Origin of the sequence: Francisella sciaenopsi (genome assembly GCF_045862875.1) — a bacterium.
Classification (GTDB): domain Bacteria; phylum Pseudomonadota; class Gammaproteobacteria; order Francisellales; family Francisellaceae; genus Francisella; species Francisella sciaenopsi.
Window position 1 is genome coordinate 1 of the sequence record NZ_BTHG01000006.1, and the last position, 57,671, is coordinate 57,671.

A 57,671-nucleotide genomic window follows, 5' to 3' on the forward strand; every position below is an offset into this window, starting at 1 on the left:
TAATCGCCATCTTATTACATTAAAGACTTATCGTGATAAGCATTCTAGAAGCCTCATAGAAATATGGGGCTTTTTGCGTTTGTGGAACACTATAAATTTTTTAGGGATGTTAAATCTAATTTCATTTGTTTATAATCTAATTGTTAGATTTAAAGTTTTTAATATATAAGAAAATGAATAAGACTAAAAGTTATATCTTATCTATTATTATCTTTGTACTAATTATTATGGCAATAGTTTATTGCATTAGTAAAGTAATTGGTTATACAAATAAGGCAGAGATAGTGAGTAGCTATGATGTTAACGGGTTTAAACCTACTAATTTTGATGAGTATATAAAAGAAGAGTTTTTCTATTTAATAGGTGGTGAATTAAAGTATGGAAATTCATTTAATACTAGTTCAAAAACTTTATTAATTATAGTTAAGGATAAGAACAAAAGTAGGTTTGTTTATAGTGCTTTTGTTTCTCCAGATGGAAAAAAGATGGCATTAGGTGCTAATAATGTTCTTTATGTAATAGATATGGTTAACAATTCTATAAAAGAAGTTCTACAGGTTGATAGTAATGTTATATTAAATGAATTTCTGCAATGGGCTCCAGATTCAAAAACTTTTTATTTTTTAAAGACAAAGAAAGATTCTAATTCATTAATGCTATTTGGTTCTATGTATCAATATGATATAAAGCAACAAAAAATTAAAAAAATTATTTACTCATTAGATAATACTTATAAATTTGCTATAGTTAATAATGGAGATGTTATTTGTACTGATGTAGTGAATCATGATTATTATAGATGCTATACGTCTAACAGTGATTTTGTAAGTAATAGTAAGTATTTTATTTTTGATGGTGATTTTATTGCTAGATCAGGATACTCTTCTTCAACTGATAAAGTTTACAAACCGTTTTACAATTATGATTATATGTATACTTATAATCGTTATATTTTTAAAACATTACCGGTACAAATAAAATATGATTATGAAGATAAGTTGACAAAAATATTAGATATTAAAAATAATCAAAATATTTTAGTAATTAGTTGGGGGGACTATTCTAATATTGTAGGTAGTGGTGCTTTGAAAGGAATTTCTAGTGAGATTATCTTTTTACCTAATAGCAAAAGATATTTTGTTCTACATATATCAACAAAGCAGTACAGTGGTAGTTTGTTGTTTGATAGAGAAACAAATCAATATAAGAAATTAAATAATGGAGAGGTGATGATTAGGCCAAATATTAATAGTAATGAGTATCCGAATTTAATAACTAAGGTTTTTTATTAAGATACCTCAAAGAAATGTGTATTTACAATGTGATCTTAGATCAAACATTATAGAAAAATTATTTGGCTAGGATCTTTATATATTAATGGTATAAGTACAGCAGCAATACGAATAAATACGAAAATATTTATATAATATGCTGCGAATTAGAATAGCTGACTCTTGACAAGTGTAAGCAAGCTATGGATTTAATTAATGAAAGGCTCGAAAGTTACTGACCTTTTCCTTAAGATATTGGGTAATTGAATCTTGATTTTGGAGAGTTGAGTTTTGGATTACTGATCGCGTATAGTTACATACTCAAGATTAAAGTTGTTAATATGATTTTAAAACTTTATTCACTCTATATAATATATCATAGTAGGGTTACTATATTATGATGTTGTTCCTTTGAGTATTTAATGTAAGTAGACAAGATGAAGAAAGAATATTAGACCAATATAGGTAATTGGAAATGCAAATCTTGAAAATATATCTAGTTTCTTGGCAAAATTCTGCTTATCTAATTTTATTAGCCAATATACGATTAGACTCTCTAAGACTGTTGAGAATAGTATAGTAAATGATAGTAGTAAGAAACCGTCTGTGAATGTTAGATAGTCAATATCTGGCATTTCGCCCTCAATTAAAAACTGATATGCAATAACAGAAAGGATTCCTATAAATGCAATATTTAATCTATCCGATAATGCTTTTGTATCCATCCAGAATACTGCCCACATTGCCAATACCAATAGTGTCAATGGTATTAATACTTTTAGAAGAATGTTGATAGGTTTCCTTTCTAGTGAAATGCTGAATTCTAGAGTTGATATTTTTTCTGGTTTTCCATAATAATATTTTTTTTGCTCTGTATCTGTCAGATTGAAATTAGTAAGGTGCCATTCTGCTATATTTACATTTGGATGGTCTCTCACATAGTCTTGTACTGTAAATTTATGGTTTGGTTCGACTACTAGTTTTACTTCGCTTGAGTTATATCCAAAAGGAATTATGTATGCTTTTAAGGTTTGTTTATCAAATGGGAATTTCTCAAGTTGCATAGGTGTTTCAAGATGTAATGTGCGTTGTTCAGTATATATAATATCTCCATTAGGATAAATTTTTATTTGTCTGGCTTTTATTTGAGGAGATCCAACTTCATTAATTATAGATATTTGTGGTCTCCATCCTTCAAAAATTTCATCATATTGAAAATCTCCTTGATATAATTTGTATGAAGTTTTTTCTTCATTTTTGTCAAACTTTAATCTTGGGTCATTCCATTTGAATCTAAATATGACATCAATTTGTAATTGTTCGTTAACTTCATCTAAACTTTGGATATCAGTTATAAATGCAGAGGTTTTTACAATTGTAGGTGTTTGAGGAGGGGTACTACCATACCCAAATATATTTTTATAATAACTTAGCGATATTAGTAATAACAAAAATATTTTTAAAAGTTTACTGTTAAGCATTCGCATTTAAATAACATATACCTTAAGCAGTATTTTACTAAACTAGTATAATTAAACCAAATTTTGTTCAAAGTTTTGTGTGATTTAGTTTAAGATCTAATTTATAAAACATTAAAAATACAAATATTTAATTAGAATACAATTGCTTGAATAATATTTATTATTATGTTTATAAATGGTTTCATAATAAAAAATAATAGATTTGAACCATTAATTGGAATTAATATTAGCGCTAATAAAATATAAAAACCATACTTTTGCAAATTATTGTATTTATAGGCTATATCTTTAGGTAAAAAAGAGGTCAGAACTTTGCTGCCATCAAGGGGAGGTATTGGTAAAAGATTTAAAACCATTAATATAACATTGATCATTATGCCATAAAAAGCCATTCCTTGAATATAAGGATGTAGAGTTACATATTTTGCTACTATCGTCCATATTATTGCCATTAAGAAGTTAGCTAATGGACCTGCAATTGCAACTATAGCGATATCAATCTTTGGATTTTTGAGATTGTTATAATTTATAGGTACTGGCTTAGCCCAACCAAATATAAAAGGAAATCCTGAAGCAAAAGATGCTATTAGCATTAATCCAGGTACTATGATTGTCCCTATTGGATCTATGTGCGATACTGGATTCAATGTTACTCTTCCTAATTTATATGCAGTATCATCGCCTCTATATTTTGCAATAAACCCATGTGCGGCTTCATGAATTGTTATTGCAAATATTAGTGGAATTGAAGCCATTAAAATTGTTATTAAAATATGGTTAAGATCCATTTGAGATATTTTGAGAATTTTGATTTTGAAATTATAGTTATTTGATATGTAAATATAAAGTCAAACAGTCAAATTGATAAAAAAATATAAAATGCTGTATATAAACCCTTAATATTTAGTATTTAGTATGGTATAAATTTAAGTGTAATCTGATTAATATTGTGTTTAATTAGATTTTATTAAATTTATAAGGAGAGTTTGTATGAAAAAATTAGTAACTGTACTTTTGGTATCTTGTGTATTAGTATCATGTGTATCTACATATGAACCTATACCTGCAGATAAACAGTCTCAACAATAGGGTAGGGAATTATTATGAGAAAAAATATTCTTAGAATAACAGTTATCGCAGCGCTTTCAATGATTTTAATGTCTTGCGTTGTTAAGAATGAGTGTCCAACTAAATTAGATGCTAATGGCAATAAGTATATGGATAGGAATGCGTGTATGCAAAGTACTTATTTACTTGGATTTATTCCTTTGGGTTAGATTTATAAATACTTTAAATGTTAAAGGTTGAATACTTTTGGATCTGCTTTATTAAAAGTTCTTTAAAAAGAAGTGTCTTATAAGTTACATGATTTTATTAATAAAATTAAACTTCTAAATTTGCTGTATAAAAGGTTTTTAAACAGCAATAATCTAGGTAATATGCCAAGTTGTGGGGTCGATTTGTGTTTCATTTTATTATTAGGAGACTCGTTATATGGCAAATCAATATACAGGAAATTTTGAGCAAATTGTAAAAAATAGATTTAACTGTTCAGCGAAGGAAGTTTTGTTGAAATGTCAAAGAGATGGTTTGAGTTATCAAGAAGCTGAAAAAGTATTAGGTTTTAAACACGTGACAATTAGAAAATGGGCAAAAAGATTTGATATTAAGTTGCCAGCTAGATTTCGGTTTGATGATGGTCGTTTTGGACAAAGTAAAGAAATAGCGTATGTGAATGAGTGCAAGTCAAATAGAATTAACAAGACTAATATCTTTAGTCGTTGTTGGATAAATATGAATCTCTATTCGGCAATTAAAGCTAAATCTTGATTAACTGATACGTTTATATTATTTTGACTCTGACTGAATGATATGTTCTCATTTGGCATCAGCACAATGACAGTTGAGCCAAAGTTAAACCAGCCAAGAGTATCACCTTTTTTGAACTCTATATTAAATCTGTCATTATTGTAGTCCCAAATTTGTATATCTTTATAGTAGCTTGGAGCTACTTTGCCGTGCCAAACTGTTTCAATACCAGCAACAAGTAAAGCACCGACGAAAATTACAGCAACTTCACCAATTTCGGTGTTAAAGTAACAAACTAATCTTTCATTTCTTGCAAATAGATTATCAACATTTTGAGCAGTGATCTGATTTACTGAAAAAAGCTTACCAGGGATATAAACCATTTTTGTTAGTTTACCATCAATAGGCATATGGACTCTATGGTAATCTTTTGGAGATAGATAGATCGTTGCAAATTTTGTGAAATCAGTTGTTGAACTATCTGCTATCAATGCTTGTAGTGTAAAAGTTTTTCCCTTGGCTTGGATTAAATTACCATTAGTGATATCTCCAAATTCGCTCAGAACACCGTCTGCGGGCGATGATATGACCTTTTTATCTGAGGATATAGGTCTTAATCCGTCTTTTAACTCCCTTATGAAAAAGCTATTGAAAGAAGAATATTTGCTAATATCACTTTCTTTAGCTTCACTTATATCTATTTTAAATTTTTTGATAGCTAAATTTATTAAGTAATTTTTTAGAGGTTTATTTTTTGAGTCTGCGAGTTTGCTAATTAATCTTGATATTAAGGATTGAGGAATAATATGTTGTAGAGATATAAAAAGTTTATCTTTCATTGATTTTTTACAGTTGAAGCTTTTATTATTATTAGTATAGCACTGTGCTATAATGTTTAGTTAATTTAATTAGCTAGTTATTAATATTTGCAGATGAAGAAAAATTTCCAAATACTCATTTTAGCGAGTCTTGGTTTGTTATTGCAAAACTGTGCGACTAATGATGTGGATAATGATTTCTCGGCTGAGAGTCTTTCTAATGAAAGCTTTAGCTGGGATATATTTAGAAACAGAAAATATGAATATGCAAAAGTTCAAGTTAAAGAAGAACCTTCATTAATAATTCCTACTGGTTTAAATGGTGAAAAAATTAAACCGGCACTTAAATTGCCCGATGGAGATGATAAGTATCCTAGATCACAAGTTCCAAAGGCCTATCAACAAATGTTGCCTCCGAATTACACTGTCAAATTTGATATGGCTAAAATCATTAGTGATCAAATATCTAAAGTTTCTATAAGTGTTGTTTATGATGATTCAGGCTCATTGAAACTTGTGTTTAGAGAGCCTTTATCTATAACTATTAATCTTTTGGATGATTACTTTAAAGGCCTTCCTAGTATTTACACAATAACTTCTGAGAAAGATGAGGTATTATCAGGACATTTGATAACAGTTAAAGATAGTCAAAAAAATATAATTTTTGTTATTAAAGCACGCAAAATTGATGAACTCTCAAGCTTAGTTAAGATAAATGCTGTCTTTACAGGTGATGGACAAACTCAAGCGCCTGACCATATTTCAGAAGGTGTAAGATTGTTAAGCGATATTCGTAAAGAATTGAATAATACAGAATTAAAAAGTGATAATAACTTACAAATTGCAAAACAAGCAGAAGCAGAAATGGCAGTATCAGATGCTAATTCTAGTAAGGGACAGTCAAGTTTGGGTGGACTTCTAGGCTCTACTAAAAAAAGTAAGTTTGGTTTTGGTTCTTATGATAGAACTATTGATAAATCTATACAGCAAGATGAAACTGATCAGATTCAAAATCAGATGAAAGATTATACTAAGATTACCGCGCCATCTGATGATAGTGTCTATGATAGCCAGACTCAAGCCCAAGAGCTAAATATATAGGTGGCAGTTATGTATGATATTTCAGTTTTTATTGGAAGGTTTCAGCCTTTTCATAAAGGTCATTTGCATAATATACAAGTAGCATTGAAGCATAGTAAGAGGATTATCATAAATGTAGGTAGCTCATTTAATGCTCCAAATATAAAGAATCCATTTTCATTTGAGTTTAGAAAGCAAATGATTATAGAGGATTTAAAAGTAGTGGATATTGATTTAAATTTAGTTGAAATTGAGCCGCTGGCAGATTATTTCTATCAAGAGCAAAAGTGGGAAGAGTCTTTGCGCCAAAATGTCTATAAGCATGCTAAGTCAGATGAAACTATAGCTATAGTTGGACATATTAAAGACGACTCTAGCTATTATATTAAGAGTTTTCCAGAGTGGGGATATATATCAGTAGATAATTATAAAAACTATAATGCTACAGAGTTTAGAGAATATTTTTATAAAGGCGAAATTCTTGATGAGTATATGTGTAGTCTAACACCAAATCAAGGAACATTTAAGTTATTAAATGCTTTTATGCAGAGTAAAAGATATCAAGAATTAATTGCTGAAAATAAGTATGTTTTAGATTATAAATATTCATGGAGAAATGCACCGTATAAACCAAATTTAGTTACTGTAGATGCTCTTGTTATTGTTAATAAACATATCCTTCTGGTACAAAGAAAAGGTTTTCCTGGTAAAGGGTTGTGGGCGTTGCCTGGTGGGTTCTTAGAATGTGAAGAAACTATATCTCAAGCTATAATTAGAGAATTGTTTGAGGAAACAAATATAGATTTTAGTATTGAACAATTATCTTTAGCAAAAAGATGTGAGAAAGTTTTTGACTATCCTGATCGCTCTGTTCGAGGCAGAACAATAAGTCATGTAGGAGTTTTTATATTTGAGGAATGGACGGATCTACCTAGCATTAATGCGGCAGATGATGCTAAAGATGTTAAATGGTTAGATTTTGATTCAATTAACAGAAAGATATATGATAAGATGTTAGAAGATCATTATCAGATTATTAATCTTATCTTGGAAAAATATTTTAAAAAACTTAAGGAGTCTTAGAATGAGTTTGGCTGTCGTTATTTTAGCTGCTGGGAAGGGTTCGAGAATGAATTCAAATAAACCCAAGGTTCTCCAGACACTCGCTGGTAAAACATTGATTAGGCATGTGTTGAGTCGTGTTGAACCCCTTAGTCCAGAAAATATTATTGTCGTGACAGGACATCTTAAGGAAATGGTTGAGACTGATTTGGCAGATAAAAAAGTTACGTTTGTTGAGCAAAAGGAGCAGTTAGGAACAGGTCATGCTGTTTTGCAGGCTTTGCCATATATTAAGGAAGATAAGGTTCTAATTCTATATGGAGATGTGCCTTTGATTTCTACTGATGTACTTGCTAATTTGATTAAATCAGCAAGTGATGATTTAGCTGTATTGACTGCGATTGTCGATAACCCTACTGGTCTTGGGCGCATTGTAAGAGATAAGTTTGGAGCAGTAAGTAATATAGTTGAAGAAAAAGATGCTACAGATGGTCAGCGCCAAATTAAAGAAATAAATACGGGAATGTATTGTGTTGCTAGAAATCATCTTGATGACTGGCTTCCTAATCTAGGAAATGCGAATGCACAAGGTGAATATTATCTTACTGATATAGTAGCAATGGCGAGAGAAGATAACATTTCTATAACAGTAACTCATCCTGTTGAAGAATTTGAAATACAAGGTGTTAATGATAGAGTCCAACTTGCACAACTTGAAAGACAGTGGCAGAAACATATTGCTGAAATAATTATGTCAAAAGGAGTAAGTGTTGCTGATCCTAGTAGGATAGATGTACGCGGTAAACTTGAGGTTGGCAAAGATTGTTGGTTGGATATTAATGTGATAATTAAAGGACATGTTAAACTAGGTAATAATGTTGTAGTTGGAGCAAACTGTATTCTAAAAAATTGTACTATAGAAGATAATGTTAAAATAAAGGCTAATAGTATGGTTGATGGATCTATTATTCGTGAAGGAGCTATTGTTGGGCCTTTCGCTAGAGTTAGACCAGAATGTGATGTCAAAGAAGGTGCAGTTATTGGTAATTTTGTTGAAGCGAAAAAAACAGTGTTGGGTAAGGGTTCTAAAGCTTCTCATTTGACATATTTGGGTGATAGTGAAATCGGAGCTAATTGTAATATTGGAGCAGGTGTAATAACTTGTAATTATGATGGGGTTAATAAGCATAAAACAACAGTAGGAGATTATGCCTTTATAGGATCTGATTCACAGTTAATTGCTCCAGTTAATATTGGTCCTGGTGCAACGATAGGTGCGGGCTCAACCATAGTTAGTGATGTTCCAGCAGATAACCTTGCTATTTCAAGAGCAAGACAACGTCATATTGATACGTGGCAGAGACCTGTTAAGAAGTAAGTTAAAATAAAAAGATAAGGGTATATATTATGTGTGGGATAGTAGGTGCCAACTCTACAAGAAATATTACAAATATTTTGATTGAAGGTTTGAAAAAACTTGAGTACCGTGGCTATGATTCTGCTGGCTTGGCAGTCATAGATGATCATAATCAGATAGATATATGTAAAGAAGTAGGTAAGGTTATTGAGTTAGAGAAAGCAGTCCATAGCTTATCAAATTTTAAAGGAGATATTGGTATTGCTCATACTAGATGGGCAACTCATGGTAAACCTTCAAAAGAAAACTCTCATCCACATGCTTCGGAGAAATTTTGCATAGTTCATAATGGTGTAATTGAGAATTTTGCTGAATTAAAAAAGTCATTAATTGATGAGGGTTATCACTTTAAATCAGACACTGATACAGAAGTTGTAGCGCATCTATTAGATAGAGAATGGGATGATTCTAAATCTATTATTGATAATATCAAGATTATAACTAAGCTTTTAAAAGGGGCATATGCCTTAGCAATAATTTCACAAAAATTTACTGATAAGATCGTTGCTGTTCGCTCAGGCTCTCCTCTAGTTATAGGAGTGGGTATTGATGAGAATTTTATTTCATCTGATACGTTATCGCTATTACCAGTTACTAATAGATTCTCTTATCTTGATGAGGGCGATATAGCTATTATATCTAAACTGGATGTTAAAGTCTTTGATAGTAAAGGAATACCTAAAAATTTAGAAGTTGAAGAATATAACTACTCATCTTCAAGTGCGACTAAAGATGGTTATAAGCATTATATGCTTAAAGAAATATATGAGCAACCAGAAGCTATATCAAATACTATTATGGCATCATTAAATGATGGTGAGATTAGTTTGGATAATTTTGATAGAAAGGCTCAAGAGCTATTTGAAAAAACTAAACATATAAGTATAGTTGCATGTGGCACTAGTTATAATGCTGGAATGACGGCAAAATATTGGATAGAAAAGTATGCAAAAATCCCATGTAATGTTGAGATAGCCAGTGAGATTAGATACAGAGATAATATAGTCGTCGATGGTTCATTATTTGTCAGTATCTCACAATCTGGAGAAACTGCGGATACTTTAGAGTCTCTAAGAAAGAGTAAAAAGCAAAACTACATTGGTAGTATGTGTATTTGTAATGTACCAAATAGCTCTTTAGTCCGAGAGTCTGACATTGCTTTTATGACAAAAGCAGGTGTTGAGATTGGTGTAGCATCAACAAAGGCATTTACAACACAGTTAGTAGCATTGGCAATATTTACACTTGTAATGTCTAAATTGAAGAGAAGTTTGTCAGACGATGAAATAATAAAATATACTAAAGAGCTTAATAACATCCGCGCATTGGTTATGGGTGCACTGAAATTAGATCCTGAGATAGACGAGATAAGTGAATACTTCTCTGATAAGGAGCATACAATATTTTTAGGAAGAGGATTGTATTACCCGATAGCAGTAGAGGGCGCTTTAAAACTTAAAGAAATATCTTATATTCATGCTGAAGCTTACCCCTCAGGTGAGCTAAAACATGGACCGCTAGCATTAGTAGATAAACATATGCCAATAGTTGCTATGGTACCTAATGATGATTTATTGGACAAAACTCTTTCTAATCTTCAAGAAGTTCACGCTAGAGGTGGAAAGCTAATTCTTTTTGTAGATAAGATAATAAAAGATAAAGTTAGCTTTGATAATAGTATCGTCTTGGAATTAGATGGTGGACATGATTTTAGTGCACCAATAGTATTTACAATACCACTTCAGCTTTTATCTTATCATGTAGCTATAATCAAAGGTACAGATGTAGATCAGCCTCGAAATCTAGCTAAGTCTGTTACTGTAGAATAGTGTGAGCTATAAATTCTGATAGCTTTTCCTAAATTGTTTCATAAAAAGGTATTCATTATGGATTTCAATAAATCTTTATCATCTGAAAATATTAAACTTCAAATAATGACTAGTAGAGATTTTGATAGGTTATACAATATAGCTAAAGATCCTGAAATATGGGCTCAGCACAATGATAAATCACGTAGTCAAGTGGATGGGTTTAAAAAATATTTTGATGATGGTTTAAAAAACCCTCAAAATTGCTATTTAATTTTTTATAATGACAAATTAGTAGGTTCTACTAGATATTATGAGTATGACTATATTAAAAAATCAATAAAAGTAGGTTATACGTTTTATGCTAAGCAATGTTGGGGTACAGAGCTTAATAAAAAAGTTAAAAAACTAATGTTAGATTATGCATTTAATTTTATCGAAAATGTACTTTTTGATGTTTGGTATAAAAATATTCGTTCTCAAAAAGCAGTAACAAAGTTAGGAGCTAAGCTTTATGAGAATGATACCTCTCGCGAAAGAGTAGTTTTTGTATTAAATAAAATAGATTGGGAAGAATTAAGAAATAATTAGATGTAAGCTCTTCTTTGAGCAATTCTAGCTCTTTTAACAGCTTGACGTTTTGCTATTTTTCTCTTCTCAGTTGGCTTTACGTAGTGCTGTCTATCTCTAAGCTCTTGCTTGATACCAGCTTTTTCGCAAGCACGTTTGAAGTTTCTTAGGCTTATATCAAATGGTTTGCGTTCGTCTACTCTAATACTTGGCATTATAGTACCTCAATATTTATAGCTTCAGGGCCTTTTCTACCTTCTTGAGTTTCAAAAGTAACTTGTTGACCTTCAGCAAGTGTTTCACCATTAAGTTTTGAAATATGTACAAATACATCTTTACCACCATTCTCAGGAGTGATGAAACCGAATCCTTTTTGGTCATTGAAAAACTTTACTGTACCTTGTGATTTATTATCCATTTTTATTCTCTTTAGTTATTTGTTAGTTAGTTCTAGCATATTCAATGCTATTTTATATCGTATGGACTTATGAAATAACAATTTAAGGGATTAAACAAAAACTGAAATTAAATAATATGAAAAACTTACTGCTAATAAATAATTTCCTCATTCCTTACGTGATAGATTGTAGTATAAAACAGCGCTAAAAGATACAATTTAGAAGAAAATATTTAAAACTCACCAAGTATATTTGAAGCACTATTAGTCAAGCTTAGTTCTTTTTGATTGAAGAAGATCTTTAGCACTAGACCATTGCTTGACTCGGGGTTCTAAGTTTTTGATTTTTTTATCAAATTCTATTTCTAAATCTATATTATAGATATTGGCTAATTCTAATAAACTTACAAATACGTCAGTAAGTTCAGAGCTTATTTTATCATTACTACTAGTTTCTTCATAAATTTCTTTTTGCATAATCTCGTTAGCTAATTCACCAACTTCTTCAGTTAAAGCTATGAAACTAGCAAGTCTAGGGTGGGTGATATCTTTGAAGAGTTCAGCAACTGTATCTTGTGCTTGTTTGATTTTCATGTTTTTTTATATCTATTCAGTTATAAAATTAATTTTATCATCATTTGACTGTATCTATATATTCACTAGCTGATAGTTTATAATATATACCTAAATTTTTTGAAGAAAGTAGTTGTGTGATATATGAGTGAAATAATAATTAAGACCCCAGAAGAAATAGCTAAGATGCGAGTCGCTGGTAAATTAGCAGCAGAAGTTTTGGAGATGATAACTCCTTATGTGAAAGAAGGAATAACTACCGCTGAGTTGGATCAAATATGTCATGACTATATAGTTAAAGAACAAGATGCTTATCCTGCACCGTTGAATTATCACGGTTTTCCTAAATCCATCTGTACATCTATAAATCACGTAGTTTGTCATGGAATTCCTGCTGATAAGAAATTAAAAAATGGTGATATTTTAAATATAGATATTACTGTTAAAAAAGATGGGTTTCATGGTGACACTAGTAAAATGTTTATGATTGGCGAACCTTCTGATATGGCTAAAAAATTAGTTGAAGTTACTCACGAATGTCTTTGGAAAGGTATAGAAGTTGTTAAGCCTGGTAATCATTTTGGCGATATCGGCGCTGTAATAGAAAAGCATGCTAAAAAATTTGGTTATTCTATAGTTGATGCTTTTTGCGGTCATGGAATAGGCGCAAGCTTTCATGAGCCACCACATGTAATGCATCATGGTAAGTCTGGAACAGGTGCTAAGTTTGAAGAAGGTATGATTTTTACAATTGAGCCGATGATAAATGTTGGTAAAAGAGCTGTATCTGTTTTAAAAGATGGTTGGACGGCTGTAACAAAAGATAGATCTCTTTCGGCTCAGTGGGAGCATACAATCTTAGTTACAAAGGATGGTTGTGAGGTTTTAACATTAAGAGAGGAAGAGAAGAATTTTTAAAAGAGTTTTTCGCCACCTACCCACTTTACAAGTGGTTAGGCTAATGCGCCTTACTTTTTGCATTGCACAAAAAGTAGGCAAAAATGCTGGCACTTAGCTTACGCGCAGTGAAAGCCAATGACGTCTTCAAAACTTGTTAATTGTAAATTGATTCAAACAATTGAAGCCGTTGACACATTGACTTAACAACTGTTTGCCGCAATGTGCATGTGAATAAATGAAATTTCAATATTGTGTAGGTTGTATTTAAAATGTCAAAACAAGTAACTCAAAAGCTCGTAAATCAAAAATGTGAACTTTTGCGTTCGCAGAATGAAGAAATCACGGTCAATAAAGTCAGAAAGCTTATTGGTGAAGGTGTTTCTATTATTGATTTAGTTGAGAAGGTTACTTTATACAAAAATGATAGAAAGCAGGCTATTGCAACTGGAGAATTAGAGCAGGAGCTGACAGTAACTACTGTTGTTAAGGATGAGTTGCTAGAAGCTATCAAATCTACTCTCAAAGAATCAGGTATTAAAGAGGATAAGCTTGCTTATAGCTTACGTAGTAATATAAAGCAGTATATTGATAAAGAAATATCAAAAAGCATAAATAAGATAAAACAAAAACAAGTCGAAATCTCAAATAAAAATGATAGTTTAGAAATAGCAAACCTTACTTTAGACAGGCGTTACAAAGAGTTGTTAGGAAAATATAATGAGCTAAAAGAAGAGTCATATAGTTTGAAACAGAGCTATAACTCTAAGTCTATGAAATATATGGAGAAAGAAGCTACTGAGAAGATGCTGCTAGCTTGGGAAGACTTTAAAGGAGTCAGAGAACAGTTATCAAGTCTTGGCGGATATGCCAAGGTGGCTGTGTATGATAAGAGAGGGATTATTGTTATTAAATTCCCTGCTACAGATTTTCTTACGCAAGAGTGTCGAGCTGGTGTTAGTAGGTATTTAAAAGCAAAAACTGTCTTTGATTATAGTATTCAGGCTTGGGTTCTCTCTGGATTTAAAGATATACTTAAGACATTAGATTTTTTGCAAAGGAATAAATTTGTGTTCTCAAAAGAGCTAGAAACAATAGCTTATCTGAGAAGACAGAAGAGTTAATTATAATTTTGCATTTACATACACGGAGTTAAATTACTTCATCTAAGCTTGCTAGTAAATATAAAATCAAAACATCAGATTTAATGGAAAAATTAGTCCTTCTTGAATTTTTAATAAAAGATAAGAATAACGAATACCAACTTACTGAGAAAGGTATTTTAGTTGGTGGTGAGGCTAAAAAAGGTAGATATGGGGATTATATTATTTGGCCGGAAGATTTAGTTATAGAGTAAAACCACTTTAACTTATGAATGATAGTTCAAACTTGAAAGCACAAAAAACTTAGTAACTATTTAATCCTAATAGCTGCTTTCCTAGAGAAGTTAGTTTGGCTGAAGGATATTTGTTTTTTTCCCATTCTCTTGGATCGCCCTCAAAAGCAAAACCATCAGGAGCTGTTTTTTCTTCAAATGATTTAACTCGCCAATCTTTAATAGTTTGATTAGCAGACTCGGCTGGAGTCATTGATATATATTGAGCTAATCTTACTTCATCATCAGATGTATTTGGGCGAATGCCGTGAAGTAACATTGCATTAAAAATAATAAGATCCCCAGCTTTGACAAGAATTGATTTTGTAGGATATGGAACTGTTTCCATGTTTGGTGTAAATGGATTTCTATCGGCTGGTTGTTGTTGCTCCCATTCTGAGAAATTTTTGAATAGCTCAGGAACACATTGAAAGCCACCGCTAGATAATGTTGTATCACTTAATGCTAATACACCTTGTACATTTACAGGTAAGGGTTTTAATGTTGAATCTGCATCCCAATGTAAAAAACCACTGAAGTTTTTTTGGTTATATTTGATGGGTAAACTTAAGTTAGCTCTATCAATAGTAACCCATAAATCTTCTCTATCCCAAATATCTACAAAAGCGTTATATATTCTTTGATTTTGACGATTGTTCCATAATAATGGATGGTGATAGCACTCAAGCATACCACTACCATTAAGCTCCTGCATTCGATATACAGTTTTGCTTGGTTTCCATGTTGATTTATCATCTTGCGACATTTCACTAAATTCCCATAGGAAATCGGCAGTTTGTTTAGCATCTTCTTTTGAAATAGCATTTTTAATGACTACATAACCATAAGTTTGCCAGTGTTTGAAATCACTAGTATTTAGCACTCTTAGAGGAAGTTTCTTTTTTATTTGATGTAATTGAGGATAGTCTTGATATGAAACTGAATTATTACCTGGTTGGTTATCGCCATATTTATATTTATTGTTTTGTTGATCGTATATCATAATACACCTATTACAGTTATTTTGTTTTACTTGAAAATTTTTGGTTGTGAGTAAGTACTTTTTGCGATAACAATATTTAGCAAAATAAGTACTATATAGAATAGGTCTGATAATTAAGGATAAAGAGTATTACAAAAAGATCTTAGATTTATCATATCAAAAGCAATTTAAACTTTAAAATGCATCATAACTGATTATATTTTATATTAAATTTTATGGATTAATCAATAGTGATATGATTTTGAATATAATAAATCTTTAGAAAGATACAAATACTCTAGAACTCTAATTAGTATGGTCATAGAATCAGTAGTATATTTAATATATAATTTGATTAAAATATTTTATTTTTTTATAAAACCAAATGGATTTATTCTCGAGCTTAGGAAGTACTCAGTCTGTAGGAGAGTTTTCTGAACAAGCATATTTAAATTATTCGATGTATGTGATATTAGATCGAGCACTACCTCATATTTCTGATGGGCTTAAGCCTGTACAGAGACGTATTATTTATGCGATGAGTGAAATTGGCTTAAGTCATTTATCTAAATATAAAAAGTCTGCACGTACAGTAGGTGATGTGCTGGGTAAGTATCACCCTCATGGTGACAGTGCTTGTTATGAAGCAATGGTGTTGATGGCGCAGAATTTCTCATATCGCTATCCATTTATTGATGGGCAGGGTAACTGGGGCTCAATTGATGATCCAAAATCATTTGCGGCAATGCGATATACAGAATCACGCTTATCTAAATATGCAGTATTATTGTTAGATGAGCTAAAAAAAGGTACTGTTGATTGGGTTAAAAACTTTGATGGTACAATGGATGAGCCAAAACTCTTACCAGCGCAAGTACCAAATATTCTCCTAAATGGGGCAATGGGAATTGCGGTAGGGATGTCAACATATATACCTCCTCATAATATTACAGAAGTGATAAATGCTTGCTTGCATTTATTGTCTAATCCTAAAGCTAGTATTGAAGAAGTATTAGAAATAATCGAGGCTCCTGATTATCCAGGAGGCGCTAATATTATTAGTAGTGAAGAAGAGATCGCTGAAGTATACAAGTCTGGTAATGGCTCTATACGTCAGCAAGCTGTATATGAGTATGATAATCATGGTAATGTGATAATTACTCGATTACCTCATCAGGTATCTAGTGCTTCGGTAATGGAGCAAATTGCTAATCAGCTTAAGCAACAAAAGATCACTTGGATTAAAAATATCCAAGATGAATCAGATGATAAAGAACCTGTCAAAATAGTCCTATATTCAGCATCGACAAAGAAGAATATTCAAAAAATAATGGGGCATTTATTAGCGACTACAGATCTTGAAAAAAGTTTCCGTGTAAATATGAATATGATTGGTCTTGATAATAGACCTCAGGTTAAGAATCTATTAGATATACTTAATGAATGGTTGGAGTATCGTAGACATACACTACGCAGAAGATTACAAACTAGTTTGGATAAGGTTTTAGATAGACTACACATCTTAGAAGGTTTGTTGATAGCCTTTTTAAATATTGATGAAGTTATTGATATTATAAGAAATTATGATGATCCAAGTTTAGAGCTTCAGAGTAGATTTGCTCTTTCTGAAATTCAGGCTGAAGCAATTTTGAATATTAGGCTACGTAAATTAGCAAAGATTGAAGAAATTGAAATTAAAAAAGAGCAGAAAGAGTTACAAAAAGAAAAAGAGTTACTTGAAGGGTATCTAAATAGTGAAGTTAAGTTTAAAAACTTAATGAAAAAAGAATTAAAACAAATTCTTTCTGATTTTGGTGATAGTAGACGCTCTAAAATAGTTCAAGCTGATAAAGCCCAAGCTCTAGAAGAGAAAGATCTGATGCCTAGTGAAAGAGTTACTGTTATCTTATCAAAAGCTGGCTGGGTAAGATATGCTAAAGGAGATAATATCGATCCTAATGGCTTAAGTTATAAGCCTGAAGATAAACCATATTTGGCAACTTCTGGTAATAGTAATATTAAATTGGTTTTCTTTACTAAGCTTGGCAAAGCATATTCGATGTATGTCGATAAGTTTCCATCAGCTAGAGGCTATGGTGAGCACATAACCACATATATTCCTTTAGATAAAGAGGATGAGATTATTAATATAGAGTTTGCTAATGTTGCTGAGCATTTTTTAATTGCTAGTACTAGCGGAAAAGGCTTCGTGATACCAGCTGAAGATTTGATAGCAAATAAAGTTACAGGTAAAAATATCTTTGATGCTGATGATGTATTTAAGTTCATACCGTATGATAAAGATTTGAAGATGCTTGCAGTTAGTTCGCAAGGTAGGGCGATTATTCGTGATTTTGAAAGTTTTGCGGTTCTTAAAAAAGGTAAGGGTAAAGCTATAATTAAATTAGATAAAAAAGATAAGCTTAAATTTATAGAGCTATTCAAACCAGAGCAAGAGCTTACTCTCAATGCAGGTAAAAGGTTTATTCGTATTGATAATAAAAACTTTGAAACATACTATACAGACAAGCCATCAGGTGGTGGTGTATTATTACCTCAAGGATTTAGAAAGATAACAAAAATAGATATAGAGAGTATAGAATGAAAAAAATAGCGATATTAGGGGCTATGGAAATTGAAATCCAGCCGATATTACAAAAATTAGAAAAATATGAAATTGTAGAATATGCAAATAATAAATATTATGTTGCTAACTATAATGACAAAGAGCTTGTTATAGCGTACAGTAAGATTGGTAAAGTTTTCTCAAGTTTGACAGCAACAATAATGATAGAGCATTTTGGCGTGGATGCATTGTTATTTACAGGAGTGGCTGGTGGGCTTCAAGATTTGCAAGTAGGTGATATGATTGCTGCAACCGCAACAGTTCAGCATGATGTTGATATTACAGCTTTTGGCTATTCCTATGGTAAGATTCCTATTTCTGAAGTTGAGATTGCTACTTCAGCACGGATATTAGAACAAGCTAAAATAATTGCAAAAGAGCTTAATTTAAATTTACATACTGGAGTAATCGCTACTGGAGATCAGTTTGTCCATTCTGCTGAAAGAAAAGATTTCGTGGTTAAAGAGTTTGATGCAAAAGCTATAGAAATGGAAGGAGCTAGCGTTAATCTTATTTGTAATGAAATGAATATCCCTAGCTTCATACTAAGAAGTATCTCAGATACGGCTGATGGCGATGCTCCAGAGAATTTTGATGAGTTCGCAAAAATGGCCGCAAATAGATCAGCTGATTTTGTGATGAAATTAGTTGATAGAGTAAAATAATAGTTATGATTTTTAAGTTTAAGCACAAACTTGGGGCGTTAATACTAATATTGATATCAAGTTACTGCTATGGCTTAACAGATCAGCAGATCAAAAATGTTCAACAAACTATAGATTTGCTACAACAAAAAAATTATCAAGATTATTTGATAGTTAAAAATGAAAACAACATTACCGATCAAAAAACTAAAACTTACATAAATTATAAAGAGATATCTTTACATCCTGATAAATTCTCTCAACAACAAATCCAGCAATTTTTCAAAGCTCATAAGGATGAGTATTGGGCATCTGAGCTATGTGATGACTTGGCAATATATTATGCTAAAACTAAAAATTGGAAAATGTTTGAAAAGTATTATGATGGCGACTTGCAAACAGTAGGCCAGTGCTGGGTTGCAGATAATCAGAGTAAGGTAGATAAAAATAAGGCTATCAAGGATTTTGCTAAGTATTGGCAAAAAAATAAATTTAATGCGCCAGAGTGTGTGGGGTTGGATAAAGATGTCAAAAAATATACTCCAAAAGAAAAGCGGTGTATATTGGAGAAAGCGCATAATCTAGCATTGAATAATGATTTTAATGATTCGTCAAAACTTCTGTCTAAATATGTTAAACAAGATCAAGAGTATGCTAATTACATAAATCAGTGGAAGTACGTTACTTATAATCTTAGTGTTAACAATTTAGATAGTTTTATAAAAAAATATCATGAATATCCAAAGTTTACAGATGTGATTTTGGATATTGCCAGTGATAATGTAAAAATTGATGTTTTGAAATATGCTAAGGTTTGGCAAAAGTTAAGATATAGAAAGCTGCTAAGTTATCAAGTGCAACAACAGATAGATGAGAAAATAGGAGTTGCTCTTGCACAAAATCATGATAGTAATGCTAAGCAATGGTTATGGGAAATTGATAAAAAGCATATTTCTAAAGTTGCGGAGGATTGGATTTTAAGAATTGATTTATATAATTCTAACTATAGTGGTTATATAGAAGATTATCTTAATAGTTCAAAACAGGTACAACAAGAAAAAGTATGGAAATACTGGTTAGCTTATAGTTATCAGAAAATTGGTATGCCTAATAAAGCTCAGCCAATTTATACTGAGCTAGCTAAAATCCCATATAACTATTATGCATATCTATCTGCTGATGCTATAGGGTCAAGTTATAACTATGGAGGTAATTCTTACAATGGTATATCTTATTCTGAAATTCAGAAGCTTGAATCAGATCCTGATATTAAACATGCTATTGAACTACATAAATTGGGACAATTTAATGATTCTGTAAAACTTTGGAAATGGATAGTTCGTAAAAAGTTTTCAGATGGCTATAGAAATGAAATACCTCTTTTAGCGCAATTGGCTTGGCTATATGAAATGTATTATCAAGCAATATTTAGTATGCATATGATGGGTTTGGACAATCAAGTGCATTTATTATATCCAGATGCATTTGATGAGATTGTACAAGAGCAATCTAATAAATATGATTTAAAACAGGCTTTGATTTATTCAATAATGAGAAAAGAATCTTTATTTGAAATTGAAGCAAAGTCATACGTGGGCGCAAAGGGTTTGATGCAAGTTACGGTTCCTACGGTTAATTTCATATCTGATAAATATAGATTAGGCTATAATATCAGTAATTCATCAGATGAAATATTTGATCCTTATATAAACATTAAAATTGGTTCAGCCAATTTAGATTTTCTAGATAGTTTATTTAAGAGTAATTTAGTCCTAGCTATTGCAGCATATAATGCAGGACCAGGTAATGTTAACAAATGGCTAACAGATAAGCAAATTCCGGTAAAACAATGGATTGAGAATATTCCATTTGGGGAAACTCGTCATTATGTAAGAAAGGTTTTGGTTAATATGATCGTATATAATAATGTCATTCTAAAGGATAATAAAAAACTAAAGTTAAGTGACTTACTAAATACAAATATTTCGAATGAATTCGATTTTAAGAAGTAACTTGGCCCAGTAATAATATTGGGCTTTTATTGTTAATAATGTTAGTATTTCTATCAAAATAAATTTTGTATATCTAGAAGTGTTAAGTAAAAAAAAGTTTATCATAGGAAGTATAGCATTCTTATCAATAGGTATTGGTTATAGTCTTACAAACCAGCAGATACAGTATTCACAACAAGCGATAAAAGCTTTAGACAAAAAAGATTATAAGTCATACTATTATCTAAAAACAAAGCTTAAAGATACAAGCATATATCCATATCTTCAATATAAAGAAATAGCTATAGATCCTGCTATCTTTGAGATAGCAACAATAGATGATTATCTCAAAGAGAATCAAAACAGTTACTGGAGCAGTCAACTTAGAGATGATTTAGCAAACTACTATGCCAATAAAAAAGATTGGCAATATTTCCAGAAATATTATAGTGGAGATCTGGGTGTATCAGGTAAATGCTGGTCAATGCAGGCTAAATATGAGTTAGGTAATAAATCTAAAGCTATAAATGAATATGGAGAGCTTTGGCAGAATCGTGTCTATATGCCATCAGCATGTAATGATATGCAAAAATATTGGGATAACTCTGAAGATAAATCAAAAGAGTATCTAATTACAAAGGCATATACTCTGGCTTTTGCTAATAAGTTTGATGATAGTTTATGGTTACTAAATACATATGTTAAAGATAATAAAGATTATGTGAACTATATATCAGCATGGCAAAATGCTATAAAAACTCCTAGTAGTTTGGACAGTTTTATAAATAGATTCCATAACTATAGAAATTTTGACAAAATCTTCGTCAATATATCGACAGATTTGGTTAAAAAGAATCCTGAGCAATATGCAAAAATATGGGATAGTTTAAAAAACAAAAGATATCTTAGCAATCAGATTAAACAACAGTGTATCTCGGCTATAGCGGTTAGTTTTGCTAGATCACAATCACCACAAGCTAAACATTGGTTAGCGAGAGTCGATAAGAAATATCTTGATACCACAGCATGGGAATGGTTGCTAAGAGTAGATTTATACAACGAGAATTTCAAAGATTATATACAAACATATGATCAATTACCTAAGAAATCTCAGCAAGATGAGGCGTGGAAATATTGGTTAGCATATAGTTACGAACAAGTAGGTCAAAAAGCAAAAGCGGATGAGATATATGTGAATTTAACTAAGACTCCTCTAGATTATTACTCATTCCTAGCATCTGACAAGCTTGATAAGCCATATAATTTTGGTAACGATAATGCTGATAAGTTAGATAGTAGCGAAGCTAAAAAACTTGAATCTGAAGAGGCTATTCAACAGGCAATAGATTTATATCAGATTGAGCAATTTAAGGATTCTACAAGTCTTTGGAAGTGGACGATACGCAATAAACTTAAGAATAAAGATATTATACAGATCAAAGAGTTAGCTAGATTAGCAGAAGATAATAAAATGTACTATGCTGCAATATTTAATATGGCTGTAATTGGTAAATACAATAATATTGATATGTTGTTCCCGAAAGCATTTTTAGATACAGTTGAGAAGAATGCTAAAGAATTTGGTATAGACCAAGATTTGGTATTATCGATAATGCGTAAGGAGTCATTGTTTGATGTTGAAGCAGGATCATGGGCAGGTGCAAAGGGACTAATGCAAGTAACAGAGCCTACAGCTAAATTTATTGCAAAGAAATATAAGTTACCTCTAATAGGTGATAAGTCTGAAAGCATGGCTAGTCAAATATTTATACCTGAGAATAACATTAAGCTTGGTACAGCTAATTTATATTTCTTAGAGAAGCTTTTTGATAAAAATCCTGTATTAGGAATAGCTGCTTATAATGCTGGTCCGGGAAATGTTGCTAAATGGTTGAATAACAAAGAAGTTCCGGCAACCATTTGGATAGAGAATATTCCATTCGGTGAAACCCGTCATTATGTTAGAAAGGTTCTAATGTATATGATTGTATATAATAATTTTGTATTTAAAGACAAAAAGAATCATATTAGTAATTTCTTAGACTATAAAATATCTGACAAGCAGAGTTTTAGAAAATAAACGCTTATAAATCTAAATGGTATATAATCGTATCAAGTGTTTTGTTCTGCCATAAAGCTAATGCGTGTGATAAGTGGTGTTAAAAGAGAGAATTTATTAGCATACTTTCTGACATACGTTGGATATATGACTCTAACAATTTCAATGACTCTAACACCATCATTAGCATCTAATTTAAGTCTGTCTGATTACGTAACTCAGATAGCTATGAGTCTATCTTTTTTTATGTTTAGTGTGTCTGCGATTTTATTTGCGACTTTATCAGATGTTTTTACAGCAAAGAGAGTATTATTTTTTTCACAGAGCTTGTCTATATTTGGTTTAATTTGCTTGGGGTTGTCTGATAGTATCTATGCTGTATATGTTGGTTTTGTAAGTTTGGGGCTTGGTACGGGATGTTACTCATCTATTGCTAGAGCATTGATATCGCGTAATGCTGATAATAATAGCCAGATGAAAAAAGCATATTCGGTTTTATCAGTAATGATAATAGTTGCACCTATAGTTAGTACATATTTAGCTTTATTATTAATTCCGATTTCTTGGCGAGCAGCTTATTTTTGTATGGCAATTATTGAAGTAGTATTATTTATATTTTCAATAAGAATATTAACCTCTGATGCTCAAAGACAGATCGTAATTCCAGCATCTAAAATATTATCTGGCTTTGCTCATGCACTATCTCAGCCTAGATATCTTTTAAATGTAATGATTGTAGCAATACTTTTTTCTTTTTATCTGGGTGTTTTGATGAGCTCATTTAAAGGTTTGTTGGTTGATGAATTAAATATGTCTATGGATGTCTTTACTATAGTATTTTTGGTGACATCTTTATTATACATACTTGGGATATTTAGTTATCGCATCAAGGCAGATAGTAGCCATAAGAAACGTTATAATCTAGGTATTTTAGCTATTATATTTATTTTTATAATTTTATATAGCTCTTTAGAATTATCATCATATAGTACTGTGACAACTTTGCATTTAATATGTTATTTTTTAGGCTTTTTTATACCCATGGCTACAGGTGCCGCTATGAGTAATATTACCAAAGGACATGGCACTGCTGCTGCGATGATAACATTTTCAGTAGCATTATGTATGTCAGCATGGGGATTTCTAAAGGCACATTTTAATATGTCAAATTATCATTTTATACTTTTGGCTTTGTGGATTAGTTTTAGTTTAGCTTTGCTGTTGAAGATTATTATAGTTTTTGTGGTCGAAAAAGATAGGAAATAATATTTTTATTTTGTTGACATAAAATCAACGAATATAGTGGTTTTGAGGATTATAAACTCTTCTTTATGAGAATTTATTTATCCTAATTTAAAAAAGCATAATTATTTAAAATGAGTACTGTAAGCCAGATGTTACGAAGTTTTGTGATTCACCAGTAAATGATATTGTATAGGTATAAGATACTTTTAGACTAAGATTATCGATGTACTTGATTGGAAACATAACTCCAACTGGGAAGACTGCAAATCCTCCCCATGTATTATTTGTATCTAAATAGCTACTTGGAGCATTATGTTGATTAACTATACCATTAATATTTGTGTGTCCAATTCCAAGTCCGGCAGCAGCATATGCGGTTACATAATTATTTATTTTGTAATAGTATTTTGCAGCCCCAGCAAAATAGTTATTAACCTGAGTCGTATTGTATTGGCTAACAAGAAAATTTTGGTATACAAACTCTACAGCATAAGATTCACTAAATCTATATCCTAAGTTAGCAACTACAGTTCCACCGCCTTTAGACATGTTGGTTTGTTGCCCCCAACCGCCATTAATTGCGACATATATTGATGGTTTAAAAGTCTTCTTGGTTATATCGTCAAGATCGTTAATGTTATAGTAGTTTGGCGGTAATCTATAAAGATTCTCGGTGTCTTTTTCAAGTTTTTTGGAATCTGATTTAATATTAGTATCAAGCTCAGTATTTGCTAACACTTGGTTAGCTATCAAAAAAAGAATTATGCTGAATAAAAGATTTTTTATTTTCATACTTATTAATAAAAACTTTAGGGTATGATTTAGTCTGAATAATTAGCATCAAACTGAATTTTTTGTGATGGTGCTAGTTTGACACCAATCTCTTCAGCTAAGTCTAACATACTCATAATGAACTGTTCTCGTTGCTCTAGCTCTTCTCCCCAATCCGCAGAGATAAAGAAAACATAAACTAATATTTTTATAGATGCAGGTTTTAGATCATTTACTCTTACGTAATATCCTTCTTTTCTCATATGTGAAGTATTCTTGATTAACTCATTGATAGCATCAACATAGGATCTAAGTTTAGCGGTAGGTGTTGATTCATCAACCTCAAGAGTAGTCATATATCTTCTATATATCCTCTCACCCATATTATTGATTTGTGATGTTACAAAAGCATAGTTAGGGATAATTAATGCCGAATCCTCAAATGTTCTAATAGTCGTACTTCTTAGACCTATTTTCTCAACTATTCCTTCTTTGTCTTTTATAATTACCCAGTCACCAATTTTTATAGGTCTTTCTATAGCTAGGATTATTGAGCCAAAGAGATTTTCAATTGTATCTTTACCAGCCAAAGCAATAGCAAGACCACCAATCCCAAGAGCTGCTAAGAAATGAATCATATCAATTCCAAGCTCTTGAATAATGAATCCTGTAATAATTAGAATTATAATTAGATTAATTATCTTGTTTGCGATAATCAGTGCAAAGGCAAATCTTGCTGATTTGTTTGGATCTTTGACTTTTTTGTAAGAAGATATTGTAAACGAGCACAACACATTCACTATTTCTGTACATAAGAACATAATGACAATGCCGTACACAATCCTAAATACAAGATCAATATAATAACAGGCATCTACAAAGATAATCATTGAGTTAAAAAAGAAGAAATATCCAATATACATAGATATCATCAATGATGTTGCAATGTTAAGTTTTTTGATGGTTTTGAAGTCTTTGTTTTCAAATATATTACTAAGGATTCTAAAGACTGGACTTAGAAGACAAAATGCTAGCTTATAAGAGATATAAAATAACGTTAGTGATATGATGCATATAATCATGCTGTATATAAATTGATTATATTCAGTCAAAAGAGCAGGGATGTTTTCCCAGATAGTATAATGTAAACTGTAGTTTAAAGGGTCCCTAGGAGAGTCAATCGAATCATTTAGGTATGTATCAACAGCATTTAATAAAGTTTGTTTGGTAAATATCCAGCTATATTTACCAGTACTGGTATCTTTGACGTATTCAAGGTATATACTTTTACCAACTTCAGGAGATGTATATATCATTACAAGATTACTACTAGGAAGAACTTCTCCTGGAATATTTCTAAAGGTTATATCAGCATTTTCGAATATTTTATTCATACTAAAGGCAACAAATGAAGCATAACCTTCTCTAATATTTTGAGGTACCCATTGAATGTCCATAGTTGCAAAAGCATCTTGCATGTCAAAACGATAACTTTGGTTGACTCCAAAAATAAATCTCATATATGATAATATAGGCATTGAGACATCTTTTATATTATCTATGGTAAAGTTCTTTTCTTGTCTATATTCAATAAATTTTTCGGTTGTTTTACTATTATCAAAATTCTCTTGAGTAAAGTACCAATCACCATTTTCTTTTTTTGCCAAGTAGAAAGTTTGTTTCTCGGCACCTGTGCCTAGGGTTATATCTAGTTTGTTACCGGTTGCTTTGTTAGGTACATCTTGAAGTTTAAAGTTTGTTTTTAGAAGTGCTACAAGCATTTTATTAACATTGATATCTTGTTCACTAATTGTATGGTCATTAACTTTAATATTTTTGGGAGATATGCAATTTATCACATCATAGTAGTATTGATGATAACCAATCCAAGATCCCAAAGACTTGTAATAAAAGTTGGTGAACAAATTGCGCGGGGTTTTGTTGTTAAAGGTACTAATCTGATTTTTTCTTATAAGGCCTAAAGACTGATCCTCTACACTTTTAAAGGTTTGGTCAGACAAATATTTAGCATTGAAAAAAGGTTTTACGTAGGCTACTAAGGATATGACGGTGATAGCTAAAAATAGTATTTTTAAAATTCGTATCAGTAAAGAATATTTTTTGTTTATATACATTGTTACTTTTATATAGAAAATATTTTAGAGATTTTAGATTAATGAAAAATGCTATGCAATTTATTTTTAGACTTAGCAATTGCTATAAAGTATGCGTATTAACTAAGTCATTATAGCAAAGAGGTATGATTTTAAATGTTATTTATAGTAATATTTGTAGCTAAGTTTATAAATAATAAGTGACTAAAATGTTTTCTCATCTTCGTGTCCATACAGGATATTCTGTTGTTGATAGTACAGTTCGTTTAGGAGATCTTTTTGCTCGAGCGAAAGATAAAAGTATTGTCGCGGTAGCATTAACCGATGTGTGTAATTTATTTGCTGCGGTTAAATTTTATAAGCAAGCTTTATCAAATGGGATTAAGCCTATCTTTGGCGTAGAGCTAAAGATTGATACAGAATTTGGTGTATGTGACTTAGTACTATTAGCAGAAAATAATCAAGGTTATCAAAATATAGTTAATCTAGTTTCAAAAGCATATCAAGAGGCTGATAGGTTTGGTTCAATACCATTAATCCCCAAAGACTGGCTAAAAGATATAAATTTGGCAAATGTCATCTGTCTAAATGGTGGTCAGAATGGCGAGCTAGGTAAAGCTATTTTAGCTAAAGATAATATCAAGGCTGAAGAAATTATTAGTGAAAATATCGCAATTTTTGGTAGAGATAATTATATTATCGAAATTCATAAACTTGAGTATGAAAATGAGGGCTTATACAATGAGAAAGCACTTGAATTCGCAAGTGAGCATAATCTCATAGCAGTAGCGACAAACTTGACGGTATTTATGGAGTCAGATGATTATGATATTCATGAAATCAGAGCTTGTATCAATGAAAAAACAACAATTCTTGATGAGTCGCGTAAATCTAAATTTACAAGAGAGCAATATCTAAAATCAGCTGATGAGATGTATCAAACCTTCTCAGAGCTATCAGTATTGTTAGAGAATACTTTAGCAATAGCAAAAAGATGTAATGTAACATTTGATCTAGGTAAACCATGTTTGCCAACGGTTGATATTCCAGATGGTTTAACAGAGAGAGAGTACTTTTCAAAGCTATGTTATCAAGGTTTAGATAAACGTTTAGCAAAAATTTTAGAAAATAGACCAGCTGATAAACATGAGCATATTATAAAAGTCTATAAAGATAGACTACAACGTGAGATCGATATTATCTGCGATATGGGCTTTCCTGGTTATTTCTTGATAGTTGAGGATTTTATTAGATGGTCAAAAGAGAATGATATTCCAGTAGGTCCTGGGCGTGGTTCTGGTGCTGGTTCATTAGTAGCTTATTCACTGCTTATTACCGATATAGATCCTTTACCGTATGGGTTACTTTTTGAGAGATTTCTAAATCCTGAAAGGGTGTCGATGCCTGATTTTGATATTGATTTCTGTATCCAAGGTAGAGATAGAGTTATCAAATATGTAGAGCAAAAATATGGTAAGCAAAGTGTTGGGCAAATTATCACCTACGGTACTATGGCTGCTAAAGGTGTAGTGCGAGATGTAGTGCGTGTAATGGGACAGAGTTTTGGTTTTGGAGATAGGATTGCTAAGCTAATACCAGAAACGCCAGGGACAACATTTAAGAAGATTCTCCATGAAGGTGAGCCTCTATATGATGAAATGCAGGTAGATGAAGAAGTTGCTGAGATTGTTGAAAAAGCTCAAAAATTAGAAGGTCTACCACGAAGCTTAGGTAAGCATGCGGCGGGTATTGTGATATCGCCAACTGTGATATCAGATTTTGCACCTGTATATTGTGAAGATAAAGGTGGAGATATAGTTACCCAATTTGATAAGGGCGATGTTGAAGATGTTGGTCTTGTGAAGTTTGACTTCTTGGGACTGAAAAACTTAACGATTATCAAAAATGCTATTGCAAGTATCAATGCTAAAAGACCAGCTAATGAAGTGCCTCTAGATATTTCTGATATTCCTCTTGATGATGAAAAGACATTTAAACTACTACAGGCTGGTAAAACTATTGGTATATTCCAGCTAGAGTCACAAGGTATGCAACAGATTGTCAAAGATCTTGGCACATCAAATTTTGAGGAGATTATCGCCTTAGTAGCACTATATCGTCCTGGTCCGATGGAGAATATCCCAACATTCGTAGATCGTAAACATGGTAGAAAGCAAACTATCTATTTACATCCATTACTAGAGGAAGTTCTAAGAGAGACTTATGGTATCCCAGTTTACCAAGAGCAGGTAATGCAAATGGCGCAAAAGCTTGCTGGCTATACTCTTGGTGGAGCAGATTTGTTGCGTCGTGCGATGGGTAAGAAAAAGCCAGAAGAGATGGAGCAACAGCGTAAAATCTTCAAAGAGGGTGCCGCTAAATATCATAATATCGAAGCTGGACTTGCTGATGAGATATTTGACCAAATGGAAGCTTTTGCTGGTTATGGATTCAACAAATCTCATGCTGCGGCTTATGCGTTGATTGCTTATCAAACGGCTTGGTTAAAAGCACATTATCCTGATGAATATATGGCTGCTCTTATGTCAGGAGATATGGGTAATACAGATCAGTTGGTTAAATTTATTTTAGATGCTAAGAATATGGGTATCACAGTTTTAGCTCCAAATGTGAATAAGAGTGTCTATGACTGTGTGGCTCCTTCAAAAGGCATGATCTTACTTGGGTTAGGTGCTATCAAAGGTCTTGGTGGTGAAGCAATTAAAAGTATACTTAATGAGCGTGAGGCAGATGGTGAGTTTAGTTCTATTTTTGATCTAACTCGTAGAGTAGACTTGCGTAAGGTTAATAAAAAAGCACTCGAAGCACTATGTTTTGCAGGAGCTATTAAGGATATCTCTAGAAATAGAGCAACAGCTTTTAACTCTATTGAAAAAGCTATCAAAAATGCTGGTTATGTGAATGAAATGGCTGCTGCTGGGCAAAATGATTTGTTTGGCTTCACAGAACAAGAGAGTGATACTGATACAGAGCTTGAAAGAGAGTGTATTGTAGAAGAGTGGAATCTTAGAGAGCTTTTGATTAATGAGAAAAAAGCATTAGGAATGTATTTCTCAGGGCATATTATTGATGGTGAAAGTCATTGGCGTAATCATGTTAGCTTTAGTGATCTTGAGAAAATCCAAAAACCAAACATGGATGGTAATTCTGTAAGAATTATTGCAAGTATGATAACACCACCAGCTAGACGAAAAACTAAAACGGGTAGAGTTCTGTATATTATTAATATTGATGATGAGTTTGATAGAGCAGATTGTCTTGTTGGTGAAGATGTATTTGCTGCAGTTAAGGATAATATCCAAGTTGATGATGTGGTTGTAGTAGAGGGTAAAGTTAGCCGCGATAATCAAAGAGAGTGCAATAAGCTAAGTGTTGATAAGGTACAACCAATATCACAATATATTGATGAGAATTTTAGTAAAGTTGAGCTGAATTTAAGAAGTCAAAATGTAAATTCAACTAACCTAAAAAAAGTATTAGATAATCTCAAGAAAAATATCGCCACTACTGATATTCAAAGAGAAAATATCTTAGAGATAAAAGTATCTTTAGATGATGTTGATGCTAAGTTTGAGTATTTTCGAAAGCCATTCTCGGTGTATGAGTTTGTTAATGATATTAGTAGGTTAATAGCTGAGGGTACTACTGTTAGTTTGAGTGGAGTTTAAAACATATAAAGTCATTCTACGGCTTGACCATAGAATCTAAAGAAAGGCTTGATAATGGCATTTGTGTATATTCTTGCGAGTAAATATAATGGAACACTTTATATAGGTGTAACATCAAATTTAATTAAAAGAGTTTACGAGCATAAGCAGGGTTATTCTGATGGTTTTACCAAAAAATATGAGGTTAAAAAGCTAGTATATTATGAGCAGTTTAATAATATAACAGATGCTATTTATCGTGAGAAAAGATTAAAAACTTGGCAAAGAAAATGGAAACTAGACTTAATAAATAAGTTTAATCCTAGATGGTTAGATTTGTATGCTAGTATTTTAGCATAGTGGATTTAATTTCACATTTTGGTTTTTGGATACTACGGTCGGAGCCATAGTATGACAACTAGTGGATATATGTTAGGGCTTAGTAAAAAGATTGTCATTCTACGACTTGATCGTAGAATCCAAAGAAAAGTTTAGCAATGGCATTTGTGTATATTCTTTTGAGTAAATGTAATGGAATGCTATATAGGTGAAATATTAGATCTAGTTAAAAGAATATGAAAAATTACAAAGGTAACAAAAAATGCGATATGTAGTGATACTCATAATATTGATTATTCTAGCTTTACTTTTTCTATAGAGGAGTAAATAGATGTCTAAGTTTCTAAAATACACTCTTATTATCGTAATACTGATAATTACAGCATTATTTGTTACAATCAAGAAGGATAATGAGATAGTTCCAACAGTTGTTAGCGTTCAAAAAATCGGTGAATTATCTACATTAAAAGTTACGGTCAGTGGTAATTCTTTATATGTCTCTGATAATGGTACATTAGTTGAAAATACTGCTAAATATAGCTATGAAGCATCTGCTACTTTATCGACAAATATTGATAAATCTGATATCAAAATTGATGAGAAAGATAAAACTATAACACTAAGAGTTAAACCACCCAAAGTAACATCCGTTACAATAGATTTTGACAAAACTAAACAATTAAGTAGGCAAGCGTATACATTTAAGGTATTACCTAGATTAGGTGTTATAAATACTGATCCTGATAATCATCTGGCAAATATCGCATATAAAGAAGTTCAAAAACTTACAGATAATGTAGCTTCATCAAAAGAGCATATTGAACAGGCGAAAAATAAGTTTGTTAATTTGATGAATAAGCAGTATCAACCATTAGGTTGGAAAGTTGTAGTGGATTGGATGGAGTAAGGTTTAAAACTCTCTCCCATAGATGGGTGAAGTATTGAAAATGTGTGTTAGTATCTTAAGATAGTGGATTTGATTTTACATTTTGGCTTTTGGATACTACGGTCAAGCCGTAGTATGACGAATGACGGATATGTGTTAGGGTTTAGTAAAAAAGCTGTCATTCTACGACTTGATCGTAGAATCTAAGGCGGAGTTGAATAATGGCAAAAAAAGAAGCAAAGACAGATTATTGGGTTTTTTTTTATCAAAAGAGGCTGGTATAGAGTTAGAGCCTCAGGGTAGTTCTATTTATGAAGTAAATGAAGCTTTAAAGACCGCTTCAAAGAGTGGTTCTGGTAAAGTTGGATTTCCGGAGTTCGTTGGGGTTGTGAAAGATTTTCTAATCGTGATAGAAAACAAAGCGGATATTAACAAACATTGTAAGTTAGAAAATAACATTATAAGTTCAAAAGTATCTGATGTTAAAAACTATGCTATGAATGGTGCTTTATTCTATGCAAAGCACTTAGCAAAAAATACATCTTATAAAAAAGTAATTGCTTTTGGTATCTCAGGAGATGAAAAAAAGCATAAACATAAGTCCAATTTATGTTGATGAAACAGAATTTTATAGAGAGTTGCCAGAAGTAGAATCTTTTATAAGTTTTTCAGATAAAAATATAGATGAGTATTATATTAGAGAAATACTAAAAGAAGAAACTGACAAAGAAAAAGAACTAGCTGAGATTTTGAAAGATGCTGCAACTTTACATGAAGATTTACGTAATTATGGAAGTCTAAAAGATATTGATAAACCTCTGGTAGTTTCAGGAATCCTCTTGGCACTCAGAGAAATTGAATCTAAAAATTTTTCTATAGATAACCTTACTGGTGATAGCATCAATACAGATGGTCAAAAGATTTATAATGCTATTGAACTTAACTTAAAAAGAGCTAATGTATCTCCAGAGGTTAAAAGAGATAAAATATTAAGTCAATTCTCGATAATAAAAGATACAAAAGTCTTAAATGAAGTAAATGCAACTTTAAAGAAAACACCATTGAAACACTATGCTGAATTTTTAGATGAGAATATTTATAAGAGCATCAAATATACAAAATCCTCAGAGGATTATTTAGGTCGCTTCTATGGTGAGTTTATGTCATATTCTGGTGGAGATGGGCAGACTCTAGGTATTGTACTTACGCCTAAACACGTTACGGATTTGTTTTGTGAACTAGTTGATATACAGGCAGATGATGTTGTACTTGATCCATGTGCTGGTACAGCAGGGTTTTTGATTGCTGCAATGCATTATATGTTTGATAAAGCAGATAGTGAATCTCGTAAAAAAAGCATAAAACAAAAGCAGTTGCATGGTATAGAGTTGCAACCGTATATGTTTACGATTGCAACGACAAATATGATTTTGCGTGGCGATGGTAAAAGCAATCTTTTAAATGATAATTTCTTAACTACTGAACCAAGTAAGTTGCAATTGCAGTCTCCAACTGTAGGGATGATGAATCCACCATATTCTCAAGGTTCTAAGAAAAATCCTGACTTATACGAGATTTCTTTTACAGAGCATTTGCTAGATTCAATGACTGTTGGTGGAAGAGTTATTGTAATTATTCCACAATCATCGGTAACTGGTAAAACTAAAGAGGAGAAAACTACTAAAGCAAATATTCTTAAAAAGCATACTTTAGAAGGAGTGATTACTTTAAATCCAAATACTTTCTATGGTGTAGGGACTATGCCATGTATTGCGATATTTACAGCAGGTGAGCCGCATCCTGAAGATAAGATTTGTAAATTTATAGATTTTAGGGAAGATGGTTATAAAGTTGGTAAACATGTTGGACTGATAGAGACAGAGCAAGCTAAGGATAGAAAACAGCATCTATTAGATGTGTGGTTTGAGCGTATTGAACCAGAAACTAAATTCTGTGTAAAAACGACTGTCGAGGCTCAAGATGAATGGTTACATAGTTTTTATTATTTTAACGATGAGATACCAACTGATGCTGATTTTGAGAAAACTATAGGAGATTATTTAACATTTGAATTTTCTATGATTATGCAAAATAGAGAGTATCTATTTGAGGATAGCGATAATGAAAAATAATCTTGATTCTAGAGAGTGGCAACCATATAAAATAGGAAAACTATTTGAGTTATCTAAAGGAGTTTATTTAGGTAAAAAGTATTTAGAATTAGGTTACAACCCTTATGTTACAGCTACTACTAATAATAATGGAATAATTGAGTTTATTAAAAATAAACCTCTTTTTCCAAAGAACTCTATAACTATAGAAAAAGTTTCATTAGCTTCATTCTACCAACCTAAAAGTTTTTATTGTTCTCATGATGTTTCAGTTATCTTGAGTCAAAAGATAAATAAATATATAGGTTTGTTTTTAACCACAATGATTAATAGACAGGGATATAAATATTCTTATGGGAGACAAGCTCAATTAAATGTGGTTAAAAGAGAGACTATCTTTTTACCTATAAATAAAAAGCAAAAACCAGATTATCAATTTATGGAAGATTATTCCAAAAATCTTCTAGAAGCTAAAAAAGTAAAATACCTGGACTATAATAAGAAAAAATTAGCAGATTTAGAATATAAAGAAATCGAGCCCTTGGAAAGCAAAGAGTGGAAAGAGTTTTTTGTTAAAGATATTTTTACTCTAATTCAGAGAGGTAAGAGGCTAATAAAAAATGCTCAAATAAAAGGTGATATGCCTTATATTTCTTCTACAGCTTCAAAAAATGGAGTTGATAATTTTTTATCAAATAAAGAAAGTGTAAGAATTTTTAGTAATTGTATAACTATTGCAAATAGTGGAAGTGTTGGAGCTAGCTTTTTTCATCCTTATAGTTTTGTTGCTAGTGATCATGTAACGCACTTAAAGAATGAAGAGTTTAGTAAATATATTTATTTGTTTGTGGCAACAATAGCTAATAGATATTCTGAAAAATATAATTTTAACCGTGAAATTAATGATGCAAGGCTTTCAAGAGAAAAAATAATACTTCCTATAACTTTGAAAGGTCAACCAGATTACCAGTATATGGAGCAGTATATTAAAAATGTGGAATACAAAAAGCGTATAAAATATATGAACTTTATTGATAAAAAATGATAAGTAGATGTTATTCTTTTATTCTAAATCTATCTTAAGATCTAACTAAAAGCCTTTGAATATTGATGACTAAATAAAGATTTATTCTTTATCTTATTAGACATTTTATAATAATTTCTAACTCCTAAAATTGGCACAAATACCTCAATATAGAATGTTAATATCCCAGCTAATGACATTGCAATTAAAAACATATTTTGAGAAAGGCTCATTAAAACTAGTGGTGGTAAATAAGTACAGATTAAGACTTTAATGTAAGCATTTTGTCCCAAAGCATCTTTTAGCGCATCAATTACACCTATTGAGATACAACAGAAAGAGCCTATCATAGATATTAATTGAAAAGCACTTAACATATTGCTAATGGTGTTTGATTGAGTAAAAAAGCTAATACTATTGTTAAAAGCTATAAGCTGATTTTCACTATTATAAATACTCATCATTCCATGACTACCTTCTGCTGGTATTGTAAAGAATATTGCTAAAATCCATGCTATATAAATCAACGCTATGACTGTCGTACTAAAGATAAGCAAGAAAACAAAAGATTTAAAAGAAATACGATTATCATAAAACTTTACTAAACTTGGGATAATAAAGTGATAACCAAAAGCATTAAATAATACAAATAAGAATGAAAATGCTCCTATTGATTGAATAGGATAGCTATCAGTACTAATATTAATTTTGCTTGTAGAATAAAAAATTAGAAATATAGCTATGACAATAAGAGAGAGTTTAGCTACGACAAATACAACATTACTCTTGATTATAATTCTAGAGTTATAAGTTGTAATTCCACCTAGTATAAATACTAGAATCACACCAGATAATAAGTAACTTAAATTACTGTTTTGTGCAAAATATAAGCTTACGGATGAACTAATGCCAGATATGTAAGTGGTCAGTGTTAAATACAGTATTAACAGATAACCTCCAAAAACAGTAACCTTAGCTCCTTTAAAGTTTAAGAATTTGGTAGATAGTGAGAAATATGTATTGTGCTTAACTGGGAGGTTATAAGATATCTTTAATATACATAATCCTGTAAATGTCATTATTAACCATACTAAACATATTGCCAATAAGCTTCCCACAAATCCTAAGTTAACAGCAGCTATAGGTAAACCTATGATGCCACCACCTATAGTTGAGCCAATAATCAAAAATATACCTATAAACTGCTTCATATTTCATTATTTTGAATAATTATTCATATATGATAGTTTAAAAACATCGTCATTGAAATGATTTTTATCAGGAAGGTGAGATTTTTATTATTTTCTTGAATAAAAATTCACAAAGCTGTTAAGATCATTAGGTGCTATCTACCGTGATAATATAGTCTTATAGACTATTATAAATTTGTCCTAAAATGCAAAATATTCTTCAAATTGATTGGTTCAAACTATTATTACTTTGATTAGATTTTTGTACTATACTTATTAGCAGGATTAAAAGTAGATTTTTATAATGAAGTATTATAAGCATATAGATGGTCTTAGAGCACTAGCGGTGTTAGCTGTAGTGTTATTCCATTTAGATATTAGCTGGGTTAAATCAGGTTTTCTTGGGGTTGATATATTTTTTGTTATTTCAGGTTTTCTAATAACCACCATCATTATTCGTGATCTAGAAAATAAAACTTTTTCAATCAAGGCCTTTTATCTCAGAAGAATGAGGCGTATTTTGCCTGCATTAATTGTGGTGCTTATATTTTCAACAGTTTTTGCGTGGTTAATTTTATTACCTCAAGATTTAAGAGATTACTCTAAGTCGCTAGTTAGTGCTTTGGGATCATTTTCAAATTTATATTTTTTTAGCTCACTAAATTTTGGCTACTTTAGTACTGATTCGGAATTGATACCTCTATTGCATACTTGGTCTCTAGGAATCGAAGAGCAGTTTTACATATTTTGGCCATTATTTTTGATAGCTGCATTTTATATTCCTGTTAAGCTCAAAAATAGAGCCGAAATGACTACACATCAGAAGTTATTATATGGTTGTGTGCTTCTAACTATTTTATCGCTAGTCTCTTTAATATTTTTAAATGGTTCAGAGTATTATTACTTTCCAGTTACAAGAGCATTTGAGTTATTGTTTGGCTGCTTTTTGGCGATATATTCAGTTAACAAAGAAATTATTCTAAGCAAGTTGATAGCAAATATATTAGCATTAGTATCCATTTTGCTAATGTTAGTGCCTATATTTTTTGTAAAAGTCTTTTATCCAGGTTTGGGTATTATAGAGGCTTGTCTTGGGGCAACTTTATTTATATATGTAGGCTTAAATAGTAATGTCTCGTTTATACACAGAGTTTTCTCACTTAAACCATTGGTTGCAATAGGCTTAATATCATACTCATTATATTTATGGCATTGGCCGATAATTGCTTATGTTAATTATCTGAGTATTGATAGTACTTACTTTATCAAGGCTATGATTTTTATCGCTAGTTTTAGCTTAGCTATACTGACTTATTTCTTAGTAGAAAAACCTTTTAGATATAGATTTAAGATGTCATTTTCTAAAACATTGATTTTATTATGGATAATCCCAATATTATTGGCATGTTCATTTGCCTTATGTACTAAATATGTCAAAAACTTTGCTGTTAATATTCCACCACCAATTGTAGATCTTCGTAAATTAAATGGAGTCTATGGTTTTGAAAATGTTGATGAGAATAAATGCTTTATACAAAACTCGATACCAGAGTTCACATCTAAAATGTTACCTCCTGAAAGTAAATGTTTAATAGGAGATGCTTCACAAGATAAAGATACAAATATATTGTTTATTGGTGATTCTCATGCTCGTGCAGAGTTTCCAATGTTAGGTGTGTGGTTATCAAACATTCATAAAAGTGCTTACTTAGTATCTCAAAGAAGTACTCCTTTTATAGAAAATCTTCCTAATACAGAGTTAGGAGTATCAATGGTTGATAGAAACAATGCATTGAAAGACTTGATAAAAAAACAATCTTTTAAATATGTTGTTTTGGGAGGCGATTGGTCTGAGAAAAATAATGAGCCTTATATCTCAGGTATAGAAGAATCAATAAAGTTAATAATCCAAAATAATGCTGTTCCAATAGTAGTATTAGATACCCCAGAGTTACCAAAAGGATTTAATAATTACTGTATTGTTTCAACTGTTAAGTTTATTCTATTATTTGATCCTCATCATTGTGAGCTTCCTTTGGAATATGTGCAAAAGCAGCAAGAAGAGTTTGTTAACTTAATGCATAAACTTAAAACTAAATATCCAGAATTAGTTTTAATAGATCCTAAAAAAGTCTTATGTAATAGTCACTACTGTAAGACTTCTCTAAATGGTATACCTATATATGCAGATAACCATCATCTAAACTATCTTGGGTCTCAAGAGATAGCCAAAGAGTATCTTAAAAAGTATGGTAATCCTTTAGCATCTGTAGTTAAGTAAAATTAGGAAAAGTAGTTTTTAGAATGAAATCACAATTTATACAATATAATGATATAAATAATGAAGTTTTATATCAAAAATGTAAACCAGTAACAGATATTCAAAGTTCTGAAATACAGAATATCATCACAGAAATGCGTGAGAAAATGCAAGGTAATGGTATAGGACTTGCAGCTAATCAAATTGGCTATCCTTATCAAATATTTATGATAGAGTTTGATGGCTCTAATGCAAGATATCCATTAAGTTTTGATAGTGTTCCTTTTCAAGTTTTTATAAATCCTAAAATTATAAAAGCATCTAAAAAGAGAGTCAGTTTTTGGCATGGTTGTCTAAGTGCTTTAGGAGAAAAAAGAGGTAAGCTTGCAACATATAAAGAGATTAAGTATGAAGCATATAATCAGCATGGTAAGAAGATTACAGGTAAGTTAGATTCTATAGCTGCGGTAATATTTCAACATGAGTTCAATCATCTACTTGGTTCTGTGTATGTTGATTTTGATACTGAATATATGGATAACGAAGAGCTTCAATCAAAATTTGCTAGCGGAGAAATCAAGCCTTATGAAGATTGTGGTGATGAAATACCATTAATTATAGATGGTTATATTATTGGTAGTGATATTTAGAGATATTTGTTTTTTGACAAAACTTTTGAATATATAGTTGACATAATAATTAATCAGAGTATTATATGTGGCTATTGACGATAATAGCAGTCTGGAACCACCTGATCCCATTCCGAACTCAGAAGTGAAACGGTCTCACGCCAATGATAGTCTGGCAATGCCCAGGTGAAAGTAGGTAATCGTCAAACCTTTTTTCAATTTTTCATCTTGATCTTGTTATTTAAAACATTTATTTTTTTGAAGAAGTTTAAATACAGCCGGCAGAAGTTAGTATTTAAGTTAGTTATGTATAGACTCGTTATATAGTTTTATGTGTCCTATTGTGTGGGGGGAGGATCAACATAAACCTTTCTAAATCAAAATCTAACTAAGCCAGCCATATTTAGAACAACAAATTAGTTATTATCGATGCTGTTATTATGTAAGCTATAGTTAGTCCACCTAAATATATTGGTAAAGCACAAAATTGAGATCTAAAACTTTTTCTCATATCTATTCACTTACATGTCTTTTTGTCAATGAGGCATATAATATAGCAATATAAATATTTCAACAATTAGTAAAAATTAACAGGGCTAATCAAAAATTGATACCAAGATAATTTTTTTGATAAATTTGGCTATGGTTATTTGAAATGTTTTTAGCTCCTTAATATGTTATTATACATGGTAATTTTATTTGCAAAACAAAGCTTAAATGTTTAGAAGTCTTCCTCTTTTTATAGGGTTAAGATATATCCGTGCTAAGAAGCGTAATCGGTTTATATCTATTATTTCTGCTATATCTTTTTTGGGTATATCTTTGGGAGTTGCTGTCTTGATTACAGTAATGTCTGTGATGAATGGTTTTGACCAGCAAATCAAAAATAGAATTTTGATGATGGTACCACCTTTGAAAGTATATCAAATGGGTGGGCAAGTTACTGATTGGCCAAAATTAGCAAAAGAAGTTGAGAAAAGTGCTCCAAGTGTTACAGCAGTAGCCCCTATCGTGGAGTCTCAAGGATTGTTAAGTGCAAATAATGGTGGCAGTACGACAGCTTTTGTACAGATTCAAGGTATAGAACCAAAATATCAAACTAAGGTATTGCCAATTGGCGATCATATCATAGAGGGTAAGTTATCATCATTAGATGATAATGAGGGCTATAATATTGTTTTAGGTAATGCGCTAGCAAATAGTTTAGGTGTTAACGTGGGAGATAAAGTTACTTTAATAGTTCCTAAAATAAGCTTAACACCAGCTGGAATGATTCCTAGGATTAAGCAGTTTACAGTATCAGGTATATTCTCAGTAAGTTATCAATATGATGCTTATTATGCGATGATTAATATTAAGAATGCCCAAAAAGTATTTGAAACTGGTAATTCAATATCGTCTCTTCAACTAGGTCTAAAAAATATCTATGATGCGCCACTTGTAAAAAATAAACTTAATGATGGCGCTATAGCTCCATATTATTTCACTCGTGATTGGACTGATGAAAATAAATCTTTCTTTGATGCTTTAAAAATGGAAAAGACAATGATGTTCTTTATCCTATTGCTAATAATTACGGTTGCTATATTTAATCTATTGTCATCTTTGGTTATGGTTGTGACAGATAAGCGAAGTGATATAGCCATTCTTAGAACTATGGGTATGTCATCAAGACAAATTATAACTGTGTTTATCTACCAAGGGTTTGTAATTGGTTTAATTGGTACAGTTATAGGAGTTCTATTGGGGATTTTACTATCGACTTATGCCACAGAGATTGTTAATTTCATCCAGCATGTTACAGGAAGACAATTCTTGAGTGCTAGCGTGTATCTAATTAATTATATTCCATCGGAGCTTATGTGGTCTGATGTATTTAAGGTTACTTTAGTTTCTATGTTTCTAAGTTTCTTAGCTACACTTTATCCAGCTTGGAGTGCTTCTAAGGTTCAACCAGTGGAGGCGCTTAGATATGAGTAATATAGTTTTAAGTTGCAAAAATGTCTCAAAAAGCTACACAGAATTCAAAACAGATATAGCTATACTAAAAAATGTAAACCTTGAAATTAATAAAGGTGAAAAGGTTGCTATACTTGGTCTATCAGGATCAGGTAAGACAACATTGCTAAATGTTTTGGGTGGACTAGATAAGTGTAGCTCAGGTGAAGTAATGCTCATGGGCGAGAGATTTGATAATCAATCTGTCAATAAGCGAGCAAAGATGCGAAATAAGCATTTAGGCTTTATCTATCAGTTACATCACTTGTTGCCGGAATTTACAGCTATTGAGAATGTAATGATTCCATTAGCTATTACCAAAAAGTATACAAAAAAAGAGTCAATAAAGCTTGCTAATGAAATTCTAACAAAAGTTGGTTTAGAGCATCGTGCACATCATAAGCCTGCTGAGCTTTCTGGTGGTGAGCGCCAAAGAGTTGCTATTGCGAGGGCTTTAGTTACCAATCCTAATTGTATCTTAGCAGATGAGCCAACAGGAAACTTAGATAGCCAAAGATCTGAAAGTATATTTGCTTTGATGCAGCAGCTTAGTGATGATTTTGGAACTAGCTTTGTAATTGTCACGCATGATGAGAGACTAGCTAGTCGTATGAATAAAATCTATAGATTAGTAGATGGTGAGTTAGAATTAGTTGAACATGCCAACTAAATCATTATTTATTGATTTTCATTAGTAAAAAATATTTTTATCTGATTCACTTTTAGTATACTGCATAAGTATATAGTCTATAAGTGGTAAAGCTAATGAAGACAATTGTATTTGTATATAAAGACACTTTAAAATCCTATAAAGAAAAGTTCTTACTAAAGATTGAAAAAGATTTACAAAGCTATGAATATCATACTTTAACAGTAGATGATTTATCTGAAGTTGTAGAGATTCTCGAGGATAATTCAAGAATATGTTGTATAGTCCTTGATAGAACTAGTTTTAGTATTGAAGCATTTCATAATATTGCTCATCTTAATACTAAGTTACCAGTATTTGTGGTTTCTGATTATAGCCAAAGTATCAAGCTTAATTTACGTGATTTTAATTTAAATATTAACTTTTTACAGTATGATGCTCTAGCTGGTGAGGATTCTGATTTTATTCATAGAACTATTACAAATTATTTCAATGATATTCTGCCACCTTTAACCTATGAGTTGTTTAAATATTCCAAATCTTTTAACTCATCATTCTGTACTCCAGGTCACCAAGGAGGTTATGGTTTTCAGCGTTCGGCAGTAGGTGCATTATTCTATGATTTTTATGGTGAGAATATTTTTAAGACAGACTTATCTATTTCAATGAAAGAGCTAGGAAGTTTATTAGATCATTCTGAAGCTCATAAAGATGCCGAAGAGTATGTCGCAAAAGTTTTCCAAGCAGATAGATCGTTAATTGTTACTAACGGAACATCAACTGCTAATAAAATAGTAGGTATGTATAGTGTTGCCGATGGCGATACAATTCTTGTTGATAGAAACTGTCATAAGTCAGTCACGCATTTAATGATGATGGTGGATGTTAATCCAATATATCTAAAACCAACAAGAAATGCTTATGGCATAATTGGTGGTATACCTAAAGAAGAATTTCAGCGTCAAACTATCCAAGAAAAAATTGATAATAGTAGCATTGCAGATAAATGGCCTGAATATGCTGTTGTTACAAATTCAACTTATGATGGTATTCTGTATAACACAGATACTATTCATCATGAACTAGATGTTAAAAAGTTACACTTTGATAGTGCTTGGATACCATACGCGATATTTCATCCAATCTATAAGCATAAGTCTGCGATGCAAATTGAACCAAAGCCAGAGCATATAATTTTTGAGACACAATCCACTCACAAACTTCTAGCAGCTTTCAGTCAGTCATCAATGTTGCACATAAAAGGTGATTATAACGATGAAGTTTTGAATGAAGCATATATGATGCATACTTCAACATCTCCTTTTTATCCAATAGTTGCTAGTGTTGAGACGGCTGCGGCGATGATGGAAGGAGAGCAAGGCTACAACCTTATCGACAAAACTATTAATTTAGCGATAGATTTTAGACGAGAGCTAGTCAAGCTTAGATCAGAAGCTGGTGATTGGTTCTTTGATGTTTGGCAACCTGATAACATTTCTAATAAAGAGGCGTGGTTATTAAGAAATGCTGATAAATGGCATGGATTTAAAAATATAGATGGAGATTTTCTTTCATTAGACCCAATTAAGATAACAATCTTAACTCCTGGTATAAAAGATAATGATGTCCAAGATTGGGGTGTACCAGCAGATATAGTAGCTAAGTTTTTAGATGAGCATGATATTGTGGTTGAGAAATCAGGACCTTATTCATTGTTGTTTATCTTTAGTTTAGGCACTACAAAGGCAAAATCAGTAAGGCTAATATCGGTACTTAATAAATTCAAACAAATGTATGATGAAAATACATTAGTTGAGAAGATGCTACCAACATTATATGCTGAAGATCCTAAGTTCTATGAAGATATGAGAATCCAAGAAGTTAGTGAAAGATTACACCAGTATATGAAAGAGGCTAATCTTCCTAATCTTATGTACCATGCCTTTAATGTGTTACCTGAACAACAGCTTAATCCTCATAGAGCTTTTCAGAAATTACTAAAAGGTAAAGTTAAAAAAGTCCCGTTAGCAGAGCTATATGGACAGACCTCAGCCGTGATGATATTACCATATCCACCAGGTATACCAGTGATATTCCCAGGCGAAAAAGTTACGGAAGAATCTAAGGTAATATTAGATTTCTTATTGATGTTAGAGAAGATAGGATCAATGCTGCCAGGATTTGATACAGATATACATGGACCAGAGAGAGCAAAAGATGGTAAATTATATATCAAAGTGATTGATGATTAATATTAGATTTTTTTGAAATAAAACGCTTATAATCAGCTAAAAAAAAATGTATAGTGTTGCTTATCGAGTCTAATTTTAGGTGGGAAAATGCTTAAAACTCCTCTTTATGAATCGCACTTAGCAGCAAATGCTAAAATGGTAGACTTTTCTGGATGGTCAATGCCAATTAACTATGGTTCACAAATTCAAGAGCACAATAATGTTAGAGAGAACTGTGGTGTCTTTGATGTATCACATATGCTAGCTGTTGATATTCAAGGTAAAGATGCCGAAAAGTTCTTGCGTCATATCTTGGCTAATGATGTTGCTAAGCTAGAAGCAGGCAAAGCACAGTATGGTTGTATGCTAAATCATCAAGCAGGTATCGTTGATGATCTTATTACATATAAGATTGATTCAGAGAATTTCAGAATAGTTGTCAATGCTGGCAATAGAGAGTCAGATGTAGCATGGTTTAGAGAAAATTCTCAAGATTTAGATGTTACAATAACGCCACAACAAAATCTTGCGATAGTTGCTGTACAAGGTCCAAAAGCTGTAGAGATTGTTAAGCATACTGTAACTACAGAGATCGCAGAAGAAATAGCTAAGCTAAAGCCTTTTACATTTAAGTTTTTTAGTAATTGGATGTTTGCTCGTACTGGTTATACTGGTGAGGATGGTTTTGAAATAATGCTTCCAGCAGATCAAGTAGCAGATTTTTGGGATAATTTATTAGAAAATGGTGCCGAGCCGGCAGGTTTGGGTGCTCGAGATACTTTGCGCTTAGAGGCAGGGATGCACCTATATGGATCAGATATGAATACAACTACAACTCCCTTAGAAAGAGGCCTTGGTTGGAGTATTGATTTATCTGATGAGAATAGAGATTTTATTGGAAAAAAAGCATATCTTACGAAAAAGTCACATGGTATAACTACCAAGTGGACAGGAGTTGTTCTAAAGTCAAAAGGAGTGCTTAGAGCGGGTCAAGAGATTGATTTTGATAATGGCGAAAAAGGATATATAACAAGTGGTAGTTTTTCACCTACTCTTAAAGTTGCTATAGCATTAGCTTATGTACCTAAAGAAGGTGCCAATCCGGTCGTTAATATACGCGGTAAGGAACTAGATGTAGAATTAGTTAAGGCAAAGTTTGTCAAGAATGGGCAATCTTTGATTTAAAAAATAAATATTTTCACAACAATGATTAATCGTAGTCAATACGGAGGTATAAAATGTCAAATATTCCTAATGAATTAAAATACACAAAATCTCATGAATGGGTAAAAGTAGATGGTGATGAGGTTACTATAGGTATTACTGAACATGCGCAGTCTTTATTAGGTGATTTAGTATATGTTGAGTTACCAGAAGTTGGAGAGGAATTCTCAGCTGGTGATGATACTTGTGTTGTTGAATCTGTGAAAGCAGCTTCTGATGTGTATGCTCCTCTTGATGGTGAGGTTATTGATGTGAATGAATCTCTAAGTGATGATCCTTCTCAAGTAAATCATGCACCATATAGAGATGGATGGTTATTCAAACTTAAAATTTCTGATGAATCTCAACTGGCAGATCTATTATCTGCAGATGCTTATGCAAAAACTCTTGAAGACTAATTATAGACTTTTAGAGTTTCTATTTAGTCCTTTATAAAAATTCTATATACGAAGACATGGAGGAAATATGTCTTTTATTCCACATAAACCTGAGCAGATAGAAAAAATGCTTGGTACTATAGGTGCAAGCTCTATAGATCAGTTATTTGATGAAATTCCAGCCCAGTTAAGAGCAGATACTCTTAAGATTAAAGATGGAATCAATGAGATTCAATTAGCAAATCAAATGAGAAAAAGAGCTAATAAAAATCATCATAATACAAACTTTATAGGAGCTGGAGCATATAGTCACTATATACCATCTGCTATATGGGATATTGTTGGCAGAGGAGAATTCTATACAGCATATACGCCATACCAAGCCGAGGCTTCTCAAGGCGGCTTACAGGTTATATATGAGTTCCAAACTATGATGGCTGGCTTAACAGGTATGGATGCCTCAAATGCATCTATGTATGATGGAGCGACTGCTTTGGCTGAGTCAGTTCTTATGGCGATTCGCTCAAACAAAAAAGCTAAATCCCAAAAGATTTTGATTGCTGAAGCTTTGCACCCAACCTATTTAAGAGTATTAGAAACTATTACAAAGCATCAAGGTATTGAGTTTGATATTATTAATCTTGATTCTAAAAATGGTAAGACAGATATTACTAAGTTGGAAGATTTTGCGAATGCCGATTATGCAGCTGTAGTTATCCAAAGTCCTAATTTCTTAGGTCAAATAGCAGATGTTGATGGGATTACAAATTGGGCACATAAGCATGGTGCTTTGGTTATTGCCGTAACTAATCCTATGTCACTAGCAATATTAAAATCACCAGCAGAATGGGGTGATAATGGTGCTGATATAGTATGTGGTGAGGGGCAGCCTATGGGTGTGCCTTTAGCTTCGGGTGGGCCGTATTTTGGTTTTATGACTTGTAAGATGGCTCATGTACGTCAAATGCCTGGACGTATTGTCGGCAGAACAGTTGACTTAGACGGTAATGAAGGTTTTTGCTTAACTCTACAAGCTAGAGAGCAGCATATCCGTCGTGCAAAAGCTACTTCAAATATCTGTACTAATCAAGGTTTGATGGTTACAGCGGCGACTATTTATATGAGCTTATTAGGTGCAGAAGGTTTAGAAAGAGTAGCGAGTGTATCTCATGAAAATACTACTAAATTAGCAAATGAATTATCTGAACTAGATGGAGTAAATGCTAGATTTAATAATGTATTCTTTAATGAAGTTGTTATTGATTTACCTGTAAATGCTGAAATTTTTGTCACAGAAATGGAAAAAGAAGGTATAGATGCAGGTTACTTCTTAGGTGAGTATCATAGTGATTTAGCTAATTCTATTATGGTTTGTGCTACAGAGATTCATACATCTGAAGATATCAAAGAGTACATAGAAGCTACTAAAAAAGTTTTAGCTAGGATAGGAGGTTAATTTAAATGGTTATTTTTGAAAAAACTAGAGGTAAAAACTCGCCATCTGTAATGCCTAGCAAAAAAGGAGATGTTTCAAATATCCCTACAGATATGCTACGTACTAAGAAACCAATACTTCCAGAGCAAGCTGAGCTAGATGTTGTTAGACACTATACACAACTTTCACGCAAGAATTTTTGTATAGATACAAATTTTTATCCATTAGGTTCTTGTACTATGAAATACAATCCGCGAGCTGCGCATAAGTATGCTTCATTAGCGGGATTTTTAGAAAGACACCCTTATGCAAGTGCTCAAAGTGTACAAGGTACTCTTGAATGTCTATATGATTTGCAAGACTTAATCAAAGAGCTAACTGGTATGACCGGTGTATCATTAGCTCCTATGGCTGGTGCTCAAGGTGAGTTTGCAGGTGTAGCTATGATCAAAGCATATCATCACAAGCGTGGTGATTTTGAGCGTGATGAAATCATCGTACCAGATGCTGCCCATGGTACTAATCCAGCTACTGCAAAAGTTTGTGGTCTAAAAGTTATTGAGATTCCTACTAAGAGATGTGGTGATATTGATCTAGAAGCATTAGACAAAGTACTTGGTCCAAAGACAGCTGGTATCATGCTAACTAATCCATCAACAGTAGGTGTATTTGAAAGAAATATTGCTGTAATAGCTAAGAAAGTCCATGAAGCTGGTGGCTTATTGTACTATGATGGCGCGAACTTGAATGCGATCATGGGCAAGGCTCGTCCTGGTGATATGGGCTTTGATGTTCTTCATATGAACTTACACAAAACTTTTGCAACTCCTCATGGTGGTGGTGGTCCAGGTGCTGGTCCTGTAGCTGTTAATGATAAATTAAAAGAGTTCTTGCCAATACCTATGGTTGGTAAAAAAGATGATAAATTTGTATGGTTAGAAGAAAAAGATGTACCAAATACTATCGGTAGAATGTCTGCATTCAACGGTAATATTGGTGTATTAATTAGAGCTTATATCTATGGTGCGATGCTTGGTGGTAATGGTCTAACAGAAGCATCTGAAATAGCAACTCTAAATGCGAACTATATGATGGCTCGTTTAAAAGAAGAAGGCTTTACGATCGCTTATCCTGATAGAAGAGCTTCTCATGAATTCATTGTAACTTTGAAACCTGAATTTCAGAATTATGGTGTGACAGCTACTGATTTTGCTAAGTGCTTGATAGATAGAGGGGTGCATGCTCCTACTATGTATTTCCCGCTATTAGTACCAGAATGTTTGTTGATAGAACCTACCGAAACTGAAAATGTTGATAGTATGGAGAAGTTTATCCAAGCAATGGTAGAAATCAGAAATATTGCTAAGAAAGATCCTCAGTATCTAAAAGGCGCTCCTTATAATTTACCAGCGCGTCGTCTTGATGATGTCAAAGCTGCAAAAGAGCTTGATATCGTTTGGCAGCCTAAGTAATTTTTCTTATAATTTTTGACATTATATTTTCATATTAAATAATCTATAATCTTAATAATATCTTTTAGATTTTATAATTTTTCATGACAACTCAGCAATATCTTGAGCAACTTAACAAACGCTACAAAACTGGCATATCTAGTGAACATACATATCGTAAAGATTTAGAAGATTTAATTGTTTCTTTAGTTAAAGATGTTAATGTTACAAATGAGCCTACAAAGATTACAGATTGTGGTAATCCTGATTATGTAATTACCAAAAAAGATATACCGATTGGATATATTGAGGCAAAAGATATTGGCAAAGATTTGGACTCAAAAAACTACAAAGAGCAGTTTAGTCGCTATCGTAAGGCTTTGGATAATTTGATTATCACAGATTATCTGCGTTTTCAATTTTTCAAAGAAGATGAGCTAGTTACACAGATTGAGATTGCAACTATTGAAAATGGTGAGATTAAACCAATCGTTAAAAATTTCCAGCAGTTTGAAAATTTAATCAAAGATTTCTGTACTTATATAGGTCAAACTATCCGTTCGCCGAAGAAGTTAGCTGAGATGATGGCTGGTAAGGCAAGATTACTGCAAAATACATTAGAAAGAGCATTAGAACAAGATATAGCAGACGACGATAATACTGAACTAAATGAGCAGTATGAAACATTTAAAGATATTTTGATACATGACTTAACACCAAAGGGCTTTGCAGATATTTATGCTCAGACCCTTGCTTATGGAATGTTTGCTGCAAGGTATCATGATAAAGTTCTTGATACTTTCTCTCGTCAAGAGGCAGCAGAGAAAATACCAAAATCAAATCCATTTCTTAGAAGGCTTTTTGACTATGTTGCAGGTACAAATATTGATGATAGGATTAAGCATACAGTTGATAACTTGGCGGATGTTTTCCGTGCGGTAGATTTACGCAAGATACTTTCAAAATTTGGTAGAAGTACCAAAACTCAAGATCCGATAGTACATTTCTATGAGGATTTTCTATCTGAATATGACTCTAAGCTTAGAAAGGCAAAAGGCGTATGGTATACACCACAACCTGTAGTTAGCTTCATCGTAAGAGCTGTTGATGAGGTACTAAAATCAGAGTTTGGACTAAGCCAAGGTCTAGCAGATACTACCAAGACAAAGATACAAATTGATAGTCAAACAACTGATAAACGCTCCAAATCTGGTTATAAACAAATAGAAAAAGAAGTCCATAAAGTCCAAGTATTAGATCCAGCAACTGGTACAGGGACATTTTTAGCAGAGGCAATTAGGTTTATTTACAATAACAACTTCAAAGCTATGCAAGGTGCTTGGAGTGGTTATGTAGAAAAGCATTTGATACCTAGATTAAATGGTTTTGAGCTACTGATGGCAAGTTATGCAATGGCACATTTAAAATTAGACATGCTCTTAACTGATACAGGCTACAAGCCAAAATCAAATCAAAGCCAACGCTTCCATATCTATCTAACAAATTCACTTGAGGAGCATCACCCTGATACTGGGACGCTCTTTGCCAACTGGCTAAGTAATGAAGCCAATGAGGCAAACCAAATCAAAAAAGATACTCCAGTAATGGTAGTGATGGGTAATCCGCCTTACTCGGTTAGCTCTAGTAATAAAGGTGAATGGATACAAGATCTAACCAAAGAATATAAGAAAAATCTTAATGAAAGGAATATCCAGCCATTATCAGATGACTATATTAAATTTATCCGCTACGGACAGCACTATATAGATAGAACAGGTGAGGGCGTATTAGCTTATATATCTAATAACTCTTTCATAGATGGCATAATTCATAGACAAATGAGAAAGGCACTACTAGAAAGTTTTGATAAGATTTATATCTTAGATTTACATGGAAACTCTAAGAAAAAAGAAACTTGTCCTGATGGCTCAAAAGATGAGAATGTCTTTGATATTATGCAAGGAGTATCTATTAATATTTTTGTTAAAACTGGAGCTAAGAAAAAAGGCGAGTTAGCAGAAGTTTATCACTATGATTTATTTGGTAAGAGAGATTATAAGTATGACTTTTTAAATGAGAATGGTTTAAAAAATATTTCATGGAATAAGTTAGAATATACTGAGCCAAATTATTTTTTTGTGAAAAAAGATTTTGATAATATAAAAAACTATTGTAAAGGTTTTAAATGTGATGATTTATTTTTAAAATCGACATCGGGAATAAAAACACATAAAGATAAAGAGCTTGTATCTGTTAATAAGTTTATTACAGAATTCAACAAAGAATATAATTATCGTCCATTTGATAATAGATATATAAATTATGATTTAAAAAAAGTTCAACGACATAGATTTAGTGTGATGAAACATATGTTAAATCAAGATAATTTTGGATTGGTAATTTCTAGGCAGTGTGTTACGGATTGGAGGCATTTATTTGTGACAAAAACTTTGAATGATGTCAATTTAACAGGGACTGCAGGGAAATTTGGTGCAGGGAATACCTTTTTACTTTATTTGTGCCCAGAAGCTGATTCACTAGACTCTAGCAGAGTACCAAATTTAGATATGAGCATTGTTAAGAGTATTGAGAAGAGCCTTGGCTTGAAGTTTGTGTTTGAGAAAGAAAGCGATAAGTCTACATTTGCTCCTATAGATATACTCGACTACATCTATGCAGTATTACACAGCCCTAGCTACCGTGAGAAATACAAAGAGTTTCTCAAAATTGACTTTCCACGAGTACCATACCCAACTATAGATACATTTTGGCAATTGGTAGAGCTAGGTAGTCAACTTCGCCAAATACATTTACTTGAGTCGCCAGTAGTTACCCAGTTCATCACAAGTTATCCAATAGATGGTGATAATATTGTCGATAAACCACTCTACAAAGATGGCAAAGTTTACATCAATAAAGAGCAGTATTTTGATAATGTCCCAGAAGTAGCTTGGAACTTTTATATCGGTGGTTATCAACCAGCTCAAAAATGGCTTAAAGATCGTAAAGGTAGGGAGTTAGGTTTTGAAGATATTTTACATTACCAAAAGATAATCGTAGCATTGAGTGAGACTGATAGATTGATGAGAGATATTGATAAGGTTTATGGTGAGTTATAGATGAAAAGGAATATTTTTATAAAGTTAGCTATATCAGTTTTTAGTTTTGTTTTAGCGCAACAATCTTTGGGATATGCTCATACTAAACTAATGCTTGAGAATAATTGTAGTACAGATGTCGTATTTACCATCAAAGATAAAAATAATAAATCAACTTTTACAAAGACACTAAAACCATACCAATATTATATGACTAAAGAACTATCAAATGATAATTTTATGGATTCAACAACATCGTACTATGATATTGGCTTTAAATCTAAAGATTCATCAGGTTCTGTAGAGTATGAGTTATCAAATGGCTTTTTTTATTTTGGTCAAAAAGGTGCTAATCGAGCTTTATTTAAAGATCCAAAAGGTAATATAGAAATAAATCATCAATTTCACAATGATGGTTATGAGTACTACTGGACTAACTACTCTGTAAATATTAAAACATTAATAAATGGTAGTTTAATAACACCAACTTTTACAATTTCAGCATGTCATCAAGAGTTAGATATATTTGATAGTTTATTATTTGGTGTCAAAAGAATAATGATATTTGGTGATAGCTTAAGCGATAAAGGCAATTTGTATAAATATTCATTGCAACTCTTACCAAAATCGACACCATATTATAGAGGGATGTTTTCTAATGGTGAGGTATGGTCAGAACAGTTTGCAAATAGGCTTTATTTAAATAATATTCCTGTGAGTAACTATGCAGTAGGTGGTAGCTCGGTTATAGTGTTTCCAGAATGGGCTGATAATAGCACTCCGTATGTCTTAGATGATCAAGTAGGCTTATATCTAAATCTAGAAGCTAATGATGATATAAAAGATAATTTGGCAATATTTTTTGTTGGAGGTAATGATTACTTAACAACTAATCCTAAAATGAAAGATATTGATGGAGCAGTCAAGCAAGTGACAGATGGCATCATCAATGCTATTGAAAAAGTAGCAGCAAAACAGACAATTGTTGTTGGATTACCTGATCTTAGTATCACAGGAGAATCTAAATCACTTAGCAATGAGAAAATTCTCAAAAAAATATTCAAACAGCATAACAAAATTTTAAGAGAGTATGCAGATAAGCATAAAATGAAGTTTATAGATATAGCTACAGTATTTGATGAAATGGTAAATAATACTAAGAGCTTTAATAAGAAATATAATGCAACTATAAGCTTGGATCATATCAAAGATTCTTGTTGGTTGGGAGGATATTTTTTATCTGAGAAGTCTAATATTGATAATGCATACAATAGCCTAGAGGCTAATGCTAAAACAGATTCTAAAGTCAAAATGAATGATCTATTAGATCAGCCGTCAATGCAAAGTGTTATAGGTGCAGGGTATGCTGGTAGCATGTGCGATAATCCCCAAGATTATGCATTTTGGGATCATGTTCATCCAACATACCAAGTGCATAGAGCATTATATAGCTACATATTGACAGAGTTAGGCGCTAGACCTGTCACAAGAGATAAGTGATAGTGATTTTTTTAAATTTTGTTAAATAATTATTTGACAAAGATAATTCTAAGTAATATGCTGAAAGATATGGACTTAATTCCATATGAATTATAAGCATAGTCTTATAAACGTGTTGATTTGATAACTCAGCTTGCGGACACGAAAAATAATCTGCTAAAAGGTGTTTTGTGGATTACTCCATCTTTCCCTCTCAGATTTCTCCCAAGCTAAAGAGTTTTATAAGTAGGAGAAAACTATGAGTAAATATTCTTTAGAAACATTAGCCGTACATCGCTCTATACCAGAAAAGAGTGGATCAGTACAAACACCTATACATCAAACTTCTAGTTTTGTATTTGAAAGTACAGAGCATGCGGCAAATCTTTTTGCATTAAAAGAGTTTGGTAGTATATATTCACGATTAACTAATCCAACAGTAGATGAGTATGCTTCTAGACTAGCTAATCTTCATGGAGCTGCTGGAGGATTTGCCTGCTCATCAGGGCATGCAGCACAACTTTTGATTTTCTTGAATCTACTTCAAAGTGGCGATCATATAGTTGCTTCTAAATATTTGTATGGTGGTTCAGTAACACAATTGACACATACATTTCCAAGGCAATTTGGTTGGCAATCAACTCTAGTTGATATAAATAAATTAGATGAGGTCAAAAATGCTATCCAAGAGAATACCAAAGCATTATTTATAGAGTCTCAGTCTAATCCTTCTGGAGTTATTGCCGATATCAAAGCACTTGCAAAAATTGCTCATGAGGCTGGTATTCCGTTGATAGTTGATAATACTGTTGCAACACCTTATTTATTAAACCCATTAGAGCATGGTGCAGATATTGTCTCTTATTCTTTGACAAAATATTTAAGTGGCAATGGCTCTATAGTCGGTGGTGCAGTTGTTGATGGAGGAACTTTTGATTGGTCAGCTAGTGATAAGTTTCCTTTATTGGCAAAGCCTGATAGATCTTATAATAATATTTCATTTCATGAAACTTTTGGCAAGTTGGCTTTTACCGTTAGGGGGCTTGCTGTTGGTTTGCGAGATATAGGTGCTACGCTTAGTCCACATACGGCTTTTTTGGCTATACAAGGCCTAGAAACATTAGGAGCAAGATTAGACAAGCACATCAAAAATGCTGAAAAAGTAGCAAAATTTTTAAATGCTCATCCAAAGATTAGAAAAGTTAATTATGCTGGTCTTGTTAACTCACCATATAATCTTTTGGCTAATAAATATTTTCCAAAAGGTGTCGCGGGATTGCTAACCATAGAGTTAAATGAAGGATTTGAGGCTGGTAAGAATTTGGTCGAGCAAACAAAGCTGTTCACACACTGCGCTAATATCGGTGATGCTAGAAGCTTAATTATACATCCAGCTTCAACCACACATTCACAGTTAACAGAGCAAGAGCGTATACAATCAGGAGTATCTGATGGTTTGGTAAGATTATCAATAGGTTTAGAAGATGCTAATGATCTAATTGAGGATTTAAAGCAGGCTTTGGATTATTCGGAGGTGCAGTATGACGATCAATGCAAAAAAGTCATTTGAGTTTTTTAGAGACTTACAGCTTAGTTATCAAACAGAGATTAGTATCAAGAATAGCTCTAGTATCAAAAGATTAAAAGTAGCTATTGTAAACTTGATGCCGACTGTCAAAGAAACCGAAAAGCACTGGGCAGATGTGCTTTCTCATAATAATTCTACAATTGTTGAGTTAGTGTTTTTTCATTCATTAGTACGCCCTAGTACCAGAGTCAGCGAGAGTTATTTGCAAGAAAATTATGCTAACTGGCAGGATTATGATTTTGCTGATTTAGATGGAATTATTATTACAGGGGCTCCAGTTGAGTTATTAGAGTTTGAGAGAGTTGATTTCTACCCAGAAGTTTGTGAGATAATTTCAAAAAGCCTTGAGTATAAATTATCTGTGATGTTAGTTTGCTGGGCTGCTCAGGCTGGTCTAAATTATCTATATGGTATAGACAAACAATGTCTAGAAAATAAGCTATTTGGTGTATATGAACATAAGCCTATTAAGTATGATCATCCACTGCTAAAATATATAGATGGTGAGCTCAAGGCTTGTATATCTCGACAAACTAAAATTACAGATCCAAAAGTGTTGGAATATACAGATGTTATCCTAGCATCTGCAATAGATGGCTTAGATTGTTTAGCTGATAAAACACATGATATTATCTATATGTTTAATCATCTAGAATATACTCAAGATACTCTAGAAGCAGAGTATTTAAGGGATAAAGCAACTACGGATAATATAGCTAAGCCATATAATTATTATGATAGCCAAGATAATATTAATTATTCATGGCAAAATGATAGAAAGACTTTTTATTCTAATTGGTTGGATATTATTAAAGATATTAAGTAGCAGAATTATAAATCCCAAGCTTTTATTATATCCTCTTCAGAGATTTTCTTTTGATTGAGGTTTTCAAAGTAGATCATATATTGTTTAATCAGTTGGTTAATATACATATCTTCACCAGAAATATAGAAAATATCGTTTTTATTACAATACTCAAGTAGATAGTTTTTCTTATTATCTTTTTCAGGCATAGCGTGACAAAATACAATTTTTGCATTTTTAACTAAGTCTATAAATTGAGTATTTTGCTCTAGCTCCGGTGATGATGATATTGGTGTGGCATCAACTACTAGATCATACAGTCCTTCAAAATGAGGGATGTTTTCTATACCTAGTTCTTTTCTTTTTTGAGCTACCTTTTCAGCACTTCTACCGACTATAGTTACTTTGATACCTAAGTCTTGTAGGACTTTAAAAGCAACACCTGAAACACCACCGTTACCGTAGATTACTGCGGTTTTGATAATTTTGTTTGATGCTTTGATACCTTTTTTAAGAGCTGTTTGTAAGCCATGACAGTCTGTATTATAGCCATGAAGTTTGCCATCTTTATTGATGATGGTATTTACAGCTAAAGTCTCTTTAGCTAGTGGTTCTATGTAATCTAGAAATGGTATTACTTTTGATTTTAGACCATTGTGTGCTGTTACAGTACCACCATTGACAAAAGGTGCTCTAATAGCATCTGTATATGTCTTGGCAGTTATATCTCCAGAAAATGTAAAATAACAAAGGTTTAAGCCTAGCTTCTGTATAGCAGTATTGTGTCGTGAGATAGATGAGTTACTACCAGAAGTAGAAAATAAAAACTTAGTCTCAGTATTAAGAGGAGCTTTAAAATTATCTGACATCTTGTTTCCTTAGCTATGGATAATTAACATTGAGTATGCTCTAAGCGGAGGGAGTTTACCTTTAGTTGTTTTTTCGATAGTCTCCGTGCCAGCTCTTTCATGATTTGCAATAATATGCCATTCATTAGTTTCTGTAGTAGGAACAATATCATTGATATCATAGTTATCTATAGCTGTTGCATTATATACAACAACTATATTTTTCCACATATCGCCGTTAGCATTATCCTTAAGATGAGATACGATAACTCCAGAATGAAGATCATGATATGCTGCTGAAACAATTAGATGTTTACTAATATCTTCAGAAGAAGTCATTCTAAAAGCAGGGTGTTCTTTTCTTATCTTTATAAGTCCTTTTACATAATCAAAGAAAGGTTTGTATTGTAACTTGTCTTGCCAGTGAAAAGCATTGATATCATCATCACTTTTATAACTGTTATGATCACCTTGTTTTGTTCTAAGAAATTCACAACCACCATGTAAGAATGGTACACCTTGAGATGTCAGTACTATGCCAAGAGCTAAACTATTCTGGCGAACTCTACGGCTGTCAAAAATATTCTCTTGGATATTTTGTCTATAATTACCAGCCTGTATATTTCTGTTTAAACTCTTCTCTATTTGATCCCAAAGTGTATAGTTATCATGAGCATCAACATAGTTGATAGTTTCTTTAGGGTTAGTAGTTAGATCATGTATAGAACCTTTTAAACCTTCTATAACTTTGCCGATATTCGCTGGATTATGAGCATCACCATTAACATAGCCATTACCTGGACTATTGTTGCCTCGAATAGCATCTCTAAAGGCATCGTTAAATACAGAGAAATCTTGATTTCTTTGCGTGCCTCTATATGTACCATTCCTAAGAGGTGAATCACCAGCTTTCCATGGCTCACCATAGACTATAATGCCTGGATCTATTTGTTTTACTTCTTCGGTAATTTCTTTGATAGTATCAAGATCAATCAACTCCATTAAGTCAAATCTTAGTCCATTGACTTTATAGTTTTTAACCCAATGTAAAACAGAATCTTTAATAAACTTACGCACCATTGGCTTTTCGGTATCAAGTTCATTACCGCATCCAGAACCATTAGTAAAATGACCTAAGCTATCTGTTCTGAAATAGTATTTTGGAACGATACTGTCAAAGTTTGATGTATCAGTCATATGGTTATAAACCATATCCATGATTACACCAATACCTTTGTTATGGAATCCTGCGATCATCTCTCTAGCACCTTTGATTCTTTGAGTTGGATCAAAAGGGTTAATAGAGTAGCTTCCATCCGGAGCGTTGTAGTTTTGTGGATCATATCCCCAGTTTCTATTATCTTTGATATTAGCATTTGACTCATCAACTG

General features: G+C 32.1%; 46 protein-coding genes, 1 rRNA gene, 1 pseudogene and 1 riboswitch (1 of these 49 running past the window's edge). Of the genes and pseudogenes, 36 read left to right on the plus strand and 12 right to left on the minus strand.

Annotation, left to right across the window (positions count from 1 at the left end; all coding sequences use genetic code 11):
* Positions 1-173 precede the first annotated feature (173 nt).
* Positions 174-1,292, plus strand: a complete 1,119-nt coding sequence (locus ACKTR7_RS07475) for a hypothetical protein (protein ID WP_407877723.1) — start codon at positions 174-176, stop codon at positions 1,290-1,292.
* 398 nt (positions 1,293-1,690) lie between these two features.
* On the opposite strand, the gene ACKTR7_RS07480 is transcribed toward ACKTR7_RS07475, so the two are convergent.
* Together ACKTR7_RS07480 and ACKTR7_RS07485 are read right to left on the minus strand one after the other, a co-directional pair.
* Positions 1,691-2,752, minus strand: a complete 1,062-nt coding sequence (locus ACKTR7_RS07480; RefSeq protein ID WP_407877864.1) for a ligand-gated ion channel — start codon at positions 2,750-2,752, stop codon at positions 1,691-1,693.
* Between the two features lie 131 nt (positions 2,753-2,883).
* Positions 2,884-3,540 (minus strand): site-2 protease family protein, encoded by a 657-nt coding sequence (locus ACKTR7_RS07485; RefSeq protein ID WP_407877724.1) that lies wholly within the window; start codon positions 3,538-3,540, stop codon positions 2,884-2,886.
* Between the two features lie 315 nt (positions 3,541-3,855).
* Between ACKTR7_RS07485 and ACKTR7_RS07490 the strand changes: the two genes are divergently transcribed.
* Together ACKTR7_RS07490 and fevR are read left to right on the plus strand one after the other, a co-directional pair.
* Positions 3,856-4,029 carry a hypothetical protein gene (locus ACKTR7_RS07490; RefSeq protein ID WP_407877725.1) on the plus strand — a complete coding sequence of 58 codons (174 nt, stop codon included), beginning with the start codon at positions 3,856-3,858 and terminating at the stop codon, positions 4,027-4,029.
* A 217-nt stretch (positions 4,030-4,246) separates the two neighbouring features.
* Positions 4,247-4,582, plus strand: a complete 336-nt coding sequence (gene fevR, locus ACKTR7_RS07495; protein ID WP_407877726.1) for a transcriptional regulator FevR — start codon at positions 4,247-4,249, stop codon at positions 4,580-4,582.
* On the opposite strand, the gene asd is transcribed toward fevR, so the two are convergent.
* Positions 4,555-5,400 (minus strand): archaetidylserine decarboxylase, encoded by an 846-nt coding sequence (gene asd, locus ACKTR7_RS07500; RefSeq protein ID WP_407877727.1) that lies wholly within the window; start codon positions 5,398-5,400, stop codon positions 4,555-4,557. The genes fevR and asd overlap by 28 nt on opposite strands.
* Before the next feature lie 93 nt (positions 5,401-5,493).
* Here asd and ACKTR7_RS07505 point away from each other — a divergent pair, with 93 nt between their 5' ends.
* From ACKTR7_RS07505 to ACKTR7_RS07525, 5 genes are read left to right on the plus strand one after another with little or no spacing between them, the layout of a single operon-like run.
* On the plus strand, positions 5,494-6,480 hold the full coding sequence (locus tag ACKTR7_RS07505; RefSeq protein ID WP_369845137.1) for a hypothetical protein: 987 nt from the start codon (positions 5,494-5,496) through the stop codon (positions 6,478-6,480).
* A 9-nt stretch (positions 6,481-6,489) separates the two neighbouring features.
* Positions 6,490-7,542 carry a bifunctional nicotinamide-nucleotide adenylyltransferase/Nudix hydroxylase gene (locus ACKTR7_RS07510; RefSeq protein ID WP_407877728.1) on the plus strand — a complete coding sequence of 351 codons (1,053 nt, stop codon included), beginning with the start codon at positions 6,490-6,492 and terminating at the stop codon, positions 7,540-7,542.
* A 1-nt stretch (position 7,543) separates the two neighbouring features.
* Positions 7,544-8,899 (plus strand): bifunctional UDP-N-acetylglucosamine diphosphorylase/glucosamine-1-phosphate N-acetyltransferase GlmU, encoded by a 1,356-nt coding sequence (glmU, locus tag ACKTR7_RS07515; RefSeq protein ID WP_407877729.1) that lies wholly within the window; start codon positions 7,544-7,546, stop codon positions 8,897-8,899.
* A 29-nt stretch (positions 8,900-8,928) separates the two neighbouring features.
* Positions 8,929-10,767 (plus strand): glutamine--fructose-6-phosphate transaminase (isomerizing), encoded by a 1,839-nt coding sequence (gene glmS, locus ACKTR7_RS07520; RefSeq protein WP_407877730.1) that lies wholly within the window; start codon positions 8,929-8,931, stop codon positions 10,765-10,767.
* 57 nt (positions 10,768-10,824) lie between these two features.
* Complete coding sequence (locus ACKTR7_RS07525) at positions 10,825-11,337, plus strand: GNAT family N-acetyltransferase (protein ID WP_407877731.1); 513 nt, start codon at positions 10,825-10,827, stop codon at positions 11,335-11,337.
* On the opposite strand, the gene rpsU is transcribed toward ACKTR7_RS07525, so the two are convergent.
* The 3 genes from rpsU to ACKTR7_RS07540 form a co-directional block, all read right to left on the minus strand.
* Positions 11,334-11,531 carry a 30S ribosomal protein S21 gene (gene rpsU / locus ACKTR7_RS07530; protein ID WP_004286370.1) on the minus strand — a complete coding sequence of 66 codons (198 nt, stop codon included), beginning with the start codon at positions 11,529-11,531 and terminating at the stop codon, positions 11,334-11,336. The two genes, ACKTR7_RS07525 and rpsU, sit on opposite strands and share 4 nt — an antisense overlap.
* The gene (locus ACKTR7_RS07535) at positions 11,531-11,734 is read right to left on the minus strand and encodes a cold-shock protein (RefSeq protein WP_004286368.1); all 204 of its coding nucleotides are present in this window, start codon (positions 11,732-11,734) and stop codon (positions 11,531-11,533) included. Before ACKTR7_RS07535 ends, rpsU begins: the two co-directional genes overlap by 1 nt.
* A gap of 243 nt (positions 11,735-11,977) precedes the next feature.
* A complete protein-coding gene (locus ACKTR7_RS07540) occupies positions 11,978-12,307 on the minus strand; it encodes a MazG nucleotide pyrophosphohydrolase domain-containing protein (protein ID WP_407877732.1) in 330 nt (109 codons plus the stop codon).
* Between the two features lie 123 nt (positions 12,308-12,430).
* Here ACKTR7_RS07540 and map point away from each other — a divergent pair, with 123 nt between their 5' ends.
* The 3 genes and pseudogenes from map to ACKTR7_RS07555 all read left to right on the plus strand — a co-directional run.
* Positions 12,431-13,204, plus strand: a complete 774-nt coding sequence (gene map, locus ACKTR7_RS07545; RefSeq protein ID WP_407877733.1) for a type I methionyl aminopeptidase — start codon at positions 12,431-12,433, stop codon at positions 13,202-13,204.
* A gap of 251 nt (positions 13,205-13,455) precedes the next feature.
* Positions 13,456-14,307, plus strand: coding sequence for a hypothetical protein (locus tag ACKTR7_RS07550; protein ID WP_407877734.1), 852 nt, complete (start codon positions 13,456-13,458; stop codon positions 14,305-14,307).
* Between the two features lie 32 nt (positions 14,308-14,339).
* Positions 14,340-14,540, plus strand: a pseudogene (locus tag ACKTR7_RS07555) (phospholipase D family protein); the annotation flags it as partial.
* Positions 14,541-14,589: 49 nt separating this feature from the next.
* On the opposite strand, the gene ACKTR7_RS07560 reads toward ACKTR7_RS07555, so the two are convergent.
* The gene (locus tag ACKTR7_RS07560) at positions 14,590-15,561 is read right to left on the minus strand and encodes a phytanoyl-CoA dioxygenase family protein (RefSeq protein ID WP_407877735.1); all 972 of its coding nucleotides are present in this window, start codon (positions 15,559-15,561) and stop codon (positions 14,590-14,592) included.
* A 364-nt stretch (positions 15,562-15,925) separates the two neighbouring features.
* On the opposite strand from ACKTR7_RS07560, the gene parC reads away from it, so the two are divergent.
* The 5 genes from parC to ACKTR7_RS07585 all read left to right on the plus strand — a co-directional run bounded on the left by parC (position 15,926) and on the right by ACKTR7_RS07585 (position 24,126).
* Positions 15,926-18,145 (plus strand): DNA topoisomerase IV subunit A, encoded by a 2,220-nt coding sequence (gene parC, locus ACKTR7_RS07565; protein ID WP_407877736.1) that lies wholly within the window; start codon positions 15,926-15,928, stop codon positions 18,143-18,145.
* Positions 18,142-18,831 (plus strand): 5'-methylthioadenosine/adenosylhomocysteine nucleosidase, encoded by a 690-nt coding sequence (locus ACKTR7_RS07570; protein ID WP_407877737.1) that lies wholly within the window; start codon positions 18,142-18,144, stop codon positions 18,829-18,831. Before parC ends, ACKTR7_RS07570 begins: the two co-directional genes overlap by 4 nt.
* Before the next feature lie 5 nt (positions 18,832-18,836).
* Entirely contained in the window at positions 18,837-20,822 is a 1,986-nt protein-coding gene (locus tag ACKTR7_RS07575; protein WP_407877738.1) for a lytic transglycosylase domain-containing protein, read from the plus strand.
* Positions 20,823-20,901: 79 nt separating this feature from the next.
* Complete coding sequence (locus ACKTR7_RS07580; protein WP_407877739.1) at positions 20,902-22,881, plus strand: lytic transglycosylase domain-containing protein; 1,980 nt, start codon at positions 20,902-20,904, stop codon at positions 22,879-22,881.
* A gap of 60 nt (positions 22,882-22,941) precedes the next feature.
* Positions 22,942-24,126 (plus strand): MFS transporter, encoded by a 1,185-nt coding sequence (locus tag ACKTR7_RS07585; protein WP_407877740.1) that lies wholly within the window; start codon positions 22,942-22,944, stop codon positions 24,124-24,126.
* A 105-nt stretch (positions 24,127-24,231) separates the two neighbouring features.
* Here ACKTR7_RS07585 and ACKTR7_RS07590 read toward each other — a convergent pair whose 3' ends face one another.
* Positions 24,232-24,897: an outer membrane protein gene (locus ACKTR7_RS07590; RefSeq protein WP_407877741.1), complete on the minus strand. Its 666-nt coding sequence runs from the start codon at positions 24,895-24,897 to the stop codon at positions 24,232-24,234.
* Positions 24,898-24,926: 29 nt separating this feature from the next.
* Positions 24,927-26,735, minus strand: coding sequence for a mechanosensitive ion channel family protein (locus tag ACKTR7_RS07595; RefSeq protein WP_407877742.1), 1,809 nt, complete (start codon positions 26,733-26,735; stop codon positions 24,927-24,929).
* Positions 26,736-27,199: 464 nt separating this feature from the next.
* Between ACKTR7_RS07595 and dnaE the strand changes: the two genes are divergently transcribed.
* The 6 genes from dnaE (at position 27,200) to ACKTR7_RS07625 (ending at position 35,039) form a co-directional block, all read left to right on the plus strand.
* A complete protein-coding gene (dnaE, locus tag ACKTR7_RS07600; RefSeq protein ID WP_407877743.1) occupies positions 27,200-30,679 on the plus strand; it encodes a DNA polymerase III subunit alpha in 3,480 nt (1,159 codons plus the stop codon).
* A gap of 54 nt (positions 30,680-30,733) precedes the next feature.
* On the plus strand, positions 30,734-31,018 hold the full coding sequence (locus ACKTR7_RS07605) for a GIY-YIG nuclease family protein (protein WP_407877744.1): 285 nt from the start codon (positions 30,734-30,736) through the stop codon (positions 31,016-31,018).
* Between the two features lie 310 nt (positions 31,019-31,328).
* Positions 31,329-31,904, plus strand: a complete 576-nt coding sequence (locus tag ACKTR7_RS07610; RefSeq protein WP_407877745.1) for a DUF4230 domain-containing protein — start codon at positions 31,329-31,331, stop codon at positions 31,902-31,904.
* Between the two features lie 169 nt (positions 31,905-32,073).
* Positions 32,074-32,499: a hypothetical protein gene (locus ACKTR7_RS07615; RefSeq protein ID WP_407877746.1), complete on the plus strand. Its 426-nt coding sequence runs from the start codon at positions 32,074-32,076 to the stop codon at positions 32,497-32,499.
* Positions 32,462-34,015 (plus strand): HsdM family class I SAM-dependent methyltransferase, encoded by a 1,554-nt coding sequence (locus ACKTR7_RS07620; RefSeq protein ID WP_407877747.1) that lies wholly within the window; start codon positions 32,462-32,464, stop codon positions 34,013-34,015. The genes ACKTR7_RS07615 and ACKTR7_RS07620 overlap by 38 nt, the downstream gene beginning before the upstream one ends.
* Positions 34,005-35,039 (plus strand): restriction endonuclease subunit S, encoded by a 1,035-nt coding sequence (locus ACKTR7_RS07625; RefSeq protein WP_407877748.1) that lies wholly within the window; start codon positions 34,005-34,007, stop codon positions 35,037-35,039. Before ACKTR7_RS07620 ends, ACKTR7_RS07625 begins: the two co-directional genes overlap by 11 nt.
* Positions 35,040-35,080: 41 nt before the next feature.
* On the opposite strand, the gene ACKTR7_RS07630 is transcribed toward ACKTR7_RS07625, so the two are convergent.
* Positions 35,081-36,229, minus strand: coding sequence for an aromatic amino acid transport family protein (locus ACKTR7_RS07630; RefSeq protein WP_407877749.1), 1,149 nt, complete (start codon positions 36,227-36,229; stop codon positions 35,081-35,083).
* 283 nt (positions 36,230-36,512) lie between these two features.
* Between ACKTR7_RS07630 and ACKTR7_RS07635 the strand changes: the two genes are divergently transcribed.
* The 14 genes from ACKTR7_RS07635 to ACKTR7_RS07700 all read left to right on the plus strand — a co-directional run bounded on the left by ACKTR7_RS07635 (position 36,513) and on the right by ACKTR7_RS07700 (position 55,453).
* A complete protein-coding gene (locus tag ACKTR7_RS07635; RefSeq protein ID WP_407877750.1) occupies positions 36,513-38,489 on the plus strand; it encodes an acyltransferase family protein in 1,977 nt (658 codons plus the stop codon).
* 23 nt (positions 38,490-38,512) lie between these two features.
* On the plus strand, positions 38,513-39,118 hold the full coding sequence (locus ACKTR7_RS07640) for a peptide deformylase (protein WP_407877751.1): 606 nt from the start codon (positions 38,513-38,515) through the stop codon (positions 39,116-39,118).
* 73 nt (positions 39,119-39,191) lie between these two features.
* A 5S ribosomal RNA gene (rrf, locus tag ACKTR7_RS07645) occupies positions 39,192-39,306 on the plus strand.
* 508 nt (positions 39,307-39,814) lie between these two features.
* A complete protein-coding gene (locus ACKTR7_RS07650; protein WP_407877752.1) occupies positions 39,815-41,077 on the plus strand; it encodes a lipoprotein-releasing ABC transporter permease subunit in 1,263 nt (420 codons plus the stop codon).
* The gene (gene lolD / locus ACKTR7_RS07655) at positions 41,070-41,765 is read left to right on the plus strand and encodes a lipoprotein-releasing ABC transporter ATP-binding protein LolD (protein WP_159184931.1); all 696 of its coding nucleotides are present in this window, start codon (positions 41,070-41,072) and stop codon (positions 41,763-41,765) included. Before ACKTR7_RS07650 ends, lolD begins: the two co-directional genes overlap by 8 nt.
* Before the next feature lie 95 nt (positions 41,766-41,860).
* Positions 41,861-43,996, plus strand: a complete 2,136-nt coding sequence (locus ACKTR7_RS07660) for a lysine decarboxylase LdcC (protein WP_222830988.1) — start codon at positions 41,861-41,863, stop codon at positions 43,994-43,996.
* A gap of 87 nt (positions 43,997-44,083) precedes the next feature.
* A complete protein-coding gene (gene gcvT / locus ACKTR7_RS07665; RefSeq protein WP_407877753.1) occupies positions 44,084-45,160 on the plus strand; it encodes a glycine cleavage system aminomethyltransferase GcvT in 1,077 nt (358 codons plus the stop codon).
* A gap of 53 nt (positions 45,161-45,213) precedes the next feature.
* Complete coding sequence (gcvH, locus tag ACKTR7_RS07670) at positions 45,214-45,597, plus strand: glycine cleavage system protein GcvH (protein WP_407877754.1); 384 nt, start codon at positions 45,214-45,216, stop codon at positions 45,595-45,597.
* A gap of 67 nt (positions 45,598-45,664) precedes the next feature.
* Positions 45,665-47,032 (plus strand): aminomethyl-transferring glycine dehydrogenase subunit GcvPA, encoded by a 1,368-nt coding sequence (gcvPA, locus tag ACKTR7_RS07675; protein ID WP_407877755.1) that lies wholly within the window; start codon positions 45,665-45,667, stop codon positions 47,030-47,032.
* A 5-nt stretch (positions 47,033-47,037) separates the two neighbouring features.
* On the plus strand, positions 47,038-48,483 hold the full coding sequence (gene gcvPB / locus ACKTR7_RS07680) for an aminomethyl-transferring glycine dehydrogenase subunit GcvPB (RefSeq protein ID WP_407877756.1): 1,446 nt from the start codon (positions 47,038-47,040) through the stop codon (positions 48,481-48,483).
* An 83-nt stretch (positions 48,484-48,566) separates the two neighbouring features.
* Positions 48,567-51,581 carry a type ISP restriction/modification enzyme gene (locus tag ACKTR7_RS07685; protein WP_407877757.1) on the plus strand — a complete coding sequence of 1,005 codons (3,015 nt, stop codon included), beginning with the start codon at positions 48,567-48,569 and terminating at the stop codon, positions 51,579-51,581.
* Entirely contained in the window at positions 51,582-53,060 is a 1,479-nt protein-coding gene (locus tag ACKTR7_RS07690; RefSeq protein ID WP_407877758.1) for an SGNH/GDSL hydrolase family protein, read from the plus strand.
* Positions 53,061-53,162: 102 nt separating this feature from the next.
* A riboswitch (SAM riboswitch) is annotated at positions 53,163-53,240 on the plus strand.
* A gap of 58 nt (positions 53,241-53,298) precedes the next feature.
* Complete coding sequence (locus ACKTR7_RS07695) at positions 53,299-54,609, plus strand: O-acetylhomoserine aminocarboxypropyltransferase/cysteine synthase family protein (RefSeq protein ID WP_222830982.1); 1,311 nt, start codon at positions 53,299-53,301, stop codon at positions 54,607-54,609.
* Positions 54,581-55,453: a homoserine O-acetyltransferase/O-succinyltransferase family protein gene (locus ACKTR7_RS07700; RefSeq protein WP_407877759.1), complete on the plus strand. Its 873-nt coding sequence runs from the start codon at positions 54,581-54,583 to the stop codon at positions 55,451-55,453. The genes ACKTR7_RS07695 and ACKTR7_RS07700 overlap by 29 nt, the downstream gene beginning before the upstream one ends.
* A 5-nt stretch (positions 55,454-55,458) precedes the next feature.
* Here ACKTR7_RS07700 and ACKTR7_RS07705 read toward each other — a convergent pair whose 3' ends face one another.
* A complete protein-coding gene (locus ACKTR7_RS07705; protein ID WP_407877760.1) occupies positions 55,459-56,301 on the minus strand; it encodes a shikimate dehydrogenase family protein in 843 nt (280 codons plus the stop codon).
* A 9-nt stretch (positions 56,302-56,310) separates the two neighbouring features.
* Positions 56,311-57,671, minus strand: the 3' end of a protein-coding gene (gene pulA / locus ACKTR7_RS07710; protein WP_407877761.1) for a type I pullulanase. It continues 1,852 nt past the right edge of the window; 1,361 of the gene's 3,213 nt are visible here — the last part of the coding sequence; its start codon lies off the right edge, out of view; it ends in the stop codon at positions 56,311-56,313.

What these genes read in the sequence shown, in the direction of transcription:
- asd (WP_407877727.1), bottom strand. Translation starts at nt 5,400, where the DNA reads ATGAAAGATAAACTTTTTATATCTCTACAACATATTATTCCTCAATCC.
- dnaE (WP_407877743.1), top strand. Translation starts at nt 27,200, where the DNA reads ATGTTTTCTCATCTTCGTGTCCATACAGGATATTCTGTTGTTGATAGT.
- ACKTR7_RS07705 (WP_407877760.1), bottom strand. Translation starts at nt 56,301, where the DNA reads ATGTCAGATAATTTTAAAGCTCCTCTTAATACTGAGACTAAGTTTTTA.
- ACKTR7_RS07535 (WP_004286368.1), bottom strand. Translation starts at nt 11,734, where the DNA reads ATGGATAATAAATCACAAGGTACAGTAAAGTTTTTCAATGACCAAAAA.
- gcvH (WP_407877754.1), top strand. Translation starts at nt 45,214, where the DNA reads ATGTCAAATATTCCTAATGAATTAAAATACACAAAATCTCATGAATGG.
- ACKTR7_RS07490 (WP_407877725.1), top strand. Translation starts at nt 3,856, where the DNA reads ATGAGAAAAAATATTCTTAGAATAACAGTTATCGCAGCGCTTTCAATG.
- ACKTR7_RS07630 (WP_407877749.1), bottom strand. Translation starts at nt 36,229, where the DNA reads ATGAAGCAGTTTATAGGTATATTTTTGATTATTGGCTCAACTATAGGT.
- ACKTR7_RS07560 (WP_407877735.1), bottom strand. Translation starts at nt 15,561, where the DNA reads ATGATATACGATCAACAAAACAATAAATATAAATATGGCGATAACCAA.
- ACKTR7_RS07570 (WP_407877737.1), top strand. Translation starts at nt 18,142, where the DNA reads ATGAAAAAAATAGCGATATTAGGGGCTATGGAAATTGAAATCCAGCCG.
- parC (WP_407877736.1), top strand. Translation starts at nt 15,926, where the DNA reads ATGGATTTATTCTCGAGCTTAGGAAGTACTCAGTCTGTAGGAGAGTTT.
- ACKTR7_RS07685 (WP_407877757.1), top strand. Translation starts at nt 48,567, where the DNA reads ATGACAACTCAGCAATATCTTGAGCAACTTAACAAACGCTACAAAACT.
- glmU (WP_407877729.1), top strand. Translation starts at nt 7,544, where the DNA reads ATGAGTTTGGCTGTCGTTATTTTAGCTGCTGGGAAGGGTTCGAGAATG.
- ACKTR7_RS07525 (WP_407877731.1), top strand. Translation starts at nt 10,825, where the DNA reads ATGGATTTCAATAAATCTTTATCATCTGAAAATATTAAACTTCAAATA.
- ACKTR7_RS07475 (WP_407877723.1), top strand. Translation starts at nt 174, where the DNA reads ATGAATAAGACTAAAAGTTATATCTTATCTATTATTATCTTTGTACTA.
- fevR (WP_407877726.1), top strand. Translation starts at nt 4,247, where the DNA reads ATGGCAAATCAATATACAGGAAATTTTGAGCAAATTGTAAAAAATAGA.
- map (WP_407877733.1), top strand. Translation starts at nt 12,431, where the DNA reads ATGAGTGAAATAATAATTAAGACCCCAGAAGAAATAGCTAAGATGCGA.
- ACKTR7_RS07510 (WP_407877728.1), top strand. Translation starts at nt 6,490, where the DNA reads ATGTATGATATTTCAGTTTTTATTGGAAGGTTTCAGCCTTTTCATAAA.
- ACKTR7_RS07700 (WP_407877759.1), top strand. Translation starts at nt 54,581, where the DNA reads ATGACGATCAATGCAAAAAAGTCATTTGAGTTTTTTAGAGACTTACAG.
- ACKTR7_RS07590 (WP_407877741.1), bottom strand. Translation starts at nt 24,897, where the DNA reads ATGAAAATAAAAAATCTTTTATTCAGCATAATTCTTTTTTTGATAGCT.
- ACKTR7_RS07690 (WP_407877758.1), top strand. Translation starts at nt 51,582, where the DNA reads ATGAAAAGGAATATTTTTATAAAGTTAGCTATATCAGTTTTTAGTTTT.
- ACKTR7_RS07640 (WP_407877751.1), top strand. Translation starts at nt 38,513, where the DNA reads ATGAAATCACAATTTATACAATATAATGATATAAATAATGAAGTTTTA.
- ACKTR7_RS07585 (WP_407877740.1), top strand. Translation starts at nt 22,942, where the DNA reads ATGCGTGTGATAAGTGGTGTTAAAAGAGAGAATTTATTAGCATACTTT.
- ACKTR7_RS07620 (WP_407877747.1), top strand. Translation starts at nt 32,462, where the DNA reads ATGAAAAAAAGCATAAACATAAGTCCAATTTATGTTGATGAAACAGAA.
- ACKTR7_RS07550 (WP_407877734.1), top strand. Translation starts at nt 13,456, where the DNA reads ATGTCAAAACAAGTAACTCAAAAGCTCGTAAATCAAAAATGTGAACTT.
- gcvPB (WP_407877756.1), top strand. Translation starts at nt 47,038, where the DNA reads ATGGTTATTTTTGAAAAAACTAGAGGTAAAAACTCGCCATCTGTAATG.
- ACKTR7_RS07575 (WP_407877738.1), top strand. Translation starts at nt 18,837, where the DNA reads ATGATTTTTAAGTTTAAGCACAAACTTGGGGCGTTAATACTAATATTG.
- ACKTR7_RS07695 (WP_222830982.1), top strand. Translation starts at nt 53,299, where the DNA reads ATGAGTAAATATTCTTTAGAAACATTAGCCGTACATCGCTCTATACCA.
- ACKTR7_RS07505 (WP_369845137.1), top strand. Translation starts at nt 5,494, where the DNA reads ATGAAGAAAAATTTCCAAATACTCATTTTAGCGAGTCTTGGTTTGTTA.
- ACKTR7_RS07610 (WP_407877745.1), top strand. Translation starts at nt 31,329, where the DNA reads ATGTCTAAGTTTCTAAAATACACTCTTATTATCGTAATACTGATAATT.
- glmS (WP_407877730.1), top strand. Translation starts at nt 8,929, where the DNA reads ATGTGTGGGATAGTAGGTGCCAACTCTACAAGAAATATTACAAATATT.
- rpsU (WP_004286370.1), bottom strand. Translation starts at nt 11,531, where the DNA reads ATGCCAAGTATTAGAGTAGACGAACGCAAACCATTTGATATAAGCCTA.
- lolD (WP_159184931.1), top strand. Translation starts at nt 41,070, where the DNA reads ATGAGTAATATAGTTTTAAGTTGCAAAAATGTCTCAAAAAGCTACACA.
- ACKTR7_RS07650 (WP_407877752.1), top strand. Translation starts at nt 39,815, where the DNA reads ATGTTTAGAAGTCTTCCTCTTTTTATAGGGTTAAGATATATCCGTGCT.
- ACKTR7_RS07625 (WP_407877748.1), top strand. Translation starts at nt 34,005, where the DNA reads ATGAAAAATAATCTTGATTCTAGAGAGTGGCAACCATATAAAATAGGA.
- gcvPA (WP_407877755.1), top strand. Translation starts at nt 45,665, where the DNA reads ATGTCTTTTATTCCACATAAACCTGAGCAGATAGAAAAAATGCTTGGT.
- ACKTR7_RS07635 (WP_407877750.1), top strand. Translation starts at nt 36,513, where the DNA reads ATGAAGTATTATAAGCATATAGATGGTCTTAGAGCACTAGCGGTGTTA.
- ACKTR7_RS07485 (WP_407877724.1), bottom strand. Translation starts at nt 3,540, where the DNA reads ATGGATCTTAACCATATTTTAATAACAATTTTAATGGCTTCAATTCCA.
- ACKTR7_RS07660 (WP_222830988.1), top strand. Translation starts at nt 41,861, where the DNA reads ATGAAGACAATTGTATTTGTATATAAAGACACTTTAAAATCCTATAAA.
- ACKTR7_RS07480 (WP_407877864.1), bottom strand. Translation starts at nt 2,752, where the DNA reads ATGCTTAACAGTAAACTTTTAAAAATATTTTTGTTATTACTAATATCG.
- gcvT (WP_407877753.1), top strand. Translation starts at nt 44,084, where the DNA reads ATGCTTAAAACTCCTCTTTATGAATCGCACTTAGCAGCAAATGCTAAA.
- ACKTR7_RS07605 (WP_407877744.1), top strand. Translation starts at nt 30,734, where the DNA reads ATGGCATTTGTGTATATTCTTGCGAGTAAATATAATGGAACACTTTAT.
- ACKTR7_RS07540 (WP_407877732.1), bottom strand. Translation starts at nt 12,307, where the DNA reads ATGAAAATCAAACAAGCACAAGATACAGTTGCTGAACTCTTCAAAGAT.